This window comes from Cecembia calidifontis, from assembly GCF_004216715.1.
Lineage (GTDB): Bacteria > Bacteroidota > Bacteroidia > Cytophagales > Cyclobacteriaceae > Cecembia_A > Cecembia_A calidifontis.
This window is the reverse complement of sequence record NZ_SGXG01000001.1, coordinates 4,996,200-5,044,389: the sequence shown is the minus strand read 5'-3', so window position 1 is coordinate 5,044,389 and position 48,190 is coordinate 4,996,200. Positions and strand designations below refer to the sequence as shown.

The 48,190-nt window shown below is 39.7% G+C and carries 47 protein-coding genes, 4 tRNA genes and 1 CRISPR repeat array (1 of these 52 running past the window's edge); of the genes, 23 read left to right on the top strand and 28 right to left on the bottom strand.

Annotation, left to right across the window (positions count from 1 at the left end; genetic code table 11):
- Positions 1-73: 73 nt before the first annotated feature.
- Positions 74-922: a CRISPR direct-repeat array (repeat unit 37 nt; unit sequence GTTTCAATCCTTGTTTTGATGGATTTGCCTTGGGAGG).
- A 189-nt stretch (positions 923-1,111) separates the two neighbouring features.
- Genes cas4 through cas3 form a run of 7 tightly spaced genes read right to left on the bottom strand, consistent with a single transcriptional unit; the run spans position 1,112 to position 6,022 of the window.
- Positions 1,112-1,687 (bottom strand): CRISPR-associated protein Cas4, encoded by a 576-nt coding sequence (gene cas4 / locus BC751_RS21810; RefSeq protein ID WP_207226938.1) that lies wholly within the window; start codon positions 1,685-1,687, stop codon positions 1,112-1,114.
- Between the two features lies 1 nt (position 1,688).
- Entirely contained in the window at positions 1,689-1,979 is a 291-nt protein-coding gene (gene cas2 / locus BC751_RS21805; RefSeq protein ID WP_130277451.1) for a CRISPR-associated endonuclease Cas2, read from the bottom strand.
- A complete protein-coding gene (gene cas1 / locus BC751_RS21800) occupies positions 1,976-2,974 on the bottom strand; it encodes a CRISPR-associated endonuclease Cas1 (RefSeq protein WP_130277450.1) in 999 nt (332 codons plus the stop codon). Before cas1 ends, cas2 begins: the two co-directional genes overlap by 4 nt.
- Before the next feature lie 3 nt (positions 2,975-2,977).
- Positions 2,978-3,793 carry a CRISPR-associated endonuclease Cas6 gene (locus BC751_RS21795; RefSeq protein WP_341272854.1) on the bottom strand — a complete coding sequence of 272 codons (816 nt, stop codon included), beginning with the start codon at positions 3,791-3,793 and terminating at the stop codon, positions 2,978-2,980.
- A complete protein-coding gene (locus tag BC751_RS22545; protein WP_242617566.1) occupies positions 3,790-3,954 on the bottom strand; it encodes a hypothetical protein in 165 nt (54 codons plus the stop codon). The genes BC751_RS21795 and BC751_RS22545 overlap by 4 nt, the downstream gene beginning before the upstream one ends.
- The gene (locus BC751_RS21785; protein WP_130277449.1) at positions 3,945-4,166 is read right to left on the bottom strand and encodes a hypothetical protein; all 222 of its coding nucleotides are present in this window, start codon (positions 4,164-4,166) and stop codon (positions 3,945-3,947) included. Before BC751_RS21785 ends, BC751_RS22545 begins: the two co-directional genes overlap by 10 nt.
- 11 nt (positions 4,167-4,177) lie before the next feature.
- On the bottom strand, positions 4,178-6,022 hold the full coding sequence (gene cas3 / locus BC751_RS21780; protein ID WP_130277448.1) for a CRISPR-associated helicase Cas3': 1,845 nt from the start codon (positions 6,020-6,022) through the stop codon (positions 4,178-4,180).
- Positions 6,023-6,164: 142 nt separating this feature from the next.
- Here cas3 and BC751_RS21775 point away from each other — a divergent pair, with 142 nt between their 5' ends.
- Entirely contained in the window at positions 6,165-7,472 is a 1,308-nt protein-coding gene (locus BC751_RS21775) for an IS1380 family transposase (RefSeq protein WP_130273823.1), read from the top strand.
- A gap of 339 nt (positions 7,473-7,811) precedes the next feature.
- Here BC751_RS21775 and BC751_RS21770 read toward each other — a convergent pair whose 3' ends face one another.
- From BC751_RS21770 to BC751_RS21745, 6 genes are all read right to left on the bottom strand, one after another.
- The gene (locus BC751_RS21770) at positions 7,812-9,038 is read right to left on the bottom strand and encodes an IS4 family transposase (protein WP_130273777.1); all 1,227 of its coding nucleotides are present in this window, start codon (positions 9,036-9,038) and stop codon (positions 7,812-7,814) included.
- 244 nt (positions 9,039-9,282) lie between these two features.
- Complete coding sequence (locus BC751_RS21765; protein ID WP_130273814.1) at positions 9,283-10,293, bottom strand: IS30 family transposase; 1,011 nt, start codon at positions 10,291-10,293, stop codon at positions 9,283-9,285.
- Between the two features lie 40 nt (positions 10,294-10,333).
- Positions 10,334-10,849: a CRISPR-associated endonuclease Cas3'' gene (locus BC751_RS21760; RefSeq protein ID WP_130277447.1), complete on the bottom strand. Its 516-nt coding sequence runs from the start codon at positions 10,847-10,849 to the stop codon at positions 10,334-10,336.
- A complete protein-coding gene (cas5, locus tag BC751_RS21755; protein ID WP_165389875.1) occupies positions 10,827-11,621 on the bottom strand; it encodes a CRISPR-associated protein Cas5 in 795 nt (264 codons plus the stop codon). The genes BC751_RS21760 and cas5 overlap by 23 nt, the downstream gene beginning before the upstream one ends.
- 4 nt (positions 11,622-11,625) lie before the next feature.
- Positions 11,626-12,621, bottom strand: coding sequence for a type I-B CRISPR-associated protein Cas7/Csh2 (gene cas7b / locus BC751_RS21750; protein ID WP_130277445.1), 996 nt, complete (start codon positions 12,619-12,621; stop codon positions 11,626-11,628).
- Positions 12,622-12,649: 28 nt separating this feature from the next.
- Positions 12,650-13,744 carry a TM1802 family CRISPR-associated protein gene (locus BC751_RS21745; RefSeq protein WP_278043598.1) on the bottom strand — a complete coding sequence of 365 codons (1,095 nt, stop codon included), beginning with the start codon at positions 13,742-13,744 and terminating at the stop codon, positions 12,650-12,652.
- 90 nt (positions 13,745-13,834) lie between these two features.
- On the opposite strand from BC751_RS21745, the gene BC751_RS21740 reads away from it, so the two are divergent.
- The gene (locus BC751_RS21740; protein WP_130273808.1) at positions 13,835-15,016 is read left to right on the top strand and encodes an IS4 family transposase; all 1,182 of its coding nucleotides are present in this window, start codon (positions 13,835-13,837) and stop codon (positions 15,014-15,016) included.
- Between the two features lie 48 nt (positions 15,017-15,064).
- Here BC751_RS21740 and BC751_RS21735 read toward each other — a convergent pair whose 3' ends face one another.
- Positions 15,065-15,424: a hypothetical protein gene (locus BC751_RS21735; protein WP_130277443.1), complete on the bottom strand. Its 360-nt coding sequence runs from the start codon at positions 15,422-15,424 to the stop codon at positions 15,065-15,067.
- A gap of 84 nt (positions 15,425-15,508) precedes the next feature.
- On the opposite strand from BC751_RS21735, the gene BC751_RS21730 reads away from it, so the two are divergent.
- Entirely contained in the window at positions 15,509-16,690 is a 1,182-nt protein-coding gene (locus tag BC751_RS21730; RefSeq protein ID WP_130273808.1) for an IS4 family transposase, read from the top strand.
- Positions 16,691-16,738: 48 nt separating this feature from the next.
- On the opposite strand, the gene BC751_RS21725 is transcribed toward BC751_RS21730, so the two are convergent.
- Both BC751_RS21725 and BC751_RS21720 read right to left on the bottom strand, forming a co-directional pair.
- Positions 16,739-17,164, bottom strand: coding sequence for a hypothetical protein (locus BC751_RS21725; RefSeq protein WP_130277442.1), 426 nt, complete (start codon positions 17,162-17,164; stop codon positions 16,739-16,741).
- A 426-nt stretch (positions 17,165-17,590) separates the two neighbouring features.
- Entirely contained in the window at positions 17,591-19,435 is a 1,845-nt protein-coding gene (locus BC751_RS21720) for a TonB-dependent receptor (protein WP_130277441.1), read from the bottom strand.
- Between the two features lie 176 nt (positions 19,436-19,611).
- Between BC751_RS21720 and BC751_RS21715 the strand changes: the two genes are divergently transcribed.
- Positions 19,612-21,564: a M1 family metallopeptidase gene (locus BC751_RS21715; RefSeq protein WP_207226937.1), complete on the top strand. Its 1,953-nt coding sequence runs from the start codon at positions 19,612-19,614 to the stop codon at positions 21,562-21,564.
- Positions 21,565-21,644: 80 nt separating this feature from the next.
- Here BC751_RS21715 and BC751_RS21710 read toward each other — a convergent pair whose 3' ends face one another.
- Positions 21,645-22,091, bottom strand: a complete 447-nt coding sequence (locus tag BC751_RS21710; RefSeq protein WP_130277439.1) for a VOC family protein — start codon at positions 22,089-22,091, stop codon at positions 21,645-21,647.
- A gap of 259 nt (positions 22,092-22,350) precedes the next feature.
- Between BC751_RS21710 and BC751_RS21705 the strand changes: the two genes are divergently transcribed.
- Entirely contained in the window at positions 22,351-23,553 is a 1,203-nt protein-coding gene (locus BC751_RS21705; protein WP_165389799.1) for an IS4 family transposase, read from the top strand.
- A gap of 95 nt (positions 23,554-23,648) precedes the next feature.
- Here BC751_RS21705 and BC751_RS21700 read toward each other — a convergent pair whose 3' ends face one another.
- The gene (locus tag BC751_RS21700; protein ID WP_130277438.1) at positions 23,649-25,286 is read right to left on the bottom strand and encodes a S41 family peptidase; all 1,638 of its coding nucleotides are present in this window, start codon (positions 25,284-25,286) and stop codon (positions 23,649-23,651) included.
- A gap of 152 nt (positions 25,287-25,438) precedes the next feature.
- Between BC751_RS21700 and BC751_RS21695 the strand changes: the two genes are divergently transcribed.
- From BC751_RS21695 to BC751_RS21660, 8 genes are all read left to right on the top strand, one after another.
- Entirely contained in the window at positions 25,439-26,200 is a 762-nt protein-coding gene (locus BC751_RS21695; protein ID WP_130277437.1) for a hemerythrin domain-containing protein, read from the top strand.
- Positions 26,200-26,613, top strand: coding sequence for a Holliday junction resolvase RuvX (ruvX, locus tag BC751_RS21690; protein WP_130277436.1), 414 nt, complete (start codon positions 26,200-26,202; stop codon positions 26,611-26,613). The genes BC751_RS21695 and ruvX overlap by 1 nt, the downstream gene beginning before the upstream one ends.
- Entirely contained in the window at positions 26,610-27,164 is a 555-nt protein-coding gene (gene def, locus BC751_RS21685; RefSeq protein ID WP_130277435.1) for a peptide deformylase, read from the top strand. Before ruvX ends, def begins: the two co-directional genes overlap by 4 nt.
- Positions 27,165-27,221: 57 nt before the next feature.
- Positions 27,222-28,019, top strand: a complete 798-nt coding sequence (locus BC751_RS21680; protein WP_130277434.1) for an amidohydrolase — start codon at positions 27,222-27,224, stop codon at positions 28,017-28,019.
- 198 nt (positions 28,020-28,217) lie between these two features.
- Positions 28,218-30,452: an NADP-dependent isocitrate dehydrogenase gene (locus BC751_RS21675; protein ID WP_130277433.1), complete on the top strand. Its 2,235-nt coding sequence runs from the start codon at positions 28,218-28,220 to the stop codon at positions 30,450-30,452.
- A 271-nt stretch (positions 30,453-30,723) separates the two neighbouring features.
- Positions 30,724-31,731 (top strand): type I glyceraldehyde-3-phosphate dehydrogenase, encoded by a 1,008-nt coding sequence (gap, locus tag BC751_RS21670; protein ID WP_130277432.1) that lies wholly within the window; start codon positions 30,724-30,726, stop codon positions 31,729-31,731.
- Between the two features lie 120 nt (positions 31,732-31,851).
- Positions 31,852-32,517: a hypothetical protein gene (locus BC751_RS21665; RefSeq protein ID WP_130277431.1), complete on the top strand. Its 666-nt coding sequence runs from the start codon at positions 31,852-31,854 to the stop codon at positions 32,515-32,517.
- A 51-nt stretch (positions 32,518-32,568) separates the two neighbouring features.
- A complete protein-coding gene (locus BC751_RS21660) occupies positions 32,569-33,195 on the top strand; it encodes an LON peptidase substrate-binding domain-containing protein (protein WP_130277430.1) in 627 nt (208 codons plus the stop codon).
- Here the strand turns inward: BC751_RS21660 and BC751_RS21655 are convergent, their stop codons facing one another.
- Positions 33,196-33,813: an SH3 domain-containing protein gene (locus BC751_RS21655; RefSeq protein WP_341272853.1), complete on the bottom strand. Its 618-nt coding sequence runs from the start codon at positions 33,811-33,813 to the stop codon at positions 33,196-33,198.
- A 184-nt stretch (positions 33,814-33,997) separates the two neighbouring features.
- On the opposite strand from BC751_RS21655, the gene BC751_RS21650 reads away from it, so the two are divergent.
- The 5 genes from BC751_RS21650 to BC751_RS21630 all read left to right on the top strand — a co-directional run bounded on the left by BC751_RS21650 (position 33,998) and on the right by BC751_RS21630 (position 35,432).
- A tRNA-Lys gene (locus tag BC751_RS21650) sits at positions 33,998-34,070 on the top strand.
- 131 nt (positions 34,071-34,201) lie between these two features.
- Positions 34,202-34,276, top strand: a tRNA-Pro gene (locus BC751_RS21645).
- Positions 34,277-34,286: 10 nt separating this feature from the next.
- Positions 34,287-34,360 (top strand) — tRNA-Arg (locus BC751_RS21640).
- Positions 34,361-34,450: 90 nt separating this feature from the next.
- Positions 34,451-34,523, top strand: a tRNA-Lys gene (locus BC751_RS21635).
- A gap of 255 nt (positions 34,524-34,778) precedes the next feature.
- The gene (locus BC751_RS21630; protein ID WP_130277428.1) at positions 34,779-35,432 is read left to right on the top strand and encodes an MCP four helix bundle domain-containing protein; all 654 of its coding nucleotides are present in this window, start codon (positions 34,779-34,781) and stop codon (positions 35,430-35,432) included.
- A 30-nt stretch (positions 35,433-35,462) separates the two neighbouring features.
- Here the strand turns inward: BC751_RS21630 and BC751_RS21625 are convergent, their stop codons facing one another.
- Genes BC751_RS21625 through BC751_RS21605 form a run of 5 tightly spaced genes read right to left on the bottom strand, consistent with a single transcriptional unit; the run spans position 35,463 to position 40,830 of the window.
- The gene (locus BC751_RS21625; protein WP_130277427.1) at positions 35,463-36,362 is read right to left on the bottom strand and encodes a sugar phosphate isomerase/epimerase family protein; all 900 of its coding nucleotides are present in this window, start codon (positions 36,360-36,362) and stop codon (positions 35,463-35,465) included.
- A 59-nt stretch (positions 36,363-36,421) separates the two neighbouring features.
- Positions 36,422-36,991: a gluconate 2-dehydrogenase subunit 3 family protein gene (locus tag BC751_RS21620; RefSeq protein WP_130277426.1), complete on the bottom strand. Its 570-nt coding sequence runs from the start codon at positions 36,989-36,991 to the stop codon at positions 36,422-36,424.
- 18 nt (positions 36,992-37,009) lie between these two features.
- Entirely contained in the window at positions 37,010-38,689 is a 1,680-nt protein-coding gene (locus tag BC751_RS21615; RefSeq protein ID WP_130277425.1) for a GMC oxidoreductase, read from the bottom strand.
- Positions 38,690-38,710: 21 nt separating this feature from the next.
- Positions 38,711-39,583 carry a hydroxypyruvate isomerase family protein gene (locus BC751_RS21610; protein WP_130277424.1) on the bottom strand — a complete coding sequence of 291 codons (873 nt, stop codon included), beginning with the start codon at positions 39,581-39,583 and terminating at the stop codon, positions 38,711-38,713.
- Positions 39,580-40,830: a nucleoside permease gene (locus BC751_RS21605; protein WP_130277423.1), complete on the bottom strand. Its 1,251-nt coding sequence runs from the start codon at positions 40,828-40,830 to the stop codon at positions 39,580-39,582. Before BC751_RS21605 ends, BC751_RS21610 begins: the two co-directional genes overlap by 4 nt.
- 276 nt (positions 40,831-41,106) lie before the next feature.
- Between BC751_RS21605 and BC751_RS21600 the strand changes: the two genes are divergently transcribed.
- From BC751_RS21600 to BC751_RS21585, 4 genes are all read left to right on the top strand, one after another.
- Positions 41,107-42,276, top strand: coding sequence for a Gfo/Idh/MocA family protein (locus BC751_RS21600; RefSeq protein ID WP_130277422.1), 1,170 nt, complete (start codon positions 41,107-41,109; stop codon positions 42,274-42,276).
- A 65-nt stretch (positions 42,277-42,341) separates the two neighbouring features.
- Positions 42,342-43,394 carry a sugar phosphate isomerase/epimerase family protein gene (locus BC751_RS21595; protein WP_130277421.1) on the top strand — a complete coding sequence of 351 codons (1,053 nt, stop codon included), beginning with the start codon at positions 42,342-42,344 and terminating at the stop codon, positions 43,392-43,394.
- Between the two features lie 23 nt (positions 43,395-43,417).
- Complete coding sequence (locus BC751_RS21590; protein ID WP_130277420.1) at positions 43,418-43,846, top strand: c-type cytochrome; 429 nt, start codon at positions 43,418-43,420, stop codon at positions 43,844-43,846.
- Positions 43,846-44,580 (top strand): 3-keto-disaccharide hydrolase, encoded by a 735-nt coding sequence (locus BC751_RS21585; protein ID WP_130277419.1) that lies wholly within the window; start codon positions 43,846-43,848, stop codon positions 44,578-44,580. Before BC751_RS21590 ends, BC751_RS21585 begins: the two co-directional genes overlap by 1 nt.
- A gap of 42 nt (positions 44,581-44,622) precedes the next feature.
- On the opposite strand, the gene BC751_RS21580 is transcribed toward BC751_RS21585, so the two are convergent.
- Complete coding sequence (locus BC751_RS21580; protein WP_130277418.1) at positions 44,623-45,048, bottom strand: rhodanese-like domain-containing protein; 426 nt, start codon at positions 45,046-45,048, stop codon at positions 44,623-44,625.
- Between the two features lie 167 nt (positions 45,049-45,215).
- Between BC751_RS21580 and BC751_RS21575 the strand changes: the two genes are divergently transcribed.
- Complete coding sequence (locus BC751_RS21575) at positions 45,216-46,610, top strand: transglutaminase-like domain-containing protein (protein WP_130277417.1); 1,395 nt, start codon at positions 45,216-45,218, stop codon at positions 46,608-46,610.
- Positions 46,611-46,738: 128 nt separating this feature from the next.
- On the opposite strand, the gene BC751_RS21570 is transcribed toward BC751_RS21575, so the two are convergent.
- The 3 genes from BC751_RS21570 to BC751_RS21560 all read right to left on the bottom strand — a co-directional run.
- Positions 46,739-46,969 (bottom strand): hypothetical protein, encoded by a 231-nt coding sequence (locus tag BC751_RS21570; protein ID WP_207226936.1) that lies wholly within the window; start codon positions 46,967-46,969, stop codon positions 46,739-46,741.
- Between the two features lie 94 nt (positions 46,970-47,063).
- Positions 47,064-47,792 (bottom strand): lysophospholipid acyltransferase family protein, encoded by a 729-nt coding sequence (locus BC751_RS21565; protein ID WP_130277415.1) that lies wholly within the window; start codon positions 47,790-47,792, stop codon positions 47,064-47,066.
- A 93-nt stretch (positions 47,793-47,885) separates the two neighbouring features.
- Positions 47,886-48,190, bottom strand: partial view of an alpha-ketoacid dehydrogenase subunit alpha/beta gene (locus tag BC751_RS21560; protein WP_130277414.1) — the final stretch only. The gene runs 1,702 nt beyond the window's last position; the window shows 305 of its 2,007 coding nt (coding positions 1,703-2,007); its start codon lies off the right edge, out of view; the stop codon is at positions 47,886-47,888.

The window sequence follows — 48,190 nt, the reverse complement described above, 5'->3', positions numbered from 1 at the left end:
GTTTCAATCCTTGTTTGATGGATTGCCTTGGGAGGTTCAGGTAACAAATCCAATAGCCTATCAAGTGGCTTTCGTTTCAATCCTTGTTTTGATGGATTTGCCTTGGGAGGTTTATCAGTAATATTTTCCATTTGTAATTATTTGATGTTTCAATCCTTGTTTTGATGGATTTGCCTTGGGAGGCCTGAACTTGATTACAGGGATGTAGCGGTACATGTGGGTTTCAATCCTTGTTTTGATGGATTTGCCTTGGGAGGAAAAAAGGCCTCGGAGAAATCCGGGGCTTTTTTTTGGTTTCAATCCTTGTTTTGATGGATTTGCCTTGGGAGGAGCGCTTCTTTATCTTCTATCATACAGCTTGTTGATGTTTCAATCCTTGTTTTGATGGATTTGCCTTGGGAGGTTTGGGGGGCAACGTGTTCAAAGGCATCGCCCAAATGCGTTTCAATCCTTGTTTTGATGGATTTGCCTTGGGAGGTTGACCTTGAGGCAGCCACAAGGGATTGGATTACCCGTTTCAATCCTTGTTTTGATGGATTTGCCTTGGGAGGAATACCGGATAGATCTCCGAGCAAAAAGTGATATAAAGTTTCAATCCTTGTTTTGATGGATTTGCCTTGGGAGGTACAAATACCAATGAAACAAGGGGATATGGTGGTGTTGTTTCAATCCTTGTTTTGATGGATTTGCCTTGGGAGGTTATTACCGACCAACTCTTTGAAATCACCGTTTTCATGTTTCAATCCTTGTTTTGATGGATTTGCCTTGGGAGGACCTTTAAGACAGGCGCGGGTTACCTATGAATCATTCTGTTTCAATCCTTGTTTTGATGGATTTGCCTTGGGAGGGCCGTCCCACTCGGCGCACTGCCATATGTCTGCCCATGTTTCAATCCTTGTTTTGATGGATTTGCCTTGGGAGGCCGTTCAATGATTCAACCGCCTTAAAATCAATGAAATATCGAGAAATTTGTTTTGCTTTTTTGTCCTTTTTCAAAATGTCAAAGAGCGTTTTCATTGTATTTTTTTATTAAGTTCCGTTGGGTTAAATGATTGACTTTAAGTTTCTTAAAGGTGGTTTTCGTTTGATGGGAAATAAATTGCAATGCGGATTATTTGATGCATATGTTCCTATAAGTGCAAGATAAGCATCTTCTTTTAAATTTGGTAGCTTTTGGAAAATGGTTCTTTTCCAATATTTCTTGAATTCTACCAATGGATTTTCTAACCAAATCCTTGTCCTTCTCCGAAATAAGTACTTCTACCAATTTGTTCTTACTTCTGACATAAACCAAATAACCATTATTTACCTTTTTGTTGAAATTATCTTCAATCAAGATCGCATAGCAGATTAATTGCTGTCTGTAAGTATCAAATATACGGTCTTTGTATTCCGCAAACTTATAATCAAGAGGCGCCATCGAGCCACTGTTTAATAAAAGGACTTCATCCACTCTGCCTCTTAAGTAGCCATTTGTTAAATATTGATCCAACCATTTGGACTGAACTCCAATCTTCTTCCTTAAGTATTCTTTGTTGCGCTCCAGTTTGATGTCATGGAGCTCCCTGCCTTTGATGACCTTATAATGCTTTTCTTCATATTGTGGAATGCCTAATACATATTCAAAATAGGTGAATCTTGGGCAGTATAGGTACTCGATTATATGGGAGGGAGTTAGTGAAATCATCTTAAAAAAACAAGGACCTTACTTCATCTGTTACAAAGTCTTTGTCGAATGCCTGCCCTAAAAGGACAGTCTCTTTCAATTCATCCTTGGACATTGGGAACATATAGATGGAATCTTTTTCCTCATCTATCAGCTCCTCTAACTGAAGATGAAGGCTGTCGAATTGATTTTTTTCAAGTACTCCTAAGAAAACAGAATATTGGACCCTGTAAAGACCGGTCTGTTGACAGATTTTAGCTGCCTTGGTTCTGGATCTGTCTTTTTCGATATCATACATTACCCAAACTATCATACTTTTCCTATTAGACTATTGGCAAATTTGTGTGCGTCCATCTGCAGGGCATTGGACCTGCTTTGATTCCTGCCCAAATAGCGTATCTGGTCCTGATCCAGGTATTTTACAAAATGCTCCACCAGTACAGGTTTGCCATCTTGGTTCAAAGAAACTCCTCCTGTGATCTCATTGAAAAAAGCCTTGTTTACTTTTTTTGTAGAGAACATTCCAAATACGCACCGTTCGGCATGAATCCTGTAAGGTTCTATGAAATCAAATACCAGGCTTTTCATATTGTAATCATCCCTATGCATAAAGCCGACATAGGGATCCAGGCCCGCTAACATTAATGCCCGCTCCACTCTGCTGTATAAAACTCCATAAGCATAATTGAGCATGGCGTTAAATGCATCTTTTGCTGGTCTAAAGCTTCTTCCGTCAAATTTAAATTCCTTTGGAATGGACTGGCTCAACCCTTCAAAATAAACCCGACCTGCATTTCCTTCCATGGCTCTCAGCATCTCGGCAATTTCACTTACCTGTTTTCCCTCGAGTTCTTCAATGCGTGACCTGTATTCCTGAATTTTTTTTGCTTTTTCCTGGAGTTCATTCCTTAATTTTTCACGGTGTTTTGCCAAGTCAATGAGATATTCTGACTGATTGGCCAGTTTCTCTCCAATCCAGGTCTTTACCCAACGGATACCTTCTTGGTTTAAACTCGCTTCGAGTTGTTGCTTTCGTATTTTGGTGGTACTGCCCAGTTTACTGTGCCAAAACCTCCCCATGGGGTGTCCGTCATTTTCCACCACCACAATGTCAATATTATGTCTTAGTGCCAATGCAATGGCATCTGTTGTGATTGCAGCACCTTTGCTCACCACAAATGAGGTAATCTTATGTGCGGCAATGTGGTTGGTCTTGAATTTCTCTTGTTTTGACTCTCGGACACGAATTTCAAACATCTCGTCCTTGACATGCAGGTAGGTGCCGTAGGTATTGATAAAAATCTGCATAAACTATCCTTTCATTTTTTTTATTACACCAAAGCCACGGGAGACTGATTTTCCAATACCCACGTAGTCTGGAAGTATCGCATTGGATATAAAACTTCCTTCAAATACAATCATTTTCTGGTTTTTGAATTTACTGGTTTTGGGCTCAAACTTTCCCTTGGTCATGATCCTTTCATTAAGCCAGATTCCTACCCCCTTATAAAAGCTCAAGAGATTGTTTTGGAGTACTTTGTCGAGCATCTGTTGTCTTTCTTCATGAGCTAGATTTGTGTAAGTTTTGTAATTTAGAGTGTTAAGTGCCATCCAATAATTGATAAATCGGTATTCGAACAATTCATCAGCAATGCCTGAGGGGACTTTTTGGTGGGCAATATTTTTACTAAAAACAGGGAAAACCTTCCCTTCAATATTGAGATGGTCAATTTTCAAAAATAAAGATGTAAGCAATTCTGCACCCTCATTGATACCCAGTAGGATAGGGACTGTTTCTACAACCTTGTATTGGACCAATGGGTATTTGTATTTGGCAGTGCCATCTTCATAATGGTTGTGCAATAGGGGGGAATGCGTCTGGAAATAATCTCCGAAAAAGCCGCGTAGTTTATGCGCATCCCTTGTCTGGAGTTTGATTTCCGGAAACCGTATGGTGGTAATGAGGAGTTGGGACATGGGTAAATTAAAATTTAGCTTATCATGATTCCTTAGTGTATCCCAAATGGTATTAAGAGTTATTGTTTTTTCATCGAAAATATAATACAGTCTGTAGTCTCTGACAGTCTTAATTTGGATAGGAGGTTTCTGACTGAATATTATGCTCATTTAGGATGGATGGACAATAAATCCAGAGACTTATTGAAAAGTCTTTCCAGATTTAGAGAATAACTGACAGACTGATTTCTCAGATACCAAAACTCCATGATATTGAGTTCATCCTGAACAGCTTTTTGGGTCCATCTTACTTCTCTTTTCCTTAGAACCATTCCTCAAATACTTTGGAGGCCTCCTTTGGGGAGACCATACTGCCAGAAAAGTATTGTTCATAACCTTCCTGTATGGCTTTAATTTCGCCACTTTCGAAGGTTTCCTTTGTGTCTGCTTCAAGAAAAGCATCCAACCAGTTATGGATTTGCTTAAGTGTCTCTTGGTCTTGAATAGTGTCGAGATGAGAGATGATTTTTGATTTTAAGGACATAGTTTTTGAGTTTAAAATGAAACGATAACAGATTTATTTCCTGGTTTTCGTATAAAACCAGTATTCTCATTGTAAAAGTAGTTGAAGTCTTCTGCCCTGATCCAATAAATATTTTCTCCAAGTTGTGGTTCTTTTCTTAATTCAAGGGAAGTTTCAAAATAGTTTGGGACACTTATAATTCTTTGATTGAAATTTCTTTTATGAAGGCTATCAAATTCTTCTTTATTGATTTTTTGATTTAATAGATCCTGATAGGATTTCCTTGCTGTTTCAGAAATAGAATCTTTGGGATCCTCAACATAAACATTCATCCCGTTTTTTGAATCTTCAATGACTTTAAAATCACTGATACATTTTGGCTCATTTTTAGATTTTTCAGGTTTATCATATCTTAATTCCATCATAGCTTTTAAGATTTCCCTACTAAAAGAAAAATCAGTTTGGTTAGTTTCTGAAACAGCTTCAAAATAAGATTCAACAAGGTAATTATAATCCTTTTCTTCAATCATTTCTCTGTTAGATAATGCTCCACGAGCTTTGGAATCTGTTACCGAACCGTATATCTGACGACAATCTCCAAAATTCAAAATATACAGAGGAGAGCCAAACCTGTCCGGGTCATTTTCTCGATTAATTCTACCTGCAACTTGTACAATTGAATCAATAGGGCCCAAATCTCTAAAACCCATATCAAAATCTAAGTCTACCCCTGCTTCTACTACTTGGGTAGCAATCAAAATAGGTTTGTTTCCTTTCTTTATTGAATTTTTAATTTCAGTAATTCTTCGTTCTCTTTCTATGGGAGTGATATTTGTTGAAAGATAGAAAATGGGGTTTTCAAACTGATTAGAGGAAATAAATTCTTTGATCAAATCAAAGATGTCAATTGATCTTTGGACCTTATTTAATACAATCAAACAACTTTTGCTTTCAGTCCAATAATTTTGAAAGGCGCCAATAAAGCTTTCATTGTCAATTGTTGGACTATTTGATTCTGTTACAATATTTATTGGGATAATCTTCGTCCTATTGAAGCACTCAAAAATTTTGTTGGATTCAGGTAATAAGTCAAATGGTTTGAGTGAATCGGTCTCAGGAGTAATTGATAGTTCCCTTTCCATTAATTCGAAAATTTTTGGTTGGGTTGCTGTCATTATGATTATTCTTGCATCTAAAAATTTAGAAAGAAAATGTAATGATGCCCCGATTAAAGGCAATTTTTCTATGGAAAGCGTTTGAACCTCGTCAAGAATAATTATTGAACCTGCTAAGTGATGAAATTTTTTTAAAAGTTTATTTTTATACCCAATTAAGGTTTCAAATAGTTGAACAAATGAAGTGATCACGATATCACTTTGCCAGGTATCCCACTCCATTTTTTGCTGATTATAATTTGACCCATTTTCCTCAAATTTATCATCACCAAAAATATCAGCAAATTGGTAGTGACCTAAGATTTTTAAATCATTGCCCAAAGTCAATTCATATTCCTTAAGAGCTTGTTCAATGATATTGATAAAAGGCAATGCATAAATTATTTGGGGAATTCTATTTTCACTATGGATAATTTTATTTTTCAGTTTTAACACAAAATCTAAAGCCGTCATGGTTTTACCAATTCCTGTAGGTGCAGCTAGGGTAAAAATTCTATAGGAAAGAATATCAGTTGTTTCAATTTTTTCTACTACTCTCTTCCTAACATAATTTCTTAAATCTTTTTGATCAAATTCGCTTAAGTGCTTGTTAGGAAATTCAGGCTTTCCAAATCCTTTTCTTTCATCAACTGCATTTGGGTTTGAGGCTTTTCGAATATAGATTTTACTGTCCGAGGCATCTATTTTATCAGACTCTATCAATAGAGAGAATAAATAATTTCCTTAAATCCGCAGGGCGGATTTAAAAAAAGCCGAAAAAGTGGCTGAATTTATTCAATTCAGGCTTTTCCGGCTCGTTTTTTTTCACTTATTTAGATGATACCACTCAAACTAGATAAGCGGTATGAAAATTACGAATTCGACAGAAAAAATCACACCTTTCGGAGGTTTTAATTTTGTTTTTAACTCTTTCAAAAATTCTGGTCTCCCAGAACTCATTGATAATCAATTGGGGGTTAGAGCCTTAAGGGGAGGGTTTTCATACAGTGACATTTTCGCCAATCATATGGCTATTTTCTTTAATGGTGGCGACTGTACTGAAGATATCAATGTTCACTTGAGAGACGCACTTGAACAGGTCCCTTCATTTTCAGTATGCAGTGCCGATACAATTCTGAGAGGTATCAAAGAGCTTGCTGTTGATACAGAACTCTTTATAAATCCGTCCAGTGGAGTAAGCCATGAATTTAATATCAATGGAAAACTCAACAGCTTGTTGTTAAAATCAGCTTGTAAGACCGGATTACTCAAGTCAGGTGTTGCTTACGACCTCGATTATGACAACACCGTCATTCCAACTGAAAAGTACGATTCAAAAAAGACATATAAACACGTCTATGGATATCAGCCAGGTGTAGCTTCCATAGCACATCCTGAATTTTCACAGGCCATTCCTGTGTACGTAGAGGGCAGAAATGGCAACAGTCAGGCCAAATATTTGCAGGCTGATACACTTACACGCATGTTTGGGCAGCTTACCAATGAAAATATCCGTATCGGAAGGTTCAGAGCCGATTCAGCATCCTATCAGGAAGAAGTTCTCCGCACACTGGAAGCACATACCGAAAGCTTTTATATACGGGCAAACAGATGTGCCAAACTGGATAATATCCTTGGAAGTATAGCCCCTGAGAAGTGGCAGAAAATACGTTTGGGTGTACAGGAAATGGAAGTTACTGACCTATCCGACTACAAACCTTTCGGTAAAGACAGGTCTTACAGGCTGGTCATTACCAGAATCAGGCGTAAAGACGGGCAGGCAGATGTGTTTAGTGGAGATGCATTTACTTACAGGGCTATTCTGACCAATGAACATACATCGTCCAATGAAGCTGTTGTAAGGTTTTATAACGCCCGGGGTGCAAGCGAACGCTTGTTTGATGTACTCAACAATGACTTTGGCTGGTCTAAGTTGCCCTGTTCGTTCCTTGCAGAGAATACCTCCTTTATGCTTATGACGGCTATGTATGCCAATTTTTACACCTATATCATTGGAGAGTATTCCAGAAAAGTTGATTGGCTTAAGCCTACCGACAGGCTCAAGAAGTTTATCTTCAGATTTATCACTGTTTCAGCCAAGTGGATAAGAACGGGAAGAAGAGAAGTGCTCAAACTGTTCACGAGTAAGGATTACAAGCCGATTTTGAACTAAATTCAGATAAAAACCCCTCAGGAGCTCAAAAAATAAAGATTTACAGGGAAGAGGTATGCCTTTTCCATTAAAATTGAGGAAAAAAACCGTCCATTTTATCCTCAAACCTAAAATCCATTGTCTCAAAACTATGAACACTCTTCAATCAAAGGGAAGAAATTCCCGAACTAGACCAAAAATGAACACAAACAAGCAGATTCAAATCTCCAAACTAAAATCCTGCGGATTTTAGGAATTTATTAAAAAATACTACTGTCGTCCGACTAAATTACGAAAATTAGAATAAAGTCCTCTAGAATGATGTTAGAGGACTTTTTTTTTGATTTCAAAAAGTACCCCCTATCCTGAGAGGAATAATTGGGTTTGCATATTTTGAAGGTCTTTTTGAAATATACTTTTAAAGTAAGCTTCAGGAAAAAGTAAGAACTTTTCAAGACTGACGTAGGAGCAAAGATTTTTTGCTGCTACCATGACCATGGTCGAGAAGTCTTCAGCCTCTTTTATCCGCTTATGTAGAACTGTAAACAGCAGGTTGAGTATTAATGCCATCCAAATCTGGATTTTGATCCCGTTCTCGCTGTCCGACAAAAAATTTCTGAGCTCAAAATTCTGCTTTATCTGCTTGAAAAGCACTTCGATAACCCACCTGTTCTTATACAGAAGAGCTATGGTCAATGCATCCAATCCCTTAAGATTGGTGATAAATTCCAGCGTTTCACCGCTTTCAGGGTCAGCATAAACCACCAGTCTGGCCTCAACTGTCCGAGAAACTCCCTTCTCCCTGTAGCTCAGTGAGATAATCTGGTCCTTGATGATATCAATAGCATGCGTACAGTCAAACTCACTGACCACTTCATATCTTGCATTGTCTTTTTTTCTGGTCACAAAATATCTGTTTGAACTGTCCCATTTTTCAAAGCAGGAATAGCGGTTATATCCCTTGTCGAAAACAGCTATCCCATGCTCAGGCAGATCCATCACTTTTAAAAACATATTTTCATTTGTGGCCGCAGAACGGATACATATAAAATTGGGAACGCCTTCTGCCAGATTCATTTTAGCAAAAATCTTGGCACCTCCTTTTTTCTTTCCGTTCAGGGGATTGCGTCCGGCCCCTTTGAGGATTTCCTTGAACAGCGTGACCGTTGAGGAATCAAAAACCTCAACACGGCTGGGGTCGACCTCTCCACCGATATCAAGCCAATTTCCTACCAAAGATGCCCTATAGTATGAATACAGCCCTTTGTACAGTTGCTCAAAAACACGATAACTGCGCTTACGGTTTGCATCAGAAAGAGTACTCCTTGCAGGCAGCTGCTTCATTCCAAAAGGAATAAGCTTGGTAATGATCAGGCCGATGTTTTTGCATACCTCTCTTAGACTGCTGTTTCTGGTCAACACGGCATAAAAAATACAGATAAAGTGATCACTTGTTTTAAGTTTCTTGTAGTACCTATCCGAGTTTTCTTCCTCAACGACCTGATTGAATAGCTCTTTGGGAATAAGAGAAAGAAGTTGGGCGATGATAGGATGCCCAGACAAAAATTTATGCTTAACTTGAGACATATTGTTGGTTCTTGGTCGAAACAACAATATAAAAAAGATGGGTAAGTTCCAAAAGAGCTGCCCATCTTTGATTTTTGTACTATTCTAGGATTTTATTTTTTATCTTGTATCAGTTCTCGGACGACAGTAAAAAAATACCTTTCTATATCCGCATCTTTCTGAAAATAATTTTTGAAGCATTTATAAAAATCTAAAGTAGACCTAAATCTTAAATGAGAATCATCAATCTTTATTAATGCCATGTTCAAGTCATAAATGCAACGCCTAATTTTTTCATTAGACATTCGATAGGACTAAGATAATTAAACTTTCTTATTGGCCTGTTATTGATTTTGGTTTCTATATTTTGGATCTGTTCCCGAGAGATTTGATTGAGGTCAGTACCCTTTGGCAGGAAAGCCCTGATAAGTCCGATTCTGTTTTCCACTGTTCCTTTATCCTGTGAAGTGTATGGTCTTGTAAAGAATGTTGGGATATTGAATTTATCTCTGATTTTATAATGGTTTGCGAATGCCATATCATTATCGAAAGTGATTGATTTGAAGAACGAAGCACCAATTCTCTGTATTCTCTTTGCTATTTTCTGTTCAATGATATCTGCATTTTTACCATCAAGTTTCTCTATGGTAGTAACCAAGGTTGCCCTGTCCACCAGTACCAAAAGAGCTGATTTGTGGTTTTTCCCCATCATAAGGTCTACTTCAATATCTCCTATCCTTTGTCTTTTTTCAACTACAGGAGGCCTTTGGTCAATTGGAACTCTCTCCCTGATAATTCCTCTGGTATGCCTGTAATTACCTCTCTTACGCTTTCTTTTACCATGCCGGAGATTCTTGTAAAGCTCCCTGTCCCTTCGGTATCTCCAATGGCTACTTTTTTTGGCAGTAAATATCCAGTTGTAGAGTGTCTCATGACAAACCCCTTCTTTACCTTGTTTCTTCCAGGTGACCGATATTAGCTCTGGGCTCAATTTGTCAACAACAAGGAATTTGCGGGCCTCTTCTTTAAGGGACTCGGTAAATTTGATTCGCTTTCTCTTGAGTCTATGTCTTTCGTCTGTACGGTTCTGGGCAACTGCAGCCTTATATTCACCGCTATAACGGCCCCTCTTGCCGGTATTTCTTTGAAGTTCTCTGGATACAGTACTTTTGTTGACACCGATAATCGCAGCGATTTTGGTCTGGGAAGTTCCGTTTCTAAATAAAGCCTCTATTTGGTACCTTTGTTCCTGGCTGAGATGTTTAAATTTATTCATGACAACACTAAATTAATATTTTCAGCCTAAGGGAAGGAACCTAGGTTCCTTCCCTTAAACCCTTAGTGTTGCATTTATGACTTGAATATAGGAATCCCAATAATTCAGAATAATCATGTAATGCCTTTATCTGCAAATTAAACTTCTCAAGTTCTATCTTTTCTCTGTATCCAACTGGATCAATCGTTGACTCAAAATCTTTCAAATTGGAATGATGAAGCTTAATTAGGTAATATCCAATTAATGCAATTTCCGGAGAAATACTTTCCATTAAGTTGTATGTTACAACGGCTCCTAAGTTGGAATGACTTTTTAACAGATTATCTGCTTTTTCAGGGTAAATCAAATAGTCCTGAAAATATTTAGTGTATTTGCCAAAGTCATGAAGCCAACAGATATGTTTTAAAATATCCAATGTTGAATATTTATCAGAAAAACTTAATTGATCATAATAACCAAAAACAGCTTTATCAAGAACGCCCTTAATATGTTCGATAAGCTGCTTTGAACCTATTTTGGATCCATTAATTTCTTTACTGTGTGAGAATACCAACATTTTCTAAAAATTGAATTCTTTGAATTTCATTTTCCTCCTTTAACTCATGGTAGGTTCCCTTTAATTTAACTCTCAAAGGAAAGTTTCTAGTGGTGTAAAGAACCCTATTCATTGCTTTTAACTCCCGGTCATTATTTGCTTTAAAATCGGCCGGTAGTAGTTCCTCCTCTACAAAATTAAATTTAAAAGCTGCTTCCTCTAAAAATTCTAATTCACTGACATCTGCACTATTACAAGCAGAATGAATGTTAACAAACTCATTATTAACTTGAATTGTATTTACTTTTTGCCAAAACTTAACATTTTCAATAGATGCATTAAAATTCGCTAGGCCAAGACTTGCATTATATGAGCTTTTTTGGTTAATAAGAATTTCTTGCAGATTTTCGGTATTCTTGGATTTCGAACCTTCTTGATCTGAAATAAAAACCCTGTAGACTACTTTACCTTCTCTTATGGAATTTCCAGTGATTACTTCAAAGGGGGTCTGGACTCTTCCATTTTTTCCAGTGAAGTCATCCTTACTTTTAATCATAAGATAATTTAGTCTATGGAAACTTTTCCTTATATCAGAAACTACCCGTATCCCAATTCTCATATTTTCAGAAGAAAACTCTTCATAATATGAGTTTTTTTCTCTCCCCATAATTCCTGCGATGATTCCAATGATAGTGGTTCTAGGAGGTATGGAATAACTTAATGCTGTATTGTTGGCATGGAATTTTCTAAAATGAGCAAATTTCCCGCAAATATCGAATGACAATACATCCATAAGGCTATATATTAATGGTGATCCCATCTGATGTCTTTAAAATTACATCTTTGATGACTTTTCCTTTATTGGAATTGATTAAAGATTCTAACTTTGAAAAATCAATTTTCAAATCACTAAACCTCCTCACCTTTTTGTAACCTGCGATCTCATCCTTTGGACTGCAATGAATCAAATCTCTTAAATCACCAAAATGTCCATTATTAAATCCATCATTGTAGACTATTTCAAGGTAAAGTTTGGGATATTGATTTAACTTTGACCTGGTGGGGAGAGAAGGAATTGCCTGCCATATTCCATTTCTAAATTCTTCTAAATCCTTTTCTGTTAATCCTGTTTGTTGTGCAGAATATTTGTTGACTACTCCGTGAAATGCCAATAAGCTATAATGCACTCTATAATCTTTTCCAAAGGTGCTGCTATCATCATTCATAATTGTGACAATTGAGTCAGAATCTATTTGGTAAACTTTATTCAATGAATATCCCCAATTAATTTGCACAGGACCGGTGTAGGCATGGGTAAAACCACCAACGGCAAACGCACTTCCAAAAAGCCTGATGTCCAAAAATGTTTCTTTGACGATCTTATCCAAAATAAAGTCATTGAGGGCTCTGTTCTTTTTATTCTGCAATGCTTTAAATACACCTTCTTTCTCTTTTTTTTCTTTATTGATTTCATCGAAGGATTTTCTCATTTCATCATTCCCATCAAAATAACTTTCAACCAAATCTTGCTCTGTTAAAAGTCTATTGATAGTAAATTCTAACTTTTGATCGGGATTAACCTTTTTCCCATCTTCCATTGATACAAAAACTTCTTTACCCTCATTCATGAAATAATCACGAATGTATCTTTTAAGCCTAGTGTCAGTAACCAAATTCGTTTGAGTTTCATAATCCATTCTTGGTTTGTTTTCTTGATCGGGGTCACCATTTGGATTACAATTGATGGCTTCATAAATAAAAAGAAAATCAGAATTGTTTTTAATAGCGCTCATATGTATTATGTTAATGTTGTTTAGTTTTTTATTCTTTAGTTAGTCCGAAAGTATATCCAACCATTAGGTAGAACACATTTTTCTGGGGGCTTAAGGTCCATTTTTCTTCTTTGAAGGCAGATCTGAACTTTGCCAAATTTGGCTCAGTGAATTCATGGATATTATATTGTCGCGACTTTTCTGAAAGGTCTAAATCCAATCTTTCTAATGCCGAAGCATCCATTCCATTATAGTTGATTTTGTTTAGGATAGGCTTAGATTTATGCCCCTTTTGATATTGCGCATAAGCAACAGAACTTAATACCCTACCCAAATAAAATACTGCCTTTTGTTCTTGGGTATATTCCATTTTGTTGAAAAAATCCTCAATTTTTTCAGGATTTGTGTGAGTAGGCTTTTCCTCAGTATCAGGTTTTGGCTTGTTATCTTCCATCTTTAGTAAGTTTAATTTCTTTAATGCGTAAACAAATGCAGTGTATTTAAAGACTGTATCTCGAATGGCAAAATCAAAGTTATTTGGAGAAGATTTGAACTGATACTGTCTATACCTTCCATATCGATGGCATAGCAGCATGCTTATAAAATGATCAAAAATATCTTCTTCATTTATCTTTCTTTGTTCGAGAATTTCCTTAAAAATTGCCAAAACAGCATTTTTCTTTTCCTTTGATCCTTCCCGAACTGGGATAATCCAATAAATTGACTGAAGGTTAAAAGAAGTATTGAGATTGATAAAATTTCTTAAAACCCATCCAGCCTCATCAAAAGCTTCCAATAAATTAGTCAGATGCAAGCTATTTACATCTTTAATTGTGTTTAAAATTTTGAAATAATTGCCATTCGTTTCAAACGCTATATAATTGATCCAGAAAACATTACAATCAGGTAATTTTCTCAATACTTCTTTTTCTAATCTCTCTGTTTTGAACAATAAATCTGAGGACTTATCTAAAAATAGTTTCATTTCCTCGATATCCAGACTTTCTAAGTCCTTTGCTAAATAATTAGGGATTACAAGATGCTTTAAACCTGCAATTCTTGTTTGAAGGTTATTTAAGACATAATTCGAGGCATAATTAAGTCTTGACAAACTTTCCTTACCTATTTGAAAATTTTTATTCAAGTTCAATACCGTCCTAAATAAAATATGAGAGGTCTGGTTTTTTGCCCAAAATAGCTATTTTGGGTTTGCACCAAAAAACATAAACCTCCCATGAGTAATATTACATTGTTTTCTCAGATTATTAAAAAAATCGAGCGTTCAATTTTCAAGAAACTGGTTGAAGAGAAGCAAACGGACAAGGGCTGCAAAGGCTTTGACAGCTGGACGCATTTGGTTTCCATGCTTTTTTGCCATTTTGCCAAAAGTACTTCTGTAAGGGATATTTCAAACGGCCTGCGTTCGGCCACGGGGAACCTCAACCATCTGGGGATTGCCAAGGCACCATCCAAGTCCAGTATCAGTTATCAGAACAAGCGCAGGGACTCTGACCTGTTCAAGGAGCTGTATTACGGGCTTCTGAAGCATTTAGGACAGCAGGCGTCCCTGAGCAGGGTAAAACTACGGATCAAGGCTCCCGTCTATCTGCTCGACTCCACGGTGGTAAGTCTTTGCCTTTCGATGTTTGACTGGGCAACCTTCAGGACCAAAAAGGGTGCTGTAAAGATGCATACGCTTCTGGACTATGACGGGAAACTCCCTGTTTATGTGAATATTACAGAAGGAAGTATGGCAGACAATAAAGGCGCTTATGATATTCCTTTGGAGAAAGGATCCGTTATAGTGGCGGACCGCTATTACAATGACTTTCCGATGCTCAACATTTGGGACAGCAAGGGGGTCTTTTTCGTCATAAGGCACAAGGATAACCTTAAGTTCAGCACAATCAATGAACGTCGACTCCCTGAAAATACTGCACAGGAAGTACTGATAGACGAAGAAATTGAACTGGTAAACCCGCAGTCAAAAGTGAAGTACCCCGGAAAACTCAGAAGAGTGGCTGTATGGGACGAAAAAAACCGACAGACCGTCGAACTGATTACCAATAACTTCAAATGGTCAGCAAAGACAATCGGTGATCTTTACCGGTGCCGATGGGAGATTGAGATCTTCTTCAGGGACATCAAGCAGTTACTCCATATCAAAACCTTTATCGGAACATCGAAAAATGCCGTGATGATCCAGATATGGACCGCGCTGATCACCATTCTGCTCCTAAAAGTGATGAAGGCAACCGCTAAATTCGGATGGCATCTGTCCAATCTGGTTGCATTTATCAGACTGAACATATTCGTTAAAATAGAGCTGCAAAAGTGGCTGGACAAACCCTTTGAAGACCATGAAAAACCTCCTCAAAAAAGCCAACAGGGGGTTCTATTTCCGGATTACAGATAAAATCACAATAGAAATTGCAGAAACACAGCTAAACATCTGTCTTGTAAATTATTTAGGACAGCATTGATTCAAGTTTTTTAAATCAAAATCTGTAATATGATTTATGGTGGTTAATTGAAAAACTTTATTGATATTATCTCTTCCCGTAAAATCAGGGACTAGAATATCCTCATTTATTTCGCCTGTCAGATAATTTAATCCTTTTGTAATTCCCGATTTTTGGAACTTCTCCAAAACAAACTCTTCATAACCCTCTAAATCAAACAATGGAATTGGAAGCCCATTGTTTATTTTTGGTGATTTAATTTTTACGTAAAAAAGGACTGCTTCTTCATTTTTGGAGAATTGTAGATAATCCTTTATGTTTTTTAAGTCAAAAATTTTACCATCGAATTGACTTTTATTCAATACCGTCCTAAATAAAATATGAGAGGTCTGGTTTTTTGCCCAAAATAGCTATTTTGGGTTTGCACCAAAAAACATAAACCTCCCATGAGTAATATTACATTGTTTTCTCAGATTATTAAAAAAATCGAGCGTTCAATTTTCAAGAAACTGGTTGAAGAGAAGCAAACGGACAAGGGCTGCAAAGGCTTTGACAGCTGGACGCATTTGGTTTCCATGCTTTTTTGCCATTTTGCCAAAAGTACTTCTGTAAGGGATATTTCAAACGGCCTGCGTTCGGCCACGGGGAACCTCAACCATCTGGGGATTGCCAAGGCACCATCCAAGTCCAGTATCAGTTATCAGAACAAGCGCAGGGACTCTGACCTGTTCAAGGAGCTGTATTACGGGCTTCTGAAGCATTTAGGACAGCAGGCGTCCCTGAGCAGGGTAAAACTACGGATCAAGGCTCCCGTCTATCTGCTCGACTCCACGGTGGTAAGTCTTTGCCTTTCGATGTTTGACTGGGCAACCTTCAGGACCAAAAAGGGTGCTGTAAAGATGCATACGCTTCTGGACTATGACGGGAAACTCCCTGTTTATGTGAATATTACAGAAGGAAGTATGGCAGACAATAAAGGCGCTTATGATATTCCTTTGGAGAAAGGATCCGTTATAGTGGCGGACCGCTATTACAATGACTTTCCGATGCTCAACATTTGGGACAGCAAGGGGGTCTTTTTCGTCATAAGGCACAAGGATAACCTTAAGTTCAGCACAATCAATGAACGTCGACTCCCTGAAAATACTGCACAGGAAGTACTGATAGACGAAGAAATTGAACTGGTAAACCCGCAGTCAAAAGTGAAGTACCCCGGAAAACTCAGAAGAGTGGCTGTATGGGACGAAAAAAACCGACAGACCGTCGAACTGATTACCAATAACTTCAAATGGTCAGCAAAGACAATCGGTGATCTTTACCGGTGCCGATGGGAGATTGAGATCTTCTTCAGGGACATCAAGCAGTTACTCCATATCAAAACCTTTATCGGAACATCGAAAAATGCCGTGATGATCCAGATATGGACCGCGCTGATCACCATTCTGCTCCTAAAAGTGATGAAGGCAACCGCTAAATTCGGATGGCATCTGTCCAATCTGGTTGCATTTATCAGACTGAACATATTCGTTAAAATAGAGCTGCAAAAGTGGCTGGACAAACCCTTTGAAGACCATGAAAAACCTCCTCAAAAAAGCCAACAGGGGGTTCTATTTCCGGATTACAGATAAAATCACAATAGAAATTGCAGAAACACAGCTAAACATCTGTCTTGTAAATTATTTAGGACAGCATTGACTTTTATTGATTTCCTCTAGCGCTTTCCTAAAAAGACTGTCTTTGGGTTTCGACTTATAAAAATCATCGTATGATTCACTTAATGATCCTTTACTACACCAGGTTTTCCCGATCAAGGACTCTTTAAGCATTTCTAAATTTTTGCTTTCACTACTTATACAACACTTTTTCCCTCTTCTCCCCCAAAGCTCTGTATCCAAATACCTGAATTTTATTGCTGATTCTTCTTCAACAAATAATTCTTTTTCACCTTCCAATATGGATGCAATACCTGCTTCACAGTCCAACAAAATTGGAATAACCCAATTCGTTTTTTCCGGCTCAAATTTTGGTTCAGAGGTTAGTTTGGACCAAATCCCTTTTCCTTCTAGTAAGTATTCTCCTATTTTTGAAAGTGTTGCTAGCATTTTTCTATGGTTATATATTTTTATTAGGTTTTTTATAAAAATTCAATTTCCCAATAACCTTTCGCCAATTTCCCCGAAACCGAATTCGCTAAAAAAAATCTTACGCATGCGGACCCCTTCACAAAAGAGGGATTTATTAAACGAGAGAATGATTTGAAAGAGAAAGCTAAAGGCAAGAAATAGGTATAAATCGTATCGTTCATAATTAATTTTTGGTGCTTTTAATGTTTACCATTATGCCATTTTTATTAAATCTTTTGATTATTAAATTGATCAATGACTAACTAACCTCCTATAAACTTAGCCCTTTCAGAACATAAAAAAAATACCCAAAACAGGGTATTTTTAATTATTGACATAAAATGTCGTATAAAAAAAATCAACTTCTTCTTTAAAGAATGAAATTTTGGGTTGAATATTGGCAAATTACCTCCCCACATTCACCATAAACCCAGCCTTTGCCCATCTTCCGGGCATCTGAACAAATCCGGCCTCTATGTAATCTGAATTGGTGATATTGGAGATTTCAGCGAAGAATCCAAGTTTTTTGAGTCTGTTGTAGTCCAGCCGGGCATCCAACAAGAAATAGGGGTCCAAGGCCATCCGCTCGATATATCTTCCCTTTATGGTCAGTTCTATTTTTTGAATAAATGCTGCCTGTAATCCCGCAATAACCTGATGGCGCAGGGAATTCAAAGCCAATCTTGATTCCACACCCTCTGCTTGCACCAAGGCTGCGTCAATATAATTGTAGCTTAGATTGAGCTCATTTAACCTGACATGCTGGCCTCCCAGATTTGGTGCATATTGAAAGGCTGTTTCTATTCCTCTAAAAGTAACCTGGCTGAGGTTTCCCGGTGCCCATCTGTTGGGATTTGGATGAACAGTACTGGGCTCCCTTGTATAGTCTATCAGGTTTTCTGTAAACCTGTAGAAGTAAACTACTTCTGCATTCAGCCTGCTTTTGTTCAGCTTCCAACCGAGTTCGTAATTCCAGGCTTCTTCCGGCAATAAATCCGGGTTGCTGAAATTACTGGGATCCTGATAATACAGCTCCGTAAAAGAAGGAATCCTAAAGCTGTTTCCAAAATTGGTATAGAACCTTGAAAACTTATCGAGTTGAAAGCCTAATTCTGCCCCCGGAAAATGCCTCCAACCCAACTCATTGTAGTAGTTGGAATAAACACCTGCCCTTGCGTCAAACTTTTCCAGGAATTCAACCCGGTGTTCGGCAAAAAGACCAATGAAACTCCTGTTGCGGTCACCTAAATTGCTGCTGGTGATTCGTTCTTCCCTTGTCTCGATTCCAAGTCCGGAAGTGCCCCATCTATGGGTGTAGGCGCCATTGATTTCCAGAGCAAATACATCAGAAGTATGGTTGTTGGTGAAAAATTCCGGTTCATTTCTCCTCAATCTAAACTCATCAATATTCCTTCTCCAATAGCCTCTGCTTTGTAAAAACAATTCCTTGTTTCGATAAGAATGACTTAGTGCGGAAAGGTAGGTCTGTATGCTTTCCCATTGGTCAGGAAAGGCATTGGTATAAAAGCCATTGGCCCCAAAAGTCCTGTCCGAAAATCCAAACATGCTGTTGAATTCGTGTTTGTCATTCAGTTCATATCCGGATTCATAAAATACATTGTTGACCTTGAAATCTGAATTGTACCAATGACCATCTGATGCATCATGGGATACAGAAAGGGTCTGTTTGTACTTTCCTATGGGCAGGGAACTGATGATATGGCCTCCCCGCATGCCAAAATCACCTCCAAATCCCTGTATGTTCAAACTTTTTGTTTCAGGAAGCTCTGTGATAATATTGATGGCGCCTGCGAATGCATTTTGACCAAAAATCCGGGACCCGGGACCTTTCAAAACCTCAATCCGCTGTATAGACTGTAAAGGTACAGGGATATTCATCAGGTGGTGGCCCGTCTGTGGGTCGGTTAATTTGATGCCGTTCAGCAACATCAAGGTCTGTTCAAAACTGCCTCCCCTAATGCCAATATTGGCTTGAACCCCGCTTACACCTCTTTGCCTGACATCTACCCCGGGAGTAAAAGAAAGCAGTTCCTGGATACTTCTGGCAGGAGTAGTTTCTATAGCTTTTCTTTGAAGTACAGAAATATTTCTGGAGACTTTGTTAAAAGGGATCTCCAACCTGTTTTCCGAGATAGTGAATTCTTTCAGTTCTACTGCTGAACTGTCCTGATCCACAGGAGCATAACTTAAATTAAAAGTTAAAAAAGCAACTAGTACACTTAATTTCATTGGGAGTTGGTATTTTACAAGCCCGAAAGTTAAGCATGTTTGACCTCAAATTACAACATTTGCTATTTTCATACACATTGGTCAAAATAGTTGAATATTCCGAAGGCTTGGTTTTTTCTTCAGCGTCCAATCAGTAATTTTAGCGGGCTGAACAAAATGTAGAATGTATGTATAGAATGAAGCAATTTAAAATTTTTTCCCTTCTGATCTTATGGGGGATTTCAACATCTGTATTTGGGCAGATGACGGTGACAGACCACAGGGATGAAGCTTTCACCGAAATTGGCTACCGTCAGGGTACTGCTTACAGGACAGCTTCCGGAAAGCCCGGTCCTGCTTACTGGCAAAATGGAGCAGATTACCAGTTGGAGGCTACTTTGGATGAAAAAGAACATGTGATAAAAGGGAAAGTACACATTACCTACAAAAACAACAGTCCGGAGAACCTGGATTTTGTCTGGTTGCTATTAGAACAAAATAGGTTTACGCCAGAGTCCCGTGGTACCCTGACGACGCCTGTGCAGGGAAATAGGTACAGTGGGGATATTGACGGAGGGTATAAAATCAGTAATGTAAAAGCTCAGGTTGCCGGAAAAAACAAGCCGGTAACCTCTGATTATTTTATCAGTGATACCAGGATGCAAGTGACTTTTTCCGAGCCCATTCCGGCCAATGGGGGACGGGCCACTGTTTCCATGGATTTTGAATTTAAAATTCCTGAAAAGGGTATGGACCGTATGGGCCGTCAACAGGTAGAGGATGGTGTGATTTATTCCATTGCCCAGTGGTATCCCAAGGTAGCGGTATTTGATGACGTGACCGGCTGGAATACAGATCCTTATTTAGGTGCAGGGGAGTTTTATCTGGGATATGGTGATTTTGATTACAAGATAACCGTTCCTTTTGACCATATTGTGGTTGGTTCAGGGGAGCTGGTTAACCCTTCCCAGGTGCTGACACGTGAACAGCAGAGGAGGATGAAAGCAGCCTCTGAAAGCGATGAGCGCGTTTATATCATTTCTCCTGATGAAATCACAGACTACGCCAATACACGTCCAAGGCAGGATGGAATGCTTACCTGGCATTTTAAGATGAAAAATACGAGGGATGTAGCATTTGCCTCTTCCAAAGCTTTTATCTGGGATGCAGCACGGATCAATCTTCCAAGTGGAAAAAAAGCCATGGCACAATCTGTCTATCCAAAAGAGAGTGATGGGCAGGAAGCATGGGGCAGGTCTACAGAATACAGCAAAGCATCAGTTGAGCATTATTCCGAAATGTGGTATGAATACCCTTATCCTGTAGCGGTCAATGTGGCATCCAATGTAGCAGGAATGGAATATCCAGGTTTGAATTTCTGCAGTTTCAAGGCCAAAGGAGAGGGACTTTGGGGAGTTACTGACCATGAATTTGGCCACAATTGGTTCCCAATGATCGTGGGTACCAACGAAAGAAGGCATGCATGGATGGATGAAGGCTTCAATACCTTTATCAACTATTATTCTTACTTAGCCTTCAATAACGGCGAATATACCAATAACTTGATCCAGACCAGACGTTATACGGGTTGGTTGACCAACAAGGACAGAGAGCCTACTGCCACCCATCCTGACCGTACACAGCCCAACAACCTGGGAATGGTAGCTTATTATAAGCCGGCATTGGGCATGATTATGCTAAGGGAATATATTTTGGGGCCTGAAATATTTGATAAGGCATTTAGGTCATATATCAGGACTTGGGCATACAAGCATCCGCAGCCAAGTGATTTCTTCAACCATATGGAAAATGTGTCGGGTGAAAACCTCGATTGGTTCTGGAAGGGATGGTTTTACAGCAATGCCAATATTGATCTGGCCATCAATGGTGTCTATCCTTATGGAGCCAACTACGTGGTCAGTCTATCCAATTTAGGCGAGATGCCTATGCCGGTCTTGTTGGAAATCACTTATGAAGACGGTGAAAAGGAAAGAAGAAAGCTGCCCGTAGAGATTTGGTTCAAAGGCAATCAATGGAACCATCTTTTGAGGGTGGATAAAAAAGTAGTAGCCGTGGAAATTGACCCTGATAAAGTGATAACCGATATCAACTCAGGAAATGACAAATGGCCTTCTTCACTTTACCAATAACAGGTAGTGTCCAAATTTTAAAACAGAAGCACTTCGAACCCGAAGTGCTTTTGTTTTTGCTTAATTTTTAAATTTCGGATTCAAAATTCATCATTGATTTCTATCCAATAGCCATCCGGGTCCCGGATATAAATTTGTTTGATCCCATCAGGGCGGATGTTTACTTTACCTTTATTACCAGGCCAATCTTCGAATTCTACCCCGAGGTCGTTTAGGTTAGTGATAAATTTTTCCATATCGGGAACACTAAAGCATATATGGTTATTCTTATTGATCGTGATGGGTTCCCAAGGAGCCTGAATAACATGGAGTGAAAGGTTGTTGCCAATATCAAACCAGGCATGAAGACCATCCTTAAAGGGTTCGTCGAGTTCAGGGAATCGGAAGACATTCGAATAAAAATCTGCACTCCTCTTCAGGTCTTTAACATAAACTGCGATATGGGTAATTTTGGCCTGGGCTATTACAGTATGGCTCATGACGGATAAATAGATAATTCCTGCTAAAATGAAAAACATCTTTTTCATAGGTCATTCTGGGTTAATAGTTTGAAGATAGTATAAAAAAAACAAAGGCTTACACTGATTCTCAAATCTCTTGTTGGTATTTACATATCATTAATTAATGCCGTTTAGTTAGTGGTTAATTAACTGAAATTCATTATATTAGAGGTATAAAATAAGGCTTCCGAAAGCAGGGAGTGCTGGAAGCCTTAAAACTTTAATTGTAAATGAATTCAAGTTAAAACTAAGTTATGAAAAATTTATCATCGAAAGTAGGACTTCGGTGAAAGATTTTCTTCGTGACCGTTTCTTTTCCTTTGAAGTTCTTGTGCTTTTTATTTTGTCAAAGAGCAACAAAGGACTTAATATCTGCCTTGAAGAGTTTTTTGGGGAATCTTCCTTATCGCCCACTAAAAGTGCATTTACCCAGGCCAGGAAAAAACTGTGCTATACAGTTTTTAAAAAGCTTAACGGTTTGATCTGCAGTCTTTTTTACCAACATGCAAAGTTCAAGAAATGGAAGGGGCATAGGGTGCTTTCTGTTGATGGTTCAACACTTGAACTCCCGGATCATCCCTCCATGTCAGAGAAGTTCAGCTATCATGGTTTTGGGCCCAATGCGGATGCGGGACATTACATGAGCAGGATATCTTACCTGTATGATGTTTACAACGGCCTTGTACTGGATGCCGGTATGGAAAGCTACACCACTTCGGAAGCCACCCTATGTCATGCCCATCTTGGACATATTAAAGAAGGGGATCTTCTTGTGTGCGACAGGTATTATGCATCACTGAGACTTTTTTTCGAATTGAAAGGAAAAGGGGCCGACTTTCTTTTCAGGATGAAAGACAATTGGTGGAAATGTGTCGAAGATTTTTCCCGAAGTAGTTCCTCTGATGCGGAATATACATTAATACTCCCTCCAAAATACAGATGGCTGCTTGAAAAGTATCCCTCGTTATCCCAAACCATGACCGTAAGACTGATCAAGAAAAAGAATAAGAAGGGTAAGATTTCAATATATGCGACTTCGCTGTTGGACAGGAAAAAATATACAGCCTCCTCTCTAATAAACCTGTACAAACAGAGATGGGGAATAGAAGAAGCATATAAACTGATCAAATCAAGACTTGAAGTATCTGATTTTTCCGGCAAAACAGCATGGGCGGTCCAGCAGGACTTCTATGCTAAGACCCTGATCATATCACTCTGCAATATTCTTTGCTATGATGTGGAGCCAAAAACCAAAACAGGACGGACATCAAAGTCAGCAAGGACCTTGATAATCAATAAAACTTATGCATTGTCAAAAACAAAATCCCTGATTCTTAAAATCAGAGATTTAATTGGTGAATTGGAGCAGATTATCCAGAAATATGTAAAGAAAATCGCTTCCAAAATAGAATATTCAAGAAGAAACCAGGTATTCAAGCGGAAATTCAGAGCTAAACTGAAATACTCAATGAATTACAAATCTATTTAATCACATTCCTTAACTTAACGGCATTATATCATTAATAAAAAAAGGGAGCCTTTCAAGGACTCCCTTTTTGTTTGAACGAATGAATGAAACGTTAATTATTCCTTTGATTTAGGCGCGAAGGCCAATTTTTCTGCCTCTCCAAATAGGTTCAAAGCCTGAAGGTAAATTTCATTGATATCATTGATTACCTTATAGAAGGCATTGTCATCGTAGATGTTTCTGCCCATGTGGGCTTTGAGCAGGATCTTTAAGTAATCTTTGGATTTCCTGAAGTCTTTCTCATCGAATTTTACTTTATTTTTCTCTCCAACCTTGATAAGCGCTTGAAGCATATCGTCTGTAATCCGGAAGTTTTTATAGTAGGATTCAAAGCTCATACCTTCAAACTGCTTCTTGTTTTTGTCGAGGTAATCGAGGATAAATTCTCTAGCGGAGTCCGAATTGAAGAGTCTGTTGACATAGGCACTGCTCATGGTGGTGTCCAAGGGTACAAAGAAATCAGGAATGATACCACCGCCTCCATATACAGTTCTTCCGGACAATGTTTCAAACCTCAGGCTATCATTGAATTTGATGCTGTCAGCGCTGAAGAATTCCCCATGTTCAAATCTATAAGTCCAGTCCGAAGAGTAGTCCTGATCTTCTCCATAAGGTTTCTGAATGGATCGGCCTGAGGGGGTATAATACCTCGCAATGGTCAATCTCAATTCCGCACCATCTGATAGATCTATCGGCATTTGGACCAATCCTTTTCCAAAAGATCTTCTTCCTACAATAAGTCCACGGTCATTGTCCTGAATGGCGCCGGCAACGATTTCTGAAGCAGAGGCACTTCCCTCATTGATCAGTACGATTATGGAACCATCTTCAAAAAGCCCCGGTTTGACCGCATAAGCTTTTTGGTTATAGCGGTTCACTTTACCTTTTTGGGATACGATCAGGGCATTTTCGGAAAGTATTTCATCCGCTATATTGATAGCTGCACCCATGTAGCCCCCTGGATTGCCCTGTAGGTCAAGGATCAGTTTTTTCATGCCCTGATCTTTCAGTTCCCTTACGGCTTTCTTGAATTCTTCATGGGTAGTAGCTGCAAATCTTGTTACTTTTATGTAGCCAATTTCCTGATTGACCATATATGAAGCATTGATAGAGTATTGCGGGATTTTATCTCTGGTGATTTCATAAGGAATCAGGTCTTTCTGGTTTTTCCTTTTGATCTCAATAATTACCTTTGAGCCTCTTGGTCCCCTCAATAAATCAAAAACATCACGGTTGGTAATGCCTGTCCCCGCCACTGTTTTTCCATCAACTTTGATGATTTGGTCGCCGGACTGTATCCCCAATTTCTCAGAAGGACCGCCTGTAAGTGGGGCCACTACATAGATCGTATCACGGATGATTCCAAATTCTACTCCGATACCATCAAACTCACCGTCCAGTTGTGACTTGGCCAAGGTGGCATCTTTGGCCGGAATGTAGGAAGAGTGTGGATCCAGTTTTTCCAACATTCTCTGAATGCCATATTCAACCAATTCATTGGTGTTGACACTGTCCACATAATCCCTGTTGATATATGTAATAATTTCCTGAAGCTTGTAAATGGCAGCCTTCAGGTCATTTCTATCTGTTTTCGGTTCTGCAAATGTCGCACCTATCCAAATACCGGCCGAGATAGCCAAAGCCAGAAGAAGGGGTAATCTGATTTGCTGTTTGGTGTTTTTGATTTCGCTCACGTTATCCTCCGATTAAATTGTTTGCTTGGTGAAATTTCATCACAATATACTTAAAACAGTATTCTCGATCATTTCGTTTTTATAAACGAAATAAAATCGATTTTGATAGGCCTTTTAACTTTATTTATGTAAAATGGCTTAATTTTGCCGCTATGGACAGTTTCAGAAATATAGAAAAAAATCCGATCAAAGACATAGTATCTGAAAATTATGTCTTTGCGGCAGTCCTTCATTATTTCGGAATCAGTTTTTTTCAATATGAGCAAAACTCCCTTCAGGAAGTTTGTGACAGATTCAAAATCAAACCCCAGCAATTGATCAATGAACTTGAGGCCTGGGCGCAAAGGAAAGAGCCCGAAAAGGACGAGCTTTTTCTGCATCCCATAGAAGTTTTGGTAGCCTATTTAAAAAGGAAGCATTATTATTTTGTCAGGCAAGAACTGCCGTTTTTGTCCAATATGGTGTCGGGGATTCAGGTAGAAGACCTTGCTTACAATGCGGTGCTATCAGATCTGCGGATTATGTTTCCCTTATTTGTGGAAGATTTTATCCATCACATTCACGAAGAAGAAAACAGGCTGTTTCAAAGAATTAAACTCTTGCAGGAGTTAGAGAATGATGAATTCCCTTTAGAGGAATCGATTAAAATACTGGAGAAAAGTCCGGTGGCTGCTCTGTCTGAGGCCCATGAAGCGCATGATGATGAAATGGAGGGGATCAGAAAACTCACACAGAATTATTTTTTGCCGGAGGACGCTCCTATCAGTATGAAGGTGCTGTACCATGAGCTACAGAATTTTGAAAGGGAACTGATCATACATGCCCAGATAGAAGATGAACTTTTATTTCCAAAGGCTGTTCAGTTGGAAAAGGAAGTCCTAAGAAAAATCAAAAAGAAAATCAGGAATAATTAATGGGTAGGATTTTAGCCATAGATCTGGGAACCAAAAGGACTGGAATTGCCGTTACAGATGCGTTGAAGATTGTGGCCAATCCCCTGGAAACGGTGGAAACCTCAAAACTGATTACGTTTCTTCAAAACTACTTTCAAAAAGAAGAGGTAGAAACTATCGTTTTGGGCTATCCCAAAAACCTGGATGGAAATCCCAATGAAATGACCCCGAGGGTGATCAGTCTGAAAGACCGGCTTTCAAAGATCTTCCCCGACAAGAAACTGGTGATGATTGATGAAAGATTCACTTCCAAAATGGCCATGCAAAGTATGATTGCCATGGGCAGTAAAAAAAAGGACAGAAAAGAAAAAACAGGAAATCTGGATAAGGTGAGTGCCGCAATTATCCTACAATCTTACTTGGAACAATTATGATTTATCCCATTGTTGCTTATGGCAACCCTATATTGAAGCGTGAGGCTGAAGAAATTACCGAAGGAGAAAACCTCCATGATCTTATCCAGGATATGTTCAGTACCATGGACCATGCCAATGGCGTGGGTTTGGCTGCTCCCCAGATCAACAAAGGTATCCGTTTGTTTGTGATTGATTCCACGCTGATGTTGGATGAAAATGACGAAGAGAAAGGAATCAGGAGGGCATTTATCAATCCCATTATTTTGGACGAATATGGTGATCATTATGGTTTTGAAGAGGGTTGTCTCAGCATCCCTGAGGTAAGGGCTGAAATAATCAGACCTGAGAAACTTACCATTGAGTATTTTGACGAGAACTGGAACCTTAAAGAAGAAGAGTTTTCCGGAATGACCGCCAGGGTAATCCAACATGAATACGATCATTTGGAAGGTATTCTATTTGTTGATTACCTTAAAGGTTTGAAAAAAAGATTGGTACAGAGCAAACTCATAGATGTAAGTAAAGGAAAGGTGCCGACAGACTATCGGATGATCTATCCTTTGAGATAAAAAATGCTGACCAACAAGATATCTTGTTGGTTTTTTCTTATTCCATTCCTGAAAGAAATGCTAAATTCTGATCTTACCGTCGCACTTGTTCAAACTGATTTGTATTGGAAAGACAGGACCGCCAATCTGGCGATGCTGGAAGAAAAAATTATGAACCTGGATCAAAAGGTAGATCTGGTCATTTTGCCGGAGATGTTTTCCACAGGTTTTACGATGGATGCTGCTGAAGTGGCAGAACCCATGAATTTTACTACAACAAAGTGGATGCGCCAGATGGCTGCCCAAACCCAGGCTGTGATTACAGGGAGCTTGGTAATCAAGGAAGAAGGAAAGTTCTATAATAGATTGTTGTGGGTGTCACCAGATGGCACTGTCAATAAATACGATAAGAGGCATCTTTTCAGGATGGCTGATGAAGACGCCCATTACTCCATGGGAACCCAAAGAGAAGTTTTTCCCTTAAAGGGATGGAAAATATTTCCCCAGATTTGTTATGATTTGAGATTCCCGGTTTGGAGTAGGAATACAGTTGAGGATGATGAACTGGAATACGACCTGATTTTCTATGTAGCAAGTTGGCCCAGCCCGAGAATTGGTGTTTGGGATATTTTGCTTCAAGCGAGGGCTGTTGAGAATTTAAGCTATGCCATAGGCGTCAATAGAATTGGAAAAGATGGCAATGCCATTCCCTATTCTGGCCATTCTGCAGTCTATAACTTTAAAGGTGAAACATTGGTCTATTCAGACGATGAAGAAAATGTCCTATTTGCTACCCTTGACCACAAAGCATTAATTGAATACAGGGAAAAATTCCCTGCTTGGAAAGATGCTGATGCTTTTAAGTTGAAAGGATGACCAATGTCCTTAAAGTTTATCCAAAATGCCATATTTTCCCTTGATGTAATCAAACTTTGAAACTCGCATAAATTATTTAATTTAGCCCGCAATTTTGAAATAGCTCTCTTCTTTTGAATCAGATTTTATCCCTGATTTTCCAAAATTTCTTATGAGCTACTTCTTCCAAATAAATTCATCTATTCACAATAAGTAAAAATGACCAGTAAAACAGCCAAGATTATTTATACCCTTACGGATGAGGCTCCGGCATTGGCGACCTATTCTTTTTTGCCAATAGTCAAAGCCTTTACCGGTTCGGCGGGTATAGTCGTAGAAACCAGGGATATATCCTTGTCGGGAAGGATCATTTCCCAGTTTTCAGAATATTTAAAGCCTGACCAAAGAATTAACGATGACCTGTCGGAGTTAGGGGAGATAGCCAAAAGCCCTGAAGCAAATATTGTGAAGCTTCCCAATATTTCTGCTTCTATCCCACAGTTGAAAGCTGCCATCAAAGAGCTTCAGGAAAAAGGTTATGCTTTACCCAATTATCCGGATGAGCCAAAAACTGAGGAGGAGAAATCCATCAAGGCACGCTATGATAAAGTTAAAGGCAGTGCGGTGAATCCTGTTTTGAGAGAGGGTAACTCCGACAGAAGAGCGCCATTAGCGGTGAAACAATACGCTAAAAATAACCCGCATAGTATGGGCAAGTGGAGTGCAGACGCCAAGTCCCATGTGGCCAGTATGAATCAGGGGGATTTTTACGGCAGTGAAAAATCCCTTACCATAGAAAAACCTTCCTCAGTAAGGATAGAACTCCATGGGAAAGATGGATCCATTACTGTACTTAAGGAAAAACTGTCCCTTCAGGAAGGTGAGGTCATTGATGCTGCGGTAATGAGCGTGGACGAACTCAGGAAATTTTTGAAAGAACAAAAGGAAGACGCCAAAAAAGCCGGTGTCCTTTTCTCTTTACATTTGAAGGCTACGATGATGAAGGTTTCAGATCCTATCATTTTTGGCCATGCAGTTAAAGTATTTTTTGAACCCGTATTTGAAAAACATGGGGATTTGTTCAAACAGATCGGTGTGGATGTCAATAACGGCTTAGGAGACCTTCTTGCAAAAATTGCCAATCTTCCGGAAGGGAAGAGGAAAGAGGTTGAAGCTGATATTGAGGCTTGTCTTGCTGATGGGCCTGAGCTTGCGATGGTGAATTCTGATAAAGGAATTACCAATCTCCATGTACCGAGTGATGTCATCATAGATGCTTCAATGCCTGCCATGATCCGTTCTTCGGGGCAAATGTGGAACAAAGAAGGGAAGCAACAGGATACCAAAGCGGTTATCCCGGATAGATGCTATGCGGGAGTTTATCAGGAAACCATTGATTTCTGTAAGAAAAATGGTGCATTTGATCCTGCCACCATGGGATCTGTACCCAATGTGGGACTGATGGCCCAAAAAGCAGAGGAATATGGCTCTCATGACAAAACATTTGAAATACCTCGGGATGGGACAGTTAAAGTCCTTTCTGAGGATGGTACTGTTTTGATCGAACATGAGGTAAAGCAGGGGGATATCTGGAGAATGTGCCAGACCAAAGACGAACCAATACAGGATTGGGTGAAGTTGGCAGTGAACAGAGCCAGGGCCACAGGAGTGCCGGCAGTTTTTTGGTTGGATAAAAACAGGGCCCATGATGCCGAATTGATCAAAAAGGTTGAGAAATATTTGCCAAATTATGATACACATGGTTTGGAAATCCATATCATGTCTCCTGTTGAGGCGACAAGATTCACTTTGCAAAGAATGAAGGAAGGTAAGGATACTATTTCTGTAACAGGAAATGTATTGAGAGATTACCTGACCGATTTGTTCCCTATCCTTGAGTTGGGTACCAGTGCGAAGATGCTTTCCATTGTGCCTTTGATGAATGGTGGAGGTTTGTTTGAAACAGGAGCCGGAGGATCTGCCCCAAAACATGTTGAACAATTGTTAGAAGAAAATCACCTTAGGTGGGATTCCCTGGGTGAGTTTTTGGCGCTGGCAGTTTCTTTGGAGCATTTAGGTGAAGTGTTTTCAAATGAAAAGGCAAAAGTTTTGGCAGAAACTTTGGATAAGGCAACCGGGAAGTTTTTGGAGGAAGATAAATCTCCTTCAAGAAAGGTGAAGGAATTGGATAACAGAGGAAGTCATTTCTATTTGGCGATGTATTGGGCAGAAGCTTTGGCTTCACAGGATAAAGACTTGGAATTGAAAGAAATTTTTGCCCCTATTGCCAAACAATTAGCTGAGAACGAATCCAAAATAGTGGAAGAGCTGAATGGTGTGCAAGGGGTGAAGGTTGATATTGGTGGCTATTACAAACCGGATCCAATCAAAACATCCGCTGTCATGAGGCCAAGTAAAACTTTCAATGAAATTCTGGATAGCTTAAAAAAATGACAAAAAAAGGCGGCTTCGGCCGCTTTTTTTGTAAAAAAAATTATTTGTCTGAAAATCAGTGGGTTGATTTTTTTCGGGAATTTCGCAATCGATTGTATTTTGGGGTTTGATTAATGGCTTCATTTTCAATCTTTTAAATATTTTTGGTAGGCAGAATTTATTTGGTAATTTTATCACATTATTGAGAAGCATACCGTTTGAAAAAAATGGATTTTATCAGCAACGGTTTTCTTTTTAAAGTCTAACCCATACAACAATAAATAAAATAACTATGAGCAAAATCAAAGTAGGAATCAACGGATTCGGAAGAATCGGTAGACTGGTATTCAGGGCTGCACAATCAAGGCCTGACGTTCAGGTGGTTGCCATCAATGACTTGATTGATGTAGATTATATCGCTTACATGTTGAAGTATGATTCCACCCATGGTAAATTCGACGGAACCGTGGAAATCAAGGATGGTAAATTGGTGGTCAATGGAAATGAAATCAGAGTAACAGCGGAAAAAAGCCCTGCAAACCTTAAATGGGGTGAGGTAGGTGCTGATTACGTTGTGGAATCTACCGGTATTTTCCTTACCAAAGATTCTGCTCAAGGCCATATCGATGCCGGTGCCAAAAAGGTGATCATGTCAGCACCTTCCAAAGATGATACTCCGATGTTTGTAATGGGGGTAAACCATGACAAATATACCTCAGACATGAACTTTGTGTCCAATGCATCCTGTACAACAAACTGTCTTGCACCGATCGCTAAGGTGCTGAATGATAATTGGGGTATTGAGGAAGGTTTGATGACTACGGTTCACGCTGTTACAGCCACACAAAAAACAGTGGATGGTCCTTCCGCTAAAGATTGGAGAGGAGGTAGAGGAGCTTCACAAAATATCATCCCTTCTTCTACAGGTGCAGCAAAAGCAGTAGGTAAAGTTATCCCTGAACTTAACGGAAAGCTGACAGGTATGGCCTTTAGGGTGCCTACCCCTAACGTTTCTGTGGTGGACTTGACAGTAAGGTTGAAAAAGCCGGCTTCCTACAAAGAAATTTGTGCCAAAATGAAGGAGGCTTCTGAGACCCACCTGAAAGGTATCTTGGGCTATACGGAAGATGCCGTAGTATCTACTGACTTCAACGGAGATCCAAGGACTTCCATTTTTGATGCGGATGCAGGGATTCAGCTTAGTGAAACTTTTGTAAAGGTTGTGTCCTGGTATGACAATGAGTGGGGATACTCCAATAAAGTACTCGATTTGTTGACTTACATTGCCAGCAAAGGTTAATAAAATACCAAATCATATATAAAGGAGGGCCAAATGCCCTCCTTTTTTGTTCTCTGTGACATTTTATATTGGATTATAGGATAATTTTTTGTACCATAGTAGTTCAACAGTTTGAATTGCATGCATTTAGTATTGATTTGGATTTTCCTTCTCGGAAGTCCTCAGTTTATCCAGAGCCTAGCTCAATCACCCCCAAATTTTCAAAAAGACGAAAAAGACCTTGACGCAATAGTCAATTTCAAGAACAAAAAAGTCCCCAAAGCTATCCTTGGTCCGGTGAAAGAAGCATTGGAATATTTTCCTGAATTGGAAGAGGTAGATATTACTTTTGAATTCAAAGAGAGGATTAGCGGGGCCGTAATGCAGGCCCAGCCGAAAGTTTTGTCTCTTTTTGTGGATCCTTTGGAGAAAAGAAAATACCGGATCAAAATCACCAGGACCTTGGAGTTTGAAGATAAAGTGATACCGATTGAAAAGATCCCTAATGATGCATTAGTGGGCTGGATTGGTCATGAATTGGGGCATATAATGGATTACTTAAAAAGGTCTACAGGGAATATGATGCGCTTCGGTTTCAAGTACCTGACTTCTAAAGAAAAAGTCGTGGAGGCAGAATACACGGCCGATGGATATGCCATAGTTTGTGGTATGGGGCATCAAATCCTTGCTACAAAAAATTATATCCTCAACCATGATGGATTTGAGGATGACTATAAGGATAAAATAAAAAATCTCTATATGTCACCTGATCAGATTGAGACTTTATTGGAAACCTTGGACCGGTAACAGTGCATGGACAACATGAAAATCAATTTCCCAATACCTAGTTAAATTAAAATGCAGGTTTATCTTCCCTTATTCCCATTGAAATTGGTTGCCTTTCCTGGGGAAAACCTCAACCTGCATATTTTTGAACCCAGATATAGACAACTCATTCATGATATCAAAGATAACGGGGGGGCTTTTGGGATTTGTGTTTACATTGATAAGCTCATGACCTTAGGAACAGAGGTGGAGTTGCTTGAAATTTCAAAGGTCTATGACGATGGAAGGATGGATATTAAAACTGTGGCCAGACGGGTTTTTGAATTGATTTCTTTCGATAACCCCATGCAGGATAAGCTTTACGCAGGTGGTTGGGTAAAAATAAGGGATAATGATCCACGAATACCCCAAAGCCTGTATAATGAATTCCTTTTTTATCTCAAGGAACTATTTAGACTGATGGGGCAAAAGGTTGAATTAAAGCCTCTGGACGTAAATTCATTTTCCTACTCCCACAAAATTGGATTGAAACTGGAAGAGGAATACGAATTGTTGAGTATGGATAAGGAGTCGGAAAGGACAAAATTCTTAATCTCATATCTGATGAAAGTGATTCCGGTATTAAGGGGGATTGAAAAAGCAAAAGAAAAGATCCAGATGAATGGGCATTTTAAATATCTGGATCCTTTGAACTTTTAATTAAAGTCTTGTGATATGTTCCTTTTTGATGTAAGCTCTTTTGTCCATCCAATTTACTTCATACCAAACATCTTTTGTTGAGCGGATGACTACCCTATGTCCAGGATCCACCACACTTATCAATTTGCTGCCTGCTGTGGGCTTTTCCATAACTAAAGCCGGACTTCCTGTTATAATACCAGTTCTGGGACCTGTAAAAAAGTTATTGGCTATAAATACCAGAACAATGAAGAAGGCTGAAGGTAAATAATATTTGGCACGGTTTGCTTTTTTGTTGAAAACCAATAGAAGTATCAGAGAAATTACAAGTAATGTAGCGAAGAGCGCGGTTAACTCAGTCTGGAAGTCGGACAGGAATTTAACCAACCGGTCAACATCGTTTAATTCGTACCCTATCAGGTTGCTTTGTTCGGTAAGTGATTTGATTTTGGTAATTACCCTTGGGTTGGGATTGAGGTCATAATATTTAGCGAGGTAAAAACTGGCTCTTGAAAAATCCCCCATGCCTTCTGCCACAAAAGCCATTTTTAAAAGCATCGCTGGACTGTATGCTTCCTCATTTTCGAGTAGATCTACATAAACACCGTAAGCTTCTTTGTAATTTTGAGCAGCAAACAAAGAATCTGCTAAACTTAGCTTGGCGTTATTCGCTTGACAATTAATACTTTGTAAAAAAGCGAAAAAAAATATTATAAATTTTGTCAGAAAGATTTGCTTTAGGTTTTGCATTTTAAATTCAGTAGCTTAAATTTGCAGTCCAATTACGGCAATGATTTGAGAAAAAACAAATCAAAACCTAAATGATTCCGTAGCTCAGCTGGTAGAGCATAACACTTTTAATGTTAGGGTCCTGGGTTCGAGCCCCAGCGGGATCACATAGTTAAGGATAAACGTCACGGGCAAGAAGTTTATCCCGATAAGGCGAAGTGAAACGAGCCGATATCGGGAAGCCCCAGCGGGATCACAAAGGAAAACAAAAGGTTTTTCAAACGAGATTGAATAAGTTCGGGGTGTAGCGTAGCCCGGTTATCGCGCCACATTTGGGATGTGGAGGTCGCAAGTTCGAATCTTGCCACCCCGACTTTTATCCAGGTCCTGTAGCTCAACTGGATAGAGCAACTGCCTTCTAAGCAGTAGGTTTCAGGTTCGAGTCCTGACAGGATCACTTTCAGAGCATCCCCTAAGGATGCTCTGTTTATTAAATGGACATACTATTTGATCCGAGAGATATTTATAGTAATTGTTCCAATCACATGATTCCGTAGCTCAGCTGGTAGAGCATAACACTTTTAATGTTAGGGTCCTGGGTTCGAGCCCCAGCGGGATCACATAGTTTAGGATGAACGTCAAGGGCGAGAAGTTTATCCCGACAAGGTAAAGTGAAACGAGCCGATATCGGGAAGCCCCAGCGGGATTGCAGCGATTGACCTAATCACATCACAATGGCCTCCTACAATATGGAGGCCTTATTGTTTTAAATATTTTTGGAAAACCTTAGGTTATTTCCCTCCAAAAATCTTAATTAGTTGAGAAATATTTCCTGTTGAGGTGTCCTCCATTCAAATTACTAAAGTGCTTTCATTATGTCCCGTACAAAACTTCAAAACCGGAAGCTTAAAGCTGCTTTGATCTTAACATTTTTAATCCTTCTCATCTTTGGGAAGAATGTTCTCGAAAGAAAAAATTTTAATGAACTGGGGGATAGTTTCATTTCCTTTTATGAAGATAGGCTGGTAGTGGAGAGTTATATTTTTTCTATTTCTGAGAAGCTATTCAGGATAAAGTTATTGGTAAATCATTGTGAATTTGAAAGTGATTATTCTCATGTAATTGACGAAATTATAGCTTATGAAGAGCAAATTTTACAGTTGGTGAGGGATTTTGAAAGCACCAAGCTTACTACCAAAGAAGAGGGGTTTTTAAATGATTTTAAAAACATTATCCAAAATAACCTGCGCATTGCTGAGTATGCTCAACTATATTCCGATGCGACCGGAATAAATAAAGATAATGTGATGGAGTATAATAAATATATTGAGCGGGCTATAAGTGATCTTGAAAAGCTTTCCCAAATTCAATTGGAGGAGGGTAAGATTTTGGCCATGAATTCTGATAGGGTAGTCAACCGTTCTAAAATATGGTCTCAGTTTGAAGTTGCGGCACTTGTCGTCTTATTGGTGATTATTTATCTCTTGATTTATACTTCAAGGACAATCAAAGGAGGAATTGTAGATTAAAAAAACCGGCCTTTTGGCCGGTTTTTTGATTTAAAAAACAAGACTTTTCATATAGGCAGCATTGATTTTTGCCGCTTCCATGGGGTCAGTGCCGTCAAATCTTTCTTGTTCTACGATGTAATATTTCATACCATTGTCCATTCCTGCCCTTAAAATGCTCGGGAAGTCCATGATGCCTTTACCGATCAAAGTGGAACCATTGGGTTCTTCAAAAGGAAGGTCACCTGACTTGTCCTTGACATGGCCCAAAACAAAGCGATTTGGGTATTTTTTGATGTAGGATATGGGGTCTTTGCCTGCTGTATATACCCAATAGGTGTCCATTTCATAATCCACTAGGTCAGGATCTGTATTTTGCATCAAATAATCCTGAGGAATCTGACCATCCAGTTCTTCAAATGTGTACCCGTGATTATGATAAGCAAACCTCAAACCATGCTGTTTACAGATTTCTCCTTGTTTGTTGAATTCATCTGCCAGTCTTTTATAATCGTCCATTGATTTTTGAGGGCCTACCCAGGGGCAGATCAAATACTTCATGCCTATAGCGCCGGCTTTTTCAGCCAGTTCATCCAGATTTTGGAAGGTGTTTGCATGGGATGCGATGAAATCAACTCCCAAGTCATCCATCAGTGACTTGAATTCAGTATGGGACATGCCCCAGAAAATCCCTTTTCCCCCATCAAATCCTTCCAATTGGGTATAACCGAAAGAAGCCATAGCACGGATAGTAGCAACAGGATCTTCCGCCATATTTTCCTTTACAGAATAAAGTTGAATGCCAAAGTCATCCAGGATGCCACTTGTTGCTCCGATTACTGCTTCGGTTCCTGTACTTTCTTCTTTTTTAGTGTTGCAGAATTGGAGCGGTAGAAATGCACCCGCCCCAAGTACTGCACTCATTTGAATAAATTTTCTTCTTTTGTTCATGCTAGGTTGAAATTAAAAGAGACTGCCTACAGACAGTCTCCGTTGTTTAAATCAATTCATTAAATGGCATAAGCCCTTTCTCCAGGGGTATAATCTATACATGCATCGTACCTCCCTGGAGCCTCGAAATACCGGAGCTGTTGGGTAGCACCAATCTCTGAGGTGAAATAACCAAGTACAGTCAGGTCTTGTAGCATTCCCAAAACCGCTGACACTTGGGCAGGGTCTGATTCAATAGTAGTTTTCCCACTTGATTTAAGCTCATTAAGATAAGCGGTACGGTCTTCTACTGTGACATTCATGAAGTCCTTGCCTTTGGCTTTTTCAAAATCCTTGCGTATGAGATTGAGTCCATCCACAAATGTTTTTTGCTGTTCAGCATTATAGGTGTCTTTCACCATCATTACCATAAATGCGCCAATACCAGTTGCTTTTGCTCCGGGGGTATCCGTGGTTGGAATGATGGCTTCACCTATTTCATCCAAAAATGCGATGTCTTTTGGAGAGAAATCAAGTCCAATGATCTGGTCTTCTGGCTTACATCCTGTAAGGATAACATTGGCCCCAACCATTGCCCCTCCCATCATTAGGGCCACACTTTTTAGAGCATCTCTTCTGTTCATTGCCATGATAAATTTCTTTTTAAGTTAAAGATTGCCTTTTTTAAGTTCCTCCACTGCAAAACTTGCCGCTCTTGCTGTCAAAGCCATATAGGTTAGGGAAGGGTTTTGAGCAGCTGCGGAAGTCATACAGGCCCCATCAGTCACAAACACGTTTTTGGCATCCCAGACCTGATTGTTTCCGTTTAGGACAGAGGTTTTAGGATCCCTGCCCATTCTTGCTGTTCCCATTTCATGAATACCTTGTCCAAAGGTATATCCAGCATCAAAGGTTTTGACATTTTTAAGACCGGCAGCTTCCAGCATTTCAGCTGCATCGTTCATCATGTCCACCCTCATTTTTTTCTCGTTCTCTTTGATTTCAGCATCCATCTCCAATACCGGCAATCCCCACTTGTCTTTTACCTCTTTGCTGAGTTTGATCGTATTTTCGTGATAAGGCAGGATTTCCCCAAAGGCTGTTATTCCCATTGTCCAAGGTCCTGGCTCGCTCAAAGCCTCTTTCAAGGGAGCTCCATAATTGATTTCAGCTACATTTCTGCTCCATCCTGATCTGGAAGCACCGCCTTGATAACCGAATCCTCTCAGGTAATCCCTTTTGTCATCACCAACATTTCGGAACCTTGGGATATAAATGCCATTTGGCCTTCTTCCAAAATAGTACTTATCCTCATAACCCTCCGCGACTCCGTTGGCCCCCAGTCTAAAGTGATGGTCCATGACGTTGTGTCCCAATTCTCCTGAGCTGCTACCGAGCCCTTCCGGCCAAATGTCCGTAGCTGTTCTCATCAAAATGGAAGTTGAGTTAAAGGCAGAAGCGCATAAGAAAATGATTTTTGCCTTGAACTCATACGTTTGGTTGTTTTCTGCATCCAAAACTTCTACTCCAGTGGCCTTTTGGGTGTCTTTGTCATAAATCAACCTGGTCACAATAGACCATGGTCTTAGGGTTAGGTTGCCGGTTTTCATGGCGGCCGGAAGTGTGGAAGATTGTGTGCTGAAATAGCCTCCAAACGGACAGCCCAGCCAACATTTGTTTCTGAACTGGCATTGCACCCTTCCTTCAAGAGGCTGGGTAAGGTTGGCAACTCTACCTATGGTCATGATTCTTTTGCCTCCCCATTTTTCTTTGATCCGTGCTGCAACATCTTTTTCGACACAGTTCAAAGGCATTGGAGGTTGGAATTCCCCGTCTGGCAAAATGGAATAGCCATCCTTGCTTCCGGAAATCCCCGCGAATTTTTCTACATAACTGTACCAAGGTTCAAGATCTTTATACCTTATCGGCCAGTCTATGGCTATACCTTCTTTCAGGTTGGCTTCAAAATCAATGTCGTGTAGCCTGTAACTCTGCCTTCCCCAAAGAAGCGATCTTCCTCCCACTTGATATCCCCTGAACCAGGTAAAAGGCTTTTTTTCTATGTAAGGAGAATCCGATTCATGGGCCCACCAGTCAAGGTTCAGTTCATTGAGGACATAATCCCTTCTTAAATTGGGATGATTTTCAATCATTTCTACTGTCCTTCTTCCCCTATGTGGTATTTCCCAAGGTGCAAGGGTAGCTGATTTGTAATCCTTGACATGCTCAACATTCTGTCCTCTTTCCAATAAAAGAACTTTTAATCCTTTTTCGGTTAATTCTTTCGCTGCCCAACCTCCACTGATTCCGGAACCGACAACGATCGCATCATACGAATTATCTGCCATAATAAAATTTATATTGATTAATTAAAGGTCGCATATTTTAATAGCCTGTTCCAAGGCGGCCATTTTATCTTTGGATTTTGGAACAAATTCCTGGCATAAATAGCCCTTGAATCCGGTATCCAAAATTGCCCTTACCACTGCAGGGTAGTTGATTTCCTGGGTTTCGTCTATCTCATTTCTGCCGGGATTTCCAGCGGTATGGTAATGCCCAAAATATTGGTGGTCTCTCTTAATGGTTCTGATCAGGTCACCTTCCATGATCTGCATATGGTAGATGTCATAAAGTAATTTGAGGTTGTCTGACCCTACCATTTTGCATAATTCTATGCCCCATGCGCTTTTATCGCACATGTAGTCAGGATGGTCTACCTTACTGTTGAGCAGTTCCATGATTACCGTGACGCCGTGCTTTTCTGCAATGCCCATAATTTTTTTAAGTCCCACCGCGCAGTTTTTAAGTCCGGTCTCATCATCCATTCCTTTTCTGTTTCCACTGAATGCGATAATGTTTTTGTATCCGGCTTTGGCCATTAGAGGGATTACCTCTTCATAACCCTGTACTAATTTATCATGGTATTGGGGGTCATTGAAACCCTGAACTATCCCAAGGTCTGCACCATTGCACATGGAACATTCGACACCATGTTTTTGTAGGATATGCCAATTGTTGGGTCCTACCAGATCTATGGCATTGAATCCTATCTTTTTGATCCCGATACAAAGCTCTTCCAAGGTCATAGGGTTAAAAGGCCAATGACAAACTGCATGGTTTATGTTCCCTTTCAATGGTCCGTTTTCTTGAGTGGCTTTTGCTTCCAGATAAGGGAGGCTACCCACAGCGGCCGTCCCCAAAAGGAGCTTTTTTAAGCTCTTTCTTCTGCTGTTTTGTTTCATTTTTCAATAGGTTTGTTTTGGGTTTCTTTACTGACAGATTCATTTTTGAAGGCTACAGCGAAGATTAATACTACTAATATAGCAATACCTGAGGGAATCATCCAGATGGTGTTCCAATCATGTGTACCATCTTGAAGTTTATATAAATCAGTGACTTGTCCGGCAATAGCAAAGCCAATGAGCATCCCGACACCATAAGTTGCCAATGTGATCAGGCCTTGCGCTGAAGACTGAAATTTCTCTCCTGCTTTAGAGTCGGTGTAGATTTGACCCGAAACAAAAAAGAAATCATAACAAATTCCATGTAGGGCAATTCCGATGAGGAGGAGGTAAATTCCGGAGCCTGCATCTCCAATGGAAAAAAGGGCATATCGGACCACCCAGGCCATCATTCCCACCATCAGGGTTTTTTTAAATCCGAAGCGTTTGAAAAAAACAGGGAGTAAAAGCAGGAATAAGGCCTCAGAAACCTGCCCAATGGTCATTTTCCCGGTAGGATCCGAAACACCTATTTCCGCTAAAAAAGGATTGGCGTTTTGGTAATAAAAGGCCAAAGGGATACATATCAAAATGGAAGAGAGAAAGAAAACTGCGTAATTTTTATCTTTCAACAATCCGATCGCATCCAGTCCCAAGATATTTGATAGCTTTACTTTTTGTCCTCTTGTAGCTTTTGGGGGAGTTTTAGGAAGGGTAAAGCTGAAAAGCCCCAGAATAATGGAGGCTATGGAGGCCATGAGAAAGGTGTATTTCAACATACCGGCATTCATGTTGTCCACTGAATCCCAAAAAAAGATATAGCTGATGGTCAAGCCCGAGGTAATCCAACCTATGGTCCCCCAGACCCTGATTGGCGAAAATTCCTTCTCAGGGTCTTTCATTTGTCTAAATGAAACTGAATTCACCAAAGCCAGGGTAGGCATATAGAGCACCATGTAAAGAAAAATAAAGGGATAGAATTCTTGGAAGGATGTTGACTGATAGGCCATAAAAAGTGCAACAGCCCCAAGGATATGCAAAGCTCCAAGGATTTTTTCTGCATTGAAATATTTGTCAGCTATCAGCCCAATGATAAAAGGAGCAATGATGGCCCCAAAGGATTGTGTCGAAAATGCATTGCCGATCTGGGTCCCGGATGCCTGTAGGTTCATGCCCAAAAAAGTGCCCATTGTAACATACCAAGAACCCCAAATAAAAAATTCAAGGAACATCATGAATGACAGTTTTACTCTAAGAGTTAAGCTCATGGGAATCAATTATTAGGCAATAATTCAATTTTTGAGAACGTAAACTATCAAATTTCTATTTAAAATTCAGGTTTTTTAGCTTAATTTTATTTTCGCAGAATGGCATGTTTGATCACCAAATGGCCAGTTTCGATGTTCTTGACCATTCATAACATCTTAAAGCAGTTGGTCATTTATTTTGGCTTAGATTTAAGCGAATTGAAATCATGGATTAACTTTCGGTAGAATTGACAATAGAATAAGTTTAAAAAATAAACCTTTAAACCTCAATTAACAATGACAGCTCAAAAGAAACTCAAAATGGGTATGGTAGGAGGCGGTCCTGGTGCTTTTATTGGCGCTATTCATAGGAACGCTGCCTTGATGGATGGATTAATTGAACTTGCTGCAGGAGCGTTCAGCAGTAACCCTGAAAAATCCAGGCAAGCTGGGGAAGAATTGATGTTGGACCCATCAAGGGTGTATTCCTCGTACACCGAAATGATAGAAAAAGAGTTGGCCCTTCCCGAATCTGAGAGAATAGATATTATCAGCATCGTGACTCCAAATAATGTCCATTTTGATCCAACCAAAAAGGCGCTGGAAAATGGATTTCATGTAGTCCTGGATAAGCCCATGACGCTGACGTATGAGGAGGCTAAGGAGTTATATAAAATCATTCAAAAAAGTGATAAACTGTTTTGCCTGACCCATACTTATACCGGTTATCCCATGGTAAAGCAAATGAAACAAATGATAGCGAATGGTGCTATAGGGGAAATCAGAAAAGTATATGTGGAATATCCTCAGGGCTGGCTTTACAAGCTTTTAGAACATGAGAACAACAAACAGGCAGAATGGAGGACAGATCCGGCCAGAAACGGAAAAGCAGGCTGCTTTGGGGATATAGGAACACATGCCTTCAATCTGGCGGAATATGTTACCGGAATCAAGGTGGCCAAAATCTGCGCAGATTTGGATATTAAGGTAAAAGGTAGGCCTATAGATGATGATGGCGCTGTTTTGATGCGTTTTGAAAATAATGCTTCCGGGATCCTCACTGCTTCCCAAATTGATGCGGGATGTGAAAATAACCTAAAAATACGGGTGTATGGGGAAAAAGGCGGCCTTGAATGGGAGCAAGAGGATAACAATTCACTTATCGCCAAATGGCCGGGGAAACCTGCTGAAATTTACCGGGCAGGAACAGGATATTTGGGTTCCCTGGCCAATGAAAACACCAGGACACCTGCCGGTCACCCTGAAGGTTACATCGAGGCTTTTGCAAATATTTACAGGAATTTTGCACGGTGCATATATGCACAGCGCAAAGGTGAGGAACCAAAAGCAGAATGGAGGGACTTCCCAGGAGCTGAAGACGGCATTAGAGGGATGGCATTTATTGAACATGTATTAGCGAGCTCGGCTTCTGATCAAAAATGGACTCCATTTGTTGTTGAGTACTGATCCCCATTTGTTGGATAAGATTAAGGAAATTTGAAATCTTTTATTTTACACATAACATAAAACCTATGAAAACCATAAAAGGACCCGCAATATTTCTAGCCCAATTTGCCGATGATGTGGCGCCATTCAATAATCTTAAAAACATCTGTGAATGGATGGCCAATGTAGGTTACAAAGGGGTGCAGATTCCTTCCTGGGACGGAAGAATGATCGACCTTCAAAAAGCCGCAGAAAGTAAGACTTATGCTGATGAAATTAAAGGAATCGTAAATGAAGCGGGGTTAGAGATTACCGAACTTTCTACCCATTTGCAAGGACAATTGGTGGCTGTCCATCCTGCTTATAATGAATTGTTTGATGCCTTTGCACCTGCCAACCTTGCAGGAGACCTGAAGGGAAAATCAGCTTGGGCTACACAGCAGCTGAAATATGCAGCCAAAGCATCTGCCAACTTGGGTTTGAATGCCCATGCTACATTTTCCGGTGCACTGATGTGGCATACAGTCTATCCCTGGCCTCAAAGACCTGCCGGTTTGGTCAATACAGGATTCACAGAATTAGCAAAAAGATGGTTGCCCATATTGGATACCTTTGAAGAATATGGGATAGACGTTTGCTACGAGCTCCATCCCGGTGAAGACCTTCATGATGGGATTACTTTTGAGATGTTTTTGGAAAAAGTTAACAACCATAAGAGAGCCAATATTCTGTATGATCCAAGCCATTTTGTATTACAGTGTTTGGATTATCTTCAATTCATTGATTTCTATCATGAAAGAATCAAAATGTTCCATGTCAAAGATGCAGAATTCAATCCGACAGGGAAACAAGGTGTTTATGGAGGATATCAGAGTTGGGTAGAAAGAGCTGGAAGATTCAGGTCTTTGGGAGATGGCCAAGTTGATTTTAGTGGTATATTTAGCAAACTTTCCCAATATGATTATTCAGGGTGGGCTGTATTGGAATGGGAATGTGCTATCAAACATCCAGAACAAGGTGCCATTGAAGGAGCCCAGTTTATTGCAGATCATATCATCAGGGTAACCGAAAAAGCCTTTGATGATTTTGCTGCCGCTGGAGCCGATGAGGCCTTCAATAAAAAGATTTTAGGAATTTAAAATTACCATCAACCTATATAATTATGAAGCTTAATAAATCTTTGTCAGCAGGAGTAATACTATTGTCATTAATTGCCTATTCCTGTGGCGGTGGGGGATCGAGTTCCTCAGAATCAAGTAGTTCAAGTGCTCCATCAGCCCCAGCCGCATCCGCACCTGTGAGCTTGGAAGATAAATACAAAGACGATCCGGTATTTATTGCTGGTTCGGCGAAGGCCAAAGAATCAGGCTGTACCGCCTGTCATATGGTCGAAAGGAAGATTGTAGGTCCATCTTATGCTGATGTAGCGGCCAAGTATGATAATACGGAAGAAAATGTGAAGATGCTTACCGAACATGTCATCAATGGTTTTGTAGGCAATTGGGGTGAAGTTCCCATGCCTGCCCATCCCCATTTGGCTAAAGAAGATGTGGAAACTATTGTAAAGTATGTGCTTTTGCTTAAAAAATAATGTTTAAGAAAACTGTTTTAAACCTAATAGTAGGTTCCGCAATGCTTTACGCTTGTGGAGGAAATCAAGATAAAGTCGTTGAAGCAGCAGCAGTTGAAGTCCCTCAAAGTGAATGGATAAGCCTTTTTGATGGAGAGTCATTCCAAGGTTGGTCCAAATACGGAGGTGGACCTGTGGGAGCTGCCTGGAAAATTCAGGATGGAGCGATCTATTTGGATGCCTCTAATAAAGATGAATGGCAGGCGGGCGACGGCGGGGACGTTGTTACCAATGAGGAGTTTGGTGACTTTCACTTTCAGGTGGAATGGAAAATCGCAAAGAACGGTAATTCAGGAATCATGTTTTTTGTCCATGAATCACCTGAATACGCTTATCCTTGGATGACCGGACCCGAAATGCAGGTATTGGACAATGATGGGCATCCGGATGCCAAAATCAGGACCCACAGAGCTGGTGATCTTTATGATTTGATTGAATCCAGTGAAGAAACGGTAAAGCCTGTTGGGGAATGGAATCTGGCCGAAATAATTGCCAAGGATGGCAATCTGGAATTATACCTTAATGGTGTAATGGTGGTAGCTACCACCATGTGGACTGAAGAATGGGATGAAATGGTCGCCAACTCCAAATTCAAGGATATGCCGGGTTTTGGTAAATTCCAAAAAGGAAAGATAGCCCTTCAGGACCATGGCGATGAAGTATGGTTCAGAAATATCAGAATTAAAAAACTATAAATTCAAAAAACCGGACCTGCAAGTGATCCGGTTTTTTTATTCTCATTTTTGAGTGATAGGGTACCTGTTTCTTGCCCAATCCATTATACCCCCCTCCAAATTATATACTTTCTCAAAACCGTTTTTTTGAAGGATACCGGCAGCCTGTCTACTCCTTGCCCCCACTGTACAATACACATAGATTTCTTTGTCCTTTGGAAGGGATTTTATTTTTTCTTCAAAATCTCTTTGGTAAATATCAATGACAAGCGCATTGGGTAGGTGTCCTTGTTGAAATTCCCCCAATGTCCTTACATCAAGTACAATACCATTGTCTGATTGAATCAATTCATAAAATTTTGCGGAAGACACATTTTGAATTTGGCCTTTTGGCTTTACGGTCTCCACTTTATTGTCATTTTGTCCGCTTTGCGGACCACAGGCATAGAAGAAGATAGAAAGGGATAAAATTAGAAGAACAGGCTTCATAAGATTCAAGTTGTAATTGTTTTGATAATCCGCTAATTTACAATATCCTCTTAATTGCCAATGTGCATTAAATCACCAAATGCGGAATATGACACAGATAAGATGTACTGTTTAATTTTGCACAGGTCTATTTGGCTTTGATACCATCACAATTTAGTAAACTTTCTATGATAAAAATATCAGAAATAAGAATCCTTCCGAATTTAAAATGTTTGTTACTGTTCTGCCTGACAATCCTTTTTGCGGGGGTGCAGGTAAGCTGCCAAAGGGGCGGTGGGAAAGAGGAATTCAATACCAATGAAGAAGACAATAAAGTCAGGGATAAAGTGTCCATAGATGAAATTGAGGAAGGGATAAAAGCTTATATAGAGCAGGAAAAGGCCAGAAATGATGGCTTTTTCCTTGTAAATGATGAGAAAAGGGAGTTGAGATTAAAATTGGTCCGGGTACATACGGAATACCTGTCCAATTTAGGTCCAAGCCGTCATTTTGCCTGTGTCGACCTGGCTGATGAAAAAGGGGACGTATATGATGTCGATTTCTTTTTGGAAGGAGAACCGGGCAATATGAAAGTGACCGAGACCTCCCTTCATAAATTAAATGGAAAACCAAGATATTCCTGGAAACAAATGGTAGATAAAACCTGGAGAAGGGTGCCGGTAAAAGAGTCGTCTAAAGACCTTCTTGGGGTTAGGGAGGGCACTGATAAATTCGATTTTTTTTACAGGGCCACCTTACCTAAAATCTCTTCCAAGGCAAAGGTCTGGATTCCGATAGCAAAGTCTGATAACTATCAAGAAGTCCAGGTCAAATCTATCAAGGCTCCGGGTAAACAATCTATGGTGGAGGAAAAAGAGTTTGGGAATACTATTTTGGTCTTAGATTTAAATACTTCGCATAGCGGCCAAGAGATAGAGGTAGTTTATGAGGTCATTAGGAAAGAAAAAGTGCCTTATACTGAAACTGATGGGAATCTTAGACGTTACTTGGAACCGGATTTATTACTTCCGGTAGGAGGCAGATTTAAAGAAATAGCCCAAGAAGCGATCAAAGGGAAGGAAAATGATGGGGCTTTAGTACATGCAAGGGCATTGTACGATTACATCATTGACAATATGCGGTACATGAAATTTGGAACTTATGGAACAGGAAGTGCAGATTTTGCCTGTGATTCTAAAACTGGAAATTGTACAGAGTTTCATTCTTTTTTCATCTCACTGGCAAGGTCGATTGATATACCAGCAAGATTTGCCATTGGTGCTTCCATCCCTTCCGAAAGAAATGAAGGAGGCATAGATGGGTATCATTGCTGGGCTGAATTTTATGCAGAAGGGAAGTGGTGGCCTGTAGATATCAGTGAAGGGAACAAATATACTGCGCTGGCTACGTATTACTTTGGAAGACATCCCGCTAACCGCATAGAGTTGAGTAAAGGAAGAGATCTAAAGCCTGAACCAATGCCAAATTCTGGTCCAATCAATTTTCTCGCTTATCCACTGATGGAAGAAAATGGGGAGATACTTTATCCCAAAACAACATTTTCTTTCAATAGGATAAACTAAAAGAGGCTGTCTCAAATCAGAGACAGCCTCTTTTTTATTCAGGTAGCTATCTTAATCAATTTCATTGGCCTAATATGAAGCCTTTTATTTGACTATGGATATAACCTCATTTCTAATAATATTCAATTTTAATCTTTTGAAGAAGGATGCTCGCCTCCGCTTGGGTGCTCCTCTCCTGAAGGATGTTCAGAATCATCGCTTGGATGTTCTTCACCGGAGGGATGTTCTTCTTCGGCTGGTTCATCTTCAGTTTGCTCTGTTTGATCTTCAGTCTTTTTATTTCCACAGGAAGTAATTGTTGTTCCCATTAGAAACCCGAACACGAACAAAAGGACAAAGATTGATTTAAGTTTTTTCATGAACATGATTTTGTGTTTTTTGGTGATTGATGGTTTTTTATAATTTCTAATTTACAAAATTATTTCAGATCCTGGATGGGTTTTTCTCTTTTCTTTATTCATGAGTAAGGATCATTGCTTCAAGTCTATTGTAGCATTTTTCCGACAAACCTTCATAATCGGCATTTTTCTGGAAGGGGGAAGGATCAATAGGAGCAGAGAAATATACCCTGACTTTACCTGGTTTGAGGAGTATGGAGCCTCTCTTCATTATTTTATCAGCACCAATAACAGCCATAGGGAGGATCGGAATGCCTGTTTCAATAGATATCCTAAAAGCACCACGTTGAAAGGGAAGCAATGTTTGGTCCGTATTATTCCTGGTTCCTTCGGGTGCTACCACTATTGAAATTCCATTGGCCAGGATTTTAAGTAGCCTTTCTACAGAGGCTTTCCTTGAAGCTGCATCTTTTCTGTCCACCCAAACGGCCACTCTTGATACAACGAATCCAAAAAATGGGACTTTGGACAATTCTTTTTTACCAATAGCGCGAATTTCTTGGGGGATAGCGATTGGTATCACCGGGGCGTCTATAAAAGAACGGTGATTGAAGATGTAGATATAGGGTTGACCAGGCTTTACATGCTCTTTCCCGTGAATTTCATAGCGGATTCCAGATAGAAAAGACCAGATTTTTGCCCATAGCCTGATGAAAAAAAAAGAAATTTTCCCTGCTTTTGGGCTTACAATAAGTGGAATTACAACAAACAAGCCTAAAATCAACATTAAAATTATGAAAATCAAGGCCGAATAAAGGGTGTAAATCCATTGCAGTATTTTCATTTTCCTCTGACTTTGGTTAATTTTGTGTATCGTAAATTATTAATCAACTCTTTGCTTGCATGCCCCTGAAAGCGCTTTTCAGGGGCTCTTTTTTTAGTAAGCGATCAGATTTTTTAATTTTTCACGAAATCTATCTAAAGGAAGGAAGTTTTTCTCAAGACTTGGAGCGAATGGGACAGGGGTATCCAAACTTCCTTCCCGCATGACAGGGGCATCTAATAGCTCAAAACAATGTTCAGAAATCCAGGCAACGATTTCAGCACCAATTCCTCCGGTCAGACAGTCTTCCTGAAGGAATAGTACTTTCCCTGTTTTCTCCACAGTTTTTCTTACTGCATCCTTGTCCCAGGGAAGCAAAGTTCTTAAGTCCAAGATGTCCGCATCGATTCCCAACTCAT

Excerpts from the sequence above, each read along its gene's own strand:
- BC751_RS21710 (WP_130277439.1), bottom strand. The coding sequence starts at position 22,091 with ATGAAAAAGATGTTTTTCATTTTAGCAGGAATTATCTATTTATCCGTC.
- BC751_RS21615 (WP_130277425.1), bottom strand. The coding sequence starts at position 38,689 with ATGGCAGATAATTCGTATGATGCGATCGTTGTCGGTTCCGGAATCAGT.
- BC751_RS21630 (WP_130277428.1), top strand. The coding sequence starts at position 34,779 with ATGTCCCGTACAAAACTTCAAAACCGGAAGCTTAAAGCTGCTTTGATC.
- BC751_RS21770 (WP_130273777.1), bottom strand. The coding sequence starts at position 9,038 with ATGTCTCAAGTTAAGCATAAATTTTTGTCTGGGCATCCTATCATCGCC.
- BC751_RS21600 (WP_130277422.1), top strand. The coding sequence starts at position 41,107 with ATGACAGCTCAAAAGAAACTCAAAATGGGTATGGTAGGAGGCGGTCCT.
- BC751_RS21605 (WP_130277423.1), bottom strand. The coding sequence starts at position 40,830 with ATGAGCTTAACTCTTAGAGTAAAACTGTCATTCATGATGTTCCTTGAA.
- BC751_RS21720 (WP_130277441.1), bottom strand. The coding sequence starts at position 19,435 with ATGAAATTAAGTGTACTAGTTGCTTTTTTAACTTTTAATTTAAGTTAT.
- BC751_RS21595 (WP_130277421.1), top strand. The coding sequence starts at position 42,342 with ATGAAAACCATAAAAGGACCCGCAATATTTCTAGCCCAATTTGCCGAT.
- BC751_RS21570 (WP_207226936.1), bottom strand. The coding sequence starts at position 46,969 with ATGAAAAAACTTAAATCAATCTTTGTCCTTTTGTTCGTGTTCGGGTTT.
- def (WP_130277435.1), top strand. The coding sequence starts at position 26,610 with ATGATTTATCCCATTGTTGCTTATGGCAACCCTATATTGAAGCGTGAG.
- gap (WP_130277432.1), top strand. The coding sequence starts at position 30,724 with ATGAGCAAAATCAAAGTAGGAATCAACGGATTCGGAAGAATCGGTAGA.
- BC751_RS21765 (WP_130273814.1), bottom strand. The coding sequence starts at position 10,293 with ATGAATAAATTTAAACATCTCAGCCAGGAACAAAGGTACCAAATAGAG.
- BC751_RS21665 (WP_130277431.1), top strand. The coding sequence starts at position 31,852 with ATGCATTTAGTATTGATTTGGATTTTCCTTCTCGGAAGTCCTCAGTTT.
- BC751_RS21775 (WP_130273823.1), top strand. The coding sequence starts at position 6,165 with ATGAAAATTACGAATTCGACAGAAAAAATCACACCTTTCGGAGGTTTT.
- BC751_RS21625 (WP_130277427.1), bottom strand. The coding sequence starts at position 36,362 with ATGAACAAAAGAAGAAAATTTATTCAAATGAGTGCAGTACTTGGGGCG.
- BC751_RS21760 (WP_130277447.1), bottom strand. The coding sequence starts at position 10,849 with ATGTTGGTATTCTCACACAGTAAAGAAATTAATGGATCCAAAATAGGT.
- BC751_RS21785 (WP_130277449.1), bottom strand. The coding sequence starts at position 4,166 with ATGTCCTTAAAATCAAAAATCATCTCTCATCTCGACACTATTCAAGAC.
- BC751_RS21730 (WP_130273808.1), top strand. The coding sequence starts at position 15,509 with ATGAGTAATATTACATTGTTTTCTCAGATTATTAAAAAAATCGAGCGT.
- cas4 (WP_207226938.1), bottom strand. The coding sequence starts at position 1,687 with ATGATTTCACTAACTCCCTCCCATATAATCGAGTACCTATACTGCCCA.
- BC751_RS21740 (WP_130273808.1), top strand. The coding sequence starts at position 13,835 with ATGAGTAATATTACATTGTTTTCTCAGATTATTAAAAAAATCGAGCGT.
- BC751_RS21565 (WP_130277415.1), bottom strand. The coding sequence starts at position 47,792 with ATGAAAATACTGCAATGGATTTACACCCTTTATTCGGCCTTGATTTTC.
- BC751_RS21715 (WP_207226937.1), top strand. The coding sequence starts at position 19,612 with ATGAAGCAATTTAAAATTTTTTCCCTTCTGATCTTATGGGGGATTTCA.
- cas7b (WP_130277445.1), bottom strand. The coding sequence starts at position 12,621 with ATGAGCGCTATTAAAAACAATTCTGATTTTCTTTTTATTTATGAAGCC.
- BC751_RS21675 (WP_130277433.1), top strand. The coding sequence starts at position 28,218 with ATGACCAGTAAAACAGCCAAGATTATTTATACCCTTACGGATGAGGCT.
- cas1 (WP_130277450.1), bottom strand. The coding sequence starts at position 2,974 with ATGCAGATTTTTATCAATACCTACGGCACCTACCTGCATGTCAAGGAC.
- BC751_RS21660 (WP_130277430.1), top strand. The coding sequence starts at position 32,569 with ATGCAGGTTTATCTTCCCTTATTCCCATTGAAATTGGTTGCCTTTCCT.
- cas5 (WP_165389875.1), bottom strand. The coding sequence starts at position 11,621 with ATGGATGTATTGTCATTCGATATTTGCGGGAAATTTGCTCATTTTAGA.
- BC751_RS21725 (WP_130277442.1), bottom strand. The coding sequence starts at position 17,164 with ATGCTAGCAACACTTTCAAAAATAGGAGAATACTTACTAGAAGGAAAA.
- BC751_RS21795 (WP_341272854.1), bottom strand. The coding sequence starts at position 3,793 with ATGAGCATAATATTCAGTCAGAAACCTCCTATCCAAATTAAGACTGTC.
- BC751_RS21575 (WP_130277417.1), top strand. The coding sequence starts at position 45,216 with ATGATAAAAATATCAGAAATAAGAATCCTTCCGAATTTAAAATGTTTG.
- BC751_RS21695 (WP_130277437.1), top strand. The coding sequence starts at position 25,439 with ATGGACAGTTTCAGAAATATAGAAAAAAATCCGATCAAAGACATAGTA.
- ruvX (WP_130277436.1), top strand. The coding sequence starts at position 26,200 with ATGGGTAGGATTTTAGCCATAGATCTGGGAACCAAAAGGACTGGAATT.
- BC751_RS21585 (WP_130277419.1), top strand. The coding sequence starts at position 43,846 with ATGTTTAAGAAAACTGTTTTAAACCTAATAGTAGGTTCCGCAATGCTT.
- BC751_RS22545 (WP_242617566.1), bottom strand. The coding sequence starts at position 3,954 with ATGGTTCTAAGGAAAAGAGAAGTAAGATGGACCCAAAAAGCTGTTCAG.
- BC751_RS21680 (WP_130277434.1), top strand. The coding sequence starts at position 27,222 with ATGCTAAATTCTGATCTTACCGTCGCACTTGTTCAAACTGATTTGTAT.
- cas2 (WP_130277451.1), bottom strand. The coding sequence starts at position 1,979 with ATGATAGTTTGGGTAATGTATGATATCGAAAAAGACAGATCCAGAACC.
- BC751_RS21580 (WP_130277418.1), bottom strand. The coding sequence starts at position 45,048 with ATGAAGCCTGTTCTTCTAATTTTATCCCTTTCTATCTTCTTCTATGCC.
- BC751_RS21590 (WP_130277420.1), top strand. The coding sequence starts at position 43,418 with ATGAAGCTTAATAAATCTTTGTCAGCAGGAGTAATACTATTGTCATTA.
- BC751_RS21610 (WP_130277424.1), bottom strand. The coding sequence starts at position 39,583 with ATGAAACAAAACAGCAGAAGAAAGAGCTTAAAAAAGCTCCTTTTGGGG.
- BC751_RS21620 (WP_130277426.1), bottom strand. The coding sequence starts at position 36,991 with ATGGCAATGAACAGAAGAGATGCTCTAAAAAGTGTGGCCCTAATGATG.